Origin of the sequence: Pseudomonas onubensis, assembly GCF_965653655.1 — a bacterium.
Taxonomy (GTDB): Bacteria; Pseudomonadota; Gammaproteobacteria; order Pseudomonadales; family Pseudomonadaceae; genus Aquipseudomonas.
Window position 1 is genome coordinate 111,267 of the sequence record NZ_CBFHAZ010000002.1, and the last position, 55,467, is coordinate 166,733.

A 55,467-nucleotide genomic window follows, 5' to 3' on the forward strand; every position below is an offset into this window, starting at 1 on the left:
AGCACCACTTGATAGAGGCTCTGTGCCGGGTCTGTGCCGCAAATGTGCACCGTACCGGCGCGGAAGCCACCTCCCGCAAACACCGGCTCACCCAGCCCGCTGAAACGTATCTGGCTCTTGACTGGCCCATTGCCGGCCATGGTCACGCGCCCACTGTTCTGTCGTTCCAACACTATCGGGTTGCTGGCGTCCTGCTGGCCGCGCCCGCTCATGTCCACGATGACCTGCCATCCCTGGCCCCAATCGTTCGCAATGGCCTGAATGATCACTGCGCGATTGCGTGTGATCGCCTCAGTGCGCGCCAATCGCAGGCCTTCGGCAAGCGAGTGGGCCGCGCTGCGTTGCTGCTGCGACGCAAGCAAACCCTTGAAGGCGGGCACTGCCATTTGCGCCAGGATGCTGCCGAGGAACAGGCCGAACAGCAGCTCGATCAGGGTGAAACCGCGTTGTTGTATAGGTTGCTGCATCGTCTGCCCCTCCATGGACAAAGTAAATAGTGCGGTGCAGACGTAGGTATAGCCTCCGGTAGCTGCGCCGGATGATGGCCTTTATGTCCAAAGTATTTCCCTTTGTTCCGATCGCAGCGCAAGCCAAAAACCGGCGCTAGTCTTGGGTCGCACAGCAGCGTTGCGCTGCTTTTTTCGGCCTTCGACACGGATGACGACGGTAATGCTTGCCTGCCCGAACAGACTTTTTCCCTACGCGCTGCCTCGGCAGCAAACCGGTATGACCCTGATCGAAGTGCTGGTGGCGGTGCTGATTCTCGCCGTCGGGCTGCTGGGCGCCGCAGTCACCCAGCTCAATGCGCTCAAGTACAACGACAGCTCAAGGATGACCAGCCAGGCCAGTTTTATTGCCTACGACATGCTCGACCGAATCCGCGCCAACTCAGGCGCCGACTATGCATGGGGGCTCGCACAACGCGCTCCCGCCAATAGCGCGACCGCCAGCGTGCGGGACCTGGACCTGCATGACTTCGAAGCCAATATCATCGGTTTCGCCGGCGCGGACGCCAAAGGCTCGGTGGTGATCAGCGGTGGCGAGGTGACCGTGAGCATCAGTTGGGACGACTCGCGTGGGGCAAACACGCGTGGGGCGCGGGAAACCTTCACCCTCACCAGTCGCATTACCAGCGACCCGCAGGCGCCTCAATGAGACGCTTTGTCCGTGGCTTCAGCTTGGTGGAGTTGTTGCTCGCGCTGGCTGTCGGGTTGCTGCTGGTGCTGGGTGTGAGCCAGGTAGCGATCAGCGCTCGCGCGACTCAAGCCAGCCAACAGGCCGCCATGGCGCTGCAGGATGATGCGCGGTTTGTGCTGGGCAGGATGATCCAGGATATCCGCCAGGCGGGTATGTTCGGCTGCCTGGCGACAGCCTCTATCGACAACGCACCGTCAGCCTTCGATCAACCTGTCAGCTGGCATTCTGCAGGCAGTTCCTGGTCGCTGACGCTGGTTACCGCCGATGTTGCAAGTGAGGGCGGCACGCCTGACTGGACGGTGCTCTCTGACTGCCTCGGCACGGCCCAAGCCTATGCAGGGAGCTCACCGCCACCGATGCCCGGGCAGATCCAGTTTGCGCTGCGCCAACTCACCTACACCTTTGAAACGGGGCAATTGAAGGTCAGTACGCCTGCGGCGCCGGCCAAGGCGGTGCTGTTGGATAACGTGCAGGCGTTCAACCTCAGTTTCGGCGTCGCGGCCAAACCGGATTCGTTTCAGGCAGTGCGCTATGACGCCAGCCCTGCGGATGCATCGCTGATCCGCAGCGTACGCCTGCGCATGACGCTGCAAGACCCGACCGGGCGTGTGAAAGATCAGGCCTACAGCGTCGTAGCAGCCTTGCGAAACCGGTTGGGGTAGGGCGGCATGTTCAATCATCAAGGTGTTTTTGCGCGGCAAACCGGCATGGTTTTGCTGATCAGCCTGGTGTTTCTGCTGGTGCTGTCACTGATTGGTCTGGCTTCGATGCAAGGGGCAGTGTCCCAGCAAAAGATTACCGGCAGCGTATGGCATCGAAACCAGTCATTCCAAAGCGCCGAAAGTGGCCTGAGGTTGGGTGAGTTGGTGATCCGGCGGGCCGGCGCGGCACTGCCGGTGTGTCGGTCGATCAATACCTGTGCGCCGCCAGTGGAGTCGTCGCAGGTGGTCGAGGCTGGCACACACCCTGTTTCAGCGGTCACTTGGGTTGCCCTGAAGGGCGGCCTGTATGGCGTGCAATCCCTGGGAATGGGCATGGGGCTGGCGGGTTTGCCTGCCGAATTACCGGCCGCGTTGTACCGCGTGACGGCGGTTGGGAGCAATGGCCAAGTGCGCACGGTACTGGAGGCGGTCTATGCGCAGGCAGAGGGAGACCTGAGCGTTCATCGGGTTTTATGGCGACAACTTCACTAGTAAGGAGCGTATCAATGGGCAAGGATTGCCGAGGTTTTACCCTGATCGAGTTACTGAGCGCGGTCGCCATCATCGCGTTTTTGGCCGCAATTGCTTACCCCGCGTATACCGGGCAGGTGAAAAAAGCCTACCGCGCGCAGATCGTTGCATTGCTGATTGAGCAGGCTCAGCACCTTGAGCGGTTTTACACGCGCCACGGCACTTTTATTGATGCAAGCGGCGCCAGTGCCGGCAATGATCACTATAGAATCAGCACTGCATTGAGCCCCGAGGCATTCACCTTGGTCGCCTCGCCTGCGGTCGGCGCCCTTATGGCGAATGACCCGTGCGGTGAGTTTAGCTTGTCCAGCACCGGCGTGCGCAGCAATCCGGGCGCGATACCTGAAATGTCGCGCCAGGCGTGTTGGGGGCAATGATGAGAGTGCTGGATGAATGGGCGCCGGGTGCGCTTTTCCCTTTTTATCGGCTGGATCAAATGATGGCTAAGCAACAGCAAGTGGTGATTGTCGGTGGCGGTGTTATCGGCTTGTTGACCGCATTTAACCTCGCCACACAGGGGCAGGCCGTGGTGCTGCTGGAGCGGTCGGGCCTAGGGCAGGAGTCTTCCTGGGCGGGTGGCGGTATTGTTTCGCCGCTGTATCCATGGCGCTACAGCCCGGCGGTCACCGCACTGGCCCATTGGTCGCAGGATTTTTACCCGCAGTTGGCAGAGCGACTGTTTGCAGCCACCGGAGTTGATCCAGAGGTTCACACCACGGGCCTGTACTGGCTGGACCTGGAAGATGAGGCCCAGGCGTTGGCCTGGGCTGCCCGTGAAGGCCGACCGTTGAGCAAGGTGGATGTGTCGGCCGCCCATGATGCGGTGCCGGTGCTGGGGGGTGGATATTCCCAGGCGATCTACATGGCGGACGTGGCCAATGTGCGCAACCCGCGCCTGGTCAAATCCCTCAAGGCTGCGCTGTTGGCGTTACCGGGCGTGACCCTTCATGAACAGTGCGAAGTGGATGGGTTTGTTATTGAGGGTGGCAACGTCGTGGGTGTGAATACTGCAGCGGGGCCGATCCTGGGAGACCAGGTGGTACTGGCGGCGGGCGCCTGGAGCGGCGAAATACTCGGCAAACTGGGCCTGTCGCTGCCGGTGGAGCCGGTCAAAGGCCAAATGATTTTGTACAAATGTGCGTCGGATTTTTTGTCGAGCATGGTGCTGGCCAAGGGGCGTTATGCGATTCCACGGCGTGACGGGCACATTCTGATCGGCAGTACGCTGGAGCATGAAGGGTTTGACAAGACTCCGACCGACACGGCCCTGGAGAGCCTGAAGGCGTCGGCGGTGGAGTTGATTCCCGCGCTGGCAGATGCGCAAGTCGTAGGACACTGGGCCGGTTTGCGCCCCGGTTCACCGGAAGGTATCCCTTACATCGGCGAAGTGCCCGGTTTCAAAGGGCTTTGGCTCAACTGCGGGCATTACCGCAATGGGCTGGTGCTCGCGCCGGCCTCCTGCCAACTGTTTGCTGACCTGCTGCTGGGGCGCACACCGATCATCGACCCGGCGCCGTATGCGCCCGCCGGTCGAATCAACGCTGGATAGACTTCGGCCCTTGTTCCAGGTGCGCCTGGGTGCAGTACCACTCCTGGCGTGAACCGAGTGCGCGATCCTGCGGCAGGTGCACGCCGCAGTGGGCGCAGCGCACCATCAAGGCCGCGCCTGGCTCGGCGGAGCGTTGCTGCCTGGCCGCCGGGCTTTTGAATTTGCGCCAGAACCATACCGCGGCAGCAATGACGGCAATCCAGAACAGTAGACGAAGCATGATGGGCAGTTTCTCGACAGGGAATGCGCCAGTTTAGCCAAGCGCGTGGCCAGCGCACAGTGCATTAATACGACGCCCACAAAAAAGGAGCCCCGAGAGGCTCCTTCTTGATCACGCAGTGTGCAATCAGTCAAACACGCCGAAGGTCATGTAGCTGAACCACGAACGGTCTTCATTGTTGCCCAGGGCCTGCGGTGCTTCTTCTTCGATCACGTCGCCATTGGCGTCATGCGGCTTGAGCTCCGATGGAATGGCTTCCTTGGCGTCCTGGAACTGCTTCATCACGTCCTGGTTGGCGCGGGTTTCGCCCGGCGGCAACGGTGGGCGGGAACTGATCAGGCCCAGGGTGTATTTGCTCAGCCACGAACGGTTGTCCGCTTGCGCAACACGAGGCACGAACTGGCCGTCATTCAGGCTAGGGGAGTCCGGGTAATTGAGCTTCAAGGTTTCCAGGCTGGTGGCTGCCAATGCATCCAGGTGCAATGCCTGGTAAGCCTGGGTCATCACCGCCAGGCCATCACCCACGGATGGGGTTTCCTGGAAGTTTTCCACCACGTAGCGGCCACGGTTGGCGGCAGCTACATACGCCTGACGGGTCAGGTAGTAGTCGGCCACGTGAATCTCGTAGGACGCCAGCAGGTTGCGCAAGTAGATCATGCGCTGCTTGGCGTCCGGCGCGTAGCGGCTGTTGGGGTAGCGGCTGGTGAGCTGGGCGAACTCGTTGTAGGAGTCGCGGGCAGCGCCAGGGTCACGCTTGGTCATGTCCAGCGGCAGGAAGCGCGCCAGCAGGCCAACGTCCTGGTCGAACGAGGTCAGGCCCTTCATGTAGTAGGCGTAGTCCACGTTCGGGTGCTGCGGGTGCAGCCGGATAAAACGCTCGGCGGCGGACTTGGCAGCTTCCGGCTCTGCGTTCTTGTAGTTGGCGTAGATCAGCTCGAGCTGTGCCTGGTCGGCGTAGCGCCCGAACGGATAGCGCGACTCCAGGGCCTTCAGCTTGGCTGTGGCACTGGTGTAGCTATTATTGTCCAAGTCTTTTTGAGCTAATTGATACAGCTCGACTTCGCTCAGGTTTTCGTCGACGACTTCCTTTGTTGACGAGCAAGCAGCAGTCATGGCGAGGATGGCGATCAGCAGCAGGTGTTTCACTTGCATGGCGGCTTGCGTCCCTATGACGGCCGCTGTCTTGGGCGGGGCCGTCCTGTTATGATGAGCGCCCCGTTGAAAGCCTCGGGGCAAAAGACGCCGTATTTAACCACAAGCGCGCAGCCGAAACCAAAGGCTGTGCCACGCCTAGTCTGAGCATGTCCGATAAAATTGAACTTCGCGCAGAGGTGCCGTCCGAATTGGGCGGCCAACGCCTCGATCAAGTCGCCGCACAATTATTCGCTGAGCACTCGCGCTCGCGCCTTTCCGCCTGGATCAAAGACGGCCGCCTGACTGTGGATGGAGCGGTTATCCGCCCGCGAGACATAGTCCATGGCGGTGCCATTCTTGAGCTGACTGCCGAGCAGGAAGCCCAGGGAGAATGGGTCGCCCAAGACATCGAGCTGGATATCGTCTATGAAGACGATGACATCCTGGTCATCAACAAGCCCGCAGGCCTGGTGGTTCACCCGGCGGTCGGGCACGCTGATGGCACTTTGCTTAATGCTTTGTTGCACCACGTGCCGGACATCGTCAACGTGCCGCGCTGTGGCATCGTGCACCGCCTGGACAAGGACACCACCGGCTTGATGGTGGTGGCCAAGACCATTCAGGCGCAGACGCAGTTGGTCACACAATTGCAGGCCCGCAGTGTCAGCCGGATCTACGAATGCATCGTGATCGGCGTAGTGGTGGCAGGCGGCAAGATCAACGCTCCGATCGGTCGCCACGGCCAGCAGCGCCAGCGTATGGCGGTGATGGAAGGCGGCAAGCCGGCCGTCAGCCACTACCGTGTGCTGGAGCGTTTCCGGTCCCACACGCATGTGCGGGTCAAGCTGGAAACCGGCCGCACACACCAGATTCGCGTGCACATGGCGCACATCAACTTCCCGTTGGTCGGAGATCCGGCCTACGGCGGTCGCTTCCGTATTCCGCCAGCGGCCAGCCAGACCATGGTTGAATCGCTGAAAACCTTCCCGCGCCAGGCACTCCATGCACGCTTCCTGGAGCTGGATCATCCGACGAGCGGTAAGCGGATGAGCTGGGAATCGCCTCTGCCGGACGATCTGGTCTGGTTGTTGTCGTTGCTCAAGCAGGATCGCGAGGCGTTTGTCGGGTGAATGACTGGCTGATTCCTGACTGGCCCGCGCCGTCGGGAGTCAACGCCTGCGTCACCACCCGTGCGGGCGGCGTCAGTCTGGCGCCGTTCGACAGCCTTAATCTGGGTGATCATGTTGAGGACAGCCTTGAGGCTGTCCTTGAAAATCGCCGCCGTCTTACCGATGCTTTTACTGTCCGGCCTGCCTGGTTACGCCAAGTTCACGGGATAACCGTGGTGGAGGCTGACCCTTCGCGTATCGCTGAAGCCGATGCCAGTTGGACCAGCACCCCTGGCGTCGCCTGCACCTCCATGACCGCAGACTGCCTGCCCGCGTTGTTCTGCAACCGTGCCGGTACCCGCGTAGCGGCTGCCCATGCCGGTTGGCGGGGGCTGGCGGCCGGTGTATTGGAAGCCGCCGTTGACAGTTTGAATGTCGAGCCCGACGACGTACTGGTGTGGCTGGGCCCTGCTATCGGCCCGCAAGCCTTTGAGGTCGGCCCCGAAGTGCGTGAAGCCTTCATGCAGCAACTGCCGATCACTGCCGAAGCTTTTGTACCCAGCTGTAACCCCGGCAAGTACATGGCCGACATCTACCAGCTGGCACGCCTGCGCCTGGCCGCGCGCGGTGTCACCGCCGTATATGGTGGCGGTTTATGCACCGTGACCGATCCACGCTTCTTTTCCTACCGTCGCAGCCCGCGCACCGGTCGGTTTGCCTCCCTTATCTGGCTTGAGCGCTAGACTCTCCTGACTTGGGTCAATGCTGATCCACATCAACGATCAGCTGCTTGAATCTTCCAGAATCCACCCCATCTATAAGGGTATCTGGCAGGTTTCTTCATTCAGGATGTGTATTTCTAGCTCCGGCCTGCTCAAAAGGAAGGTGACTAATGCGTATTGATCGTTTAACCAGCAAGTTGCAGTTGGCACTCTCGGACTCCCAATCCCTGGCGGTCGGCCTCGACCATCCGGCGATTGAGCCTGCGCACTTGATGCAGGCGCTTCTCGAACAGCAAGGTGGTTCTATCAAGCCCTTGTTGATGCAGGTGGGCTTTGACGTTAACAGCCTGCGCAAGGAGTTGAGCAAAGAGCTCGACCAACTGCCGAAAATCCAAAACCCTACCGGCGACGTGAACATGTCGCAGGACTTGGCGCGCCTGCTTAACCAGGCTGATCGCCTGGCCCAGCAGAAAGGCGACCAGTTCATCTCCAGCGAACTGGTGCTGCTCGCCGCGATGGACGACAACAGCAAGCTTGGCAAGTTGTTGCTGGGCCAGGGCGTGAGCAAAAAAGCCCTGGAAAACGCCATCAACAATCTGCGTGGCGGCGAGGCGGTGAATGACCCCAATCATGAGGAGTCGCGCCAGGCCCTGGACAAATACACCGTCGACCTGACCAAGCGCGCCGAAGAAGGCAAGCTGGACCCGGTGATTGGCCGTGACGACGAAATTCGTCGCACCATCCAGGTGTTGCAGCGTCGCACCAAGAACAACCCGGTACTGATCGGTGAGCCTGGCGTGGGTAAGACCGCGATTGCCGAAGGCCTGGCCCAGCGCATCATCAATGGTGAAGTGCCGGACGGCCTCAAAGGCAAGCGCCTGTTGTCCCTGGACATGGGTTCGCTGATCGCCGGTGCCAAGTTCCGTGGCGAGTTCGAAGAGCGCCTCAAATCCCTGCTTAATGAACTGTCGAAGCAGGAAGGGCAGATCATTCTGTTTATCGATGAACTGCACACCATGGTCGGCGCCGGCAAGGGCGAAGGCTCGATGGATGCCGGCAACATGCTCAAGCCAGCCTTGGCTCGCGGTGAGTTGCATTGCGTTGGCGCTACCACGCTCAACGAATACCGCCAGTACATTGAAAAAGATGCGGCCCTTGAGCGGCGCTTCCAGAAAGTATTGGTGGAAGAACCGAGCGAAGAAGACACCATCGCCATCCTGCGTGGCCTCAAAGAGCGTTATGAGGTGCACCACAAGGTGGCGATCACTGATGGCGCGATCATTGCGGCGGCCAAACTGAGCCATCGCTATATCACCGACCGTCAGTTGCCGGACAAGGCCATCGACCTGATCGACGAAGCGGCCAGCCGCATTCGCATGGAGATCGATTCCAAACCGGAAGTGCTCGACCGTCTGGACCGGCGCCTGATTCAACTCAAAGTTGAATCTCAGGCCCTTAAGAAAGAAGAGGACGACGCAGCGAAGAAACGCCTGGAAAAACTTCAGGAAGAAATCCTGCGTCTGGAGCGCGAGTATTCGGACCTCGAAGAAATCTGGACCTCGGAAAAAGCCGAGGTGCAGGGTTCTGCGCAGATTCAGCAAAAGATCGAGCAGTCCCGCCAGGAGCTGGAAGCGGCGCGCCGTAAAGGCGACCTGAACCGCATGGCCGAGTTGCAGTACGGGGTGATCCCGGACCTGGAGCGCAGCCTGCAAATGGTCGACCAGCATGGCAAGCCCGAGAACCAGCTGCTGCGCAGCAAGGTGACCGAGGAGGAAATTGCCGAGGTGGTCTCCAAGTGGACCGGCATTCCCGTGTCGAAAATGCTTGAAGGCGAACGCGACAAGCTGCTGAAGATGGAAAGCTTGCTGCACCAGCGCGTCATTGGCCAGGAGGAGGCCGTGGTGGCCGTGTCCAACGCGGTACGGCGTTCGCGGGCCGGCTTGTCCGACCCGAACCGTCCGAGCGGCTCGTTTATGTTCCTCGGCCCAACCGGCGTGGGTAAGACCGAACTGTGCAAGGCCTTGGCCGAGTTCCTCTTTGATACTGAAGAGGCCATGGTGCGGATCGATATGTCCGAGTTCATGGAGAAACACTCGGTGGCGCGCTTGATCGGTGCTCCACCAGGCTATGTGGGCTATGAAGAAGGCGGTTACCTGACCGAAGCCGTGCGGCGTAAGCCCTACTCGGTGATCCTGCTGGATGAGGTCGAGAAGGCCCACCCGGATGTGTTCAACATCTTGCTGCAGGTGCTGGAAGATGGCCGGTTGACGGACAGCCACGGGCGCACAGTGGACTTCCGCAATACGGTGATCGTGATGACCTCCAACCTGGGTTCGGCGCAGATCCAGGAGCTGGTCGGTGATCGTGAGGCCCAGCGCGCTGCCGTGATGGATGCGCTGACCTCGCACTTCCGCCCGGAATTTATCAACCGGGTCGACGAAGTGGTGATCTTCGAGCCGTTGGCGCGGGATCAGATCGCGGGTATTACCGAGATCCAGCTGGGCCGCCTGCGCAGCCGCCTGGCCGAGCGTGAGCTTGACCTGGAGCTGAGCAGCGAGGCGTTGGACAAGCTGATCGCCGTGGGTTACGACCCGGTGTATGGCGCACGGCCTCTGAAACGTGCGATTCAGCGCTGGATCGAGAACCCGTTGGCGCAGTTGATCCTGTCGGGCAGCTTCATGCCGGGGACCAGCGTGGCGGCCACGGTGGAGAACGACCAAATCGTCTTCCACTAAGCCCGGCCTGTAAGGCGATAAGAGGAGGCCCCGCATTGCGGGGCCTTTTTTTTCGATAGGGCGTTGAACTGTAAGGCAAAGGCTTGTAAAGTGCGCCCCGCAGCAACGTCAGCCCACGGGTTTCTTCTCCCCAAGAAGAAATCAGAAACAAGCGCAAATCATTGTCTTAAAAGCAATTTAAAGGGTTGACAGGGGTTTTTAAGATTGTAGAATAGCGCGCCTCAGAGACGTGAACGTAGCGATACGGACAAGCCGAAGAGAAGGTTACAAAGCAGTAAAAGTTGTAAATTTGAAATATGTAGTTCCGTGATAGCTCAGTCGGTAGAGCAAATGACTGTTAATCATTGGGTCCCAGGTTCGAGTCCTGGTCACGGAGCCAATTTCAAAACCGGGGTATAGCGCAGTCCGGTAGCGCGCCTGCTTTGGGAGCAGGATGTCAGGAGTTCGAATCCCCTTACCCCGACCATTTTTGGGTCGTTAGCTCAGTTGGTAGAGCAGTTGGCTTTTAACCAATTGGTCGTAGGTTCGAATCCCACACGACCCACCATTTTTGAGACCAGTTAACGCTGGAATCGAATCTTAAGATCAGAGGCCAAAAGCCCTGATCGAAGAAGGCGACTGAAAGGTCGCCTTTTTTTTACCGGGGTATAGCGCAGTCCGGTAGCGCGCCTGCTTTGGGAGCAGGATGTCAGGAGTTCGAATCCCCTTACCCCGACCATATTAAAAATCCTCGTATCGAAAGATACGGGGATTTTTTTTGTGCGCGCATATCCTGGGCTCACCACAAAACAAATGTGGGAGCGGGCTTGCTCGCGAAAGCGGTGTGCCAGTCAGTACATCTAATACTGAACCACCGCATTCGCGAGCAAGCCCGCTCCCACACTTACAAGGTCCCTCTCAGGACCGAGTTGTTAATGCAATTTAAGGCGCGGCTCAGTCCCACGCCCAATCTTGCTGCCCAGCATCAGCATTGCCGTGCGGAAGAACCCGTACAGCGCCATCTGGTGCATGCGGTACAGCGACACATAGAACATCCGCGCCAGCCAGCCTTCGAGCATCACGCTGCCCGTCAGGTTGCCCATCAAGTTACCCACCGCCGAGAAGCGCGACAGCGAAATCAGCGAACCGTAGTCGGTGTACTTGTAGTTCGGCAGGTCCTTGCCTTCGATCCGCAGTTTCAGCGACTTGGCCAACAGTGAAGCCTGCTGGTGAGCGGCCTGGGCGCGTGGCGGCACATTGCGGTCGGTGCCCGGTTGCGGGCAGGCGGCGCAGTCGCCAAAGGCGAAGATGTTTTCATCGCGGGTGGTTTGCAGCGTCGGCAATACCTGCAATTGATTGATGCGGTTGGTTTCCAATCCGTCAATGTCCTTGAGGAAGGCCGGTGCGCGGATACCCGCAGCCCAGACCTTGAGGCTCGCTGGAATGACCTGGCCGCTGCTGGTGATCAACGCATCCGCGGTCACTTCGCTGACCGCCGAGTTGGTCAGCACGGTCACGCCGAGTTTCTCAAGGGTTTTATGCACAGGCCCGCCAATGCGCTCCGGCAACGCGGGTAATACCCTCGGGCCGGCTTCGATAAGGGTGATGTGCATATTTTCCGGTTTGATGCGGTCCAGGCCATAGGCCGCCAGTTCATGAGCGGCGTTGTGCAACTCGGCGGCCAGCTCAACGCCCGTCGCACCGGCGCCGACGATGGCGACGCTGATGTTCTCTTCCACATCGGTCTGGCCCGCATGGGCGCGCAGATAGTGGTTGAGTAACTGCTGGTGGAAGCGCTCGGCCTGTTTGCGGGTGTCGAGGAACAGGCAGTGCTGCGCCGCGCCCTCGGTGCCGAAATCGTTGGTGGTGCTGCCGACCGCGATCACCAGGCTGTCATAACCCAGCACGCGCGCAGGCACCAGCTCACGGCCTTCTTCATCGAGGGTCGCGGCCAGTTGGATTTTTTTCTGTTCACGGTCAAGCCCGCTCATGCGCCCCAGTTGGAACTCGAAGTGGTTCCATTTGGCCTGGGCGACATAATTGAGCTCGTCTTCCGAAGAATTCAGCGAGCCGGCGGCCACTTCGTGCAGCAGCGGCTTCCAGATATGGGTGAGGTTGGCGTCCACCAGCGTGATGCTGGCGGTGCCGCGCTTGCCCAGAGTCTTACCCAGGCGGGTAGCCAACTCCAGGCCGCCGGCGCCGCCGCCGACGATAATAATACGATGGGTCATGGGGATATCTCGCAAGGCTAAAAGAAATCGGAGCAGTTACCCTCGCGAGCGCGATGCAGCTCATAGCGTCAGGTAACTCAAAAGGCGGCTCAGCAGGCCGAGCCCGATGACCACCAACAGCACCACACCCAGGAGCAGCCATGGCCGGAAAGGCTTGCGCTCAACTCGGTTTTGGGAGAGTTGCAGGTACTCTTCGACATGCTGTTGGTCATCGGGGTTCAGGCGGCTGGTCATAAAGGCCTCGTCAGGTAGACGTTGCAAAAGGGCGCCACGTTACAGTCAGGACGTTGGCGGGCTCGCCACAAGCGTAGCCGGTGCCCGCGTCACAGGCTGATGCCCACGTCGAATACTATGCTGCGCCCCAGGTTGTTGCGCAAGAAGTCCGGTGCGTCCGGGTGGGCAAACAGCACGCGCGCAAAGGTCGGGCCTACCAGCGACAGCGAGCGCCAGCCCTGACGCAGGTATTCGGTAGGCGGTGGGAAATGGCTGTTGAGGTCCAGCACTTCACGCTTGAGGCTGGTGAAGGCAATCAGGTCCAACTCGCCCAGGTCCATGCCGCGTTCTTTGTAGTTATGCGCCTTTTTGCGCAACGTCGGCGCCAGGCGCAGCAAGAACTCATGGGCCGGGATACGCCGTGGCTTGGCCTCGCGCCGCACCAACTGGCTCAAGGAAAACGCACTGCGCCGTCGCAGCAACTCATCGCGCCATTCGTCGTTCAGGCGCCGGCCTTCATCCAGCACGAAAAACACTTCGAAACTGGCGTCACGAAACAACACGTCCGGCGGCTCTTGCCCGGCGGGGTGAAACTCTTCGGCACGGTAGGGCACGTTCAAGCCTTGCAGCAGGCGCTGGCAGACCCAACGCTCACGCTCCCATTTGCGGGCATTGGACAGGAAAGCGTTGGCTTGTTCGGCTGCTACGGTGAGCAGGCGCAAATAATCTGAGTCATCCATAGGCGTAGCTTAGCGTTCAAATGATGACCGTAGGAAGTCCTGCTGTGGTTGCGCCGGGCGAGGGGCTTGTCCGGTAGTCATAACTTGATTAGTTGCATAAGCACCATTACGGGTCCTGAGTGCGCTTTAATGGTGCGAAAAGTTCGCCGATAACTATTTAAAAGTTATTAGAACGTCTACGTTGGTTATAGGCACCCAAGGTGCGCTGGGCGTACACATAAGTGCGCAGGAACGTGCCTAGGAAATATAAGTTGCATGGAGTAGAGTCCAACCAGTGAATTTTTCTATGGATAGATAAAGAAGCGAGCCATGAAAACACCGCCCCTCAATGCTGTAAAAGCGTTCGAAGCCGTCTCCAGGCACCTGAGTGTAACTAAGGCCGCCGCCGAGTTATGCGTGACACAAGGGGCAGCCAGCCAGCAAATCAAGAACCTGGAAAACTATGTGAACTGCCCGCTGTTCATCAGAGACGCCAAAGGGCTGACGCTGACCAAAGCCGGTCAGCGCCTGGCGGGCGTAGCCCAGAAAGCATTGGGCGAACTGGCCGCTGTAGCAGAGGAAATCATCGGTACCCAAAGAACCACGCTGTCGATCTCTGCGCCGCCTTCGTTCGCAGTAAAGTGGCTTATTCCCAACCTGAATAAGTTTTACGAAACGCACACGGACCTCAATATCATTATTGATGCGTCCTGTGAGGTAAGAAGTTTTCGAAATGATGGCATTGATGCGTCAATCCGCTTCGGCAAAGGCGAGCATCTGTCGTTAAATAGTAAGGTGCTGGGCTGTTCAGATATCATCATAGTAGCCAGCCCCGCCTATATTCGAAATGCCCCTGCGATCAATGCGAGTGCCGACCTGTACGGGCATAAGTTGATCAGTTATGAGTCGAAAACGGAGAGTCACAGAAAACTGCATAAAAGCTGGCAGGGAGTTTTCAGTGAACTGGGTTTGCTCCTCAGTCCGAGCAAGGCAAGTGTTGTTTTTACTGAAGGCCATATGGCGTTGACTGCCGCTATTCATGGTCAGGGCTTGGCGTTGATAGAATCAATTTTGGTCGATCATGAGTTGCGCAGTGGCCAGTTGGAAAAGGTCTTGGATTCGAGTTTTTCAGGCGACAACTGCTACACGTTGTTCAAGCCTGAGTACTCTCAGAAGACACAGGCGTTGCAAAAATTCGAAGACTGGTTAGTGGATTCGCTGGCCTGTTCGTTAAGCAGTGTATAACGTCAACTCAGGCGCGCCGACTCTCATAATGTAGGCGCTGTCAGGCTGAGGGGTTTAGAAAAACTAATACCCGCTGAAGAAATACTCCATCGACTCTGTCCCAGAAGTCTCGTATTTTTAAGATCTGCCTGTGGAATACCAGGAAGATACGATAAGTCAATGACTTACCCTCCTAATCGTTTCAAGTAATTGCGCGATGCCTGAGCTGAACTATTTTAGTTCCGGCGCGAGGCATCACGCTGTTTCTCTGGTACGCAGAGCAACTACCGCGTAGCCCGTATAACCCGACTTCAATGACCCAGCGAAAGTATAGGAGTGACACCGTGGCACAACGAGCAACCATTATCCTCTCTGAGGAAAATATTGGTGAAATTGCTGCAGCAGTCGGTCTCGACACTTTAATGGATGAAACGATCGTAAAGTTGCGTGATGCATTGGCTGTGTTCGGTAATGGTGAGGTTGAAATCCAGCCCCGCACCGGCTTTGTCTATGAAACGCCGGAAATGGGGTTGATTGAGTTCATGCCGGCTTACCGACGCGATAAGAACGTCGCACTCAAAGTCGTTGGCTACCATCCTGGTAATCCGTTTAATCGGGGTATGCCGACGGTCATGGCTACTAACTCCCTCTACGACGTCAGGGACGGGCACCTTATTGCTGTGGTCGATGGTGTATTTGCAACCGCCGTACGCACAGGTGCCTCTTCGGCGGTCGCGTCGATATTGCTGGCTCATCCTGGCAGCAAAACCCTTGGGCTGATTGGCGCCGGTGCAATGGCCGTCACCCAGGCCCATGCCCTCAGTCGAATCTTTGACTTTGACACGGTGTTGGTCCACGACATCGATCCAGCGGTGGAAAGAACGTTCGCCAAGCGAGTCGCCGCCTTGGGCATTACGCCAACCATTGCTTCCAAGGAGAGGGTGCTGGCCGAGTCCGATATCATTTGCGTGGCAACCTCCATTGGTCTTGATGCAGGCCCGGTGCTTCACGCCGGTGGGATGAAACCCCACGTGCATATCAATGCGGTGGGGGCTGATACGCCACGTAAATATGAATTATCAACGCAGTTACTCAAAAGTTCGTTCCTGGTTCCGGATTATCTGGAACAAGCGTTGAACGAGGGTGAATGCCAGCAATTGAGTGAAGAGGAGCACGGTTGTATTGGCCCTGAGCTGCACAAAATCGTCAAAGCGCCGCAGGACTATATTGAGTATCAGAGCAAGCTGACTATTTTCGACAGCACCGGTGTTTCACTGGCCGATCAGATCATGACCGAGGTCTTGATTGAGCAGGCAGAGAAACTGGGGCTGGGTCAGCGCATCCTGATTGAAGCGGGGTGTGATGACCCGATGAACCCTTACCTGTTCTCCAACTTCACGCATCGCCTGCAAGTTGTTGAAAACACCGTTCAAGACCGCCCCATAAAGTCAGCATGAGTGAATAAGGACAGGCCATGAGCAGCGTACCTTTAATCGACAGAAAAGCACTTTCCGTTGCCGTGTTTTTCGGGCTTCTCTCTGCGCTGATCTGGGGCGCATGGCCTGTGCTTTCGCGTTTCGGCGTACAAAAAACCCTGTCGCCTTATGACATCGCAGCGCTGCGCTTCATGGTGGCCGGGTTGATCTTGCTTCCGTTCGTTCTAAAAAAAGGAACGGGAACGCTGGGCTTGCCAAAAACCCTGGTCCTTACACTGGGCCAAGGCATTCCCCACGTACTGTTGGGCATCATCGGATTGGCCTATGCCCCGGCGGGTCATGCCGGTGTGCTTATCCCCAGTGCTATGATTGCGGTTTCCACAGTTGGGGGCTGGTTCGTGCTGCGTGACCGGCCGCAAAAGGCCGTGCTGATTGGCGTTGCAGTGGTGTTGGCAGGGGCCACCCTTTCGGGGTGGCGAAGCCTGACGGACAGTGGTGGGCAAGTCTGGCTGGGAGACTTGTTGTTCATTGGCGCGGGTGCATTGTGGGGGGTCTATACCCTTGCCTCGCGCGCATGGGATGTTGACGCCTTTCAGGCTACGGCGCTGGTATCCGTGGTTTCCATGCTGCTTTATCTGCCGCTGTATTTCATTTGGGGGACGCCGGGTATCCTGGCTGCTCCCGTATCTGAAATCGTGTTTCAATCGCTGTTTCAGGGCGTGTTTGCCGCCATTCTGGGTTTGTTGTTCTACACGAAGGCGGTAACGATACTGGGCGCAACGCGTGGTTCTATATTCGGTGGCCTGGTCCCTTGCATTGCCAGTGTGCTGGGTATCCTCGTCCTGTCCGAGGTCCCCAGCCCGATTGAGATTGCTGGCGTGATACTGGCCAGCGGTGGAATGATTTATGTCTTCGGATTTCGGAAATGACGTGGGCAGATATCACTCACTTTTTCGATTGAACGGCTTGAGCTCACCCGACATAACCTTTCGATAGAAGGTCCAGTAGTCCTGTTCGATGACTTCCATGTGCGAGCGCGAGCAATCATGCAAGGCTTGGCAGTGACCCATCGGCACACTGGCGAGGCTATGGTGCGCAGTGTGCAGGTTGTTTCCATTCGTATACCAGCGCGCCACCCACGACGCCTCGATGCTTCTCGTGTTCCTGTTGAAGTTCGGTTCGCTGTAGGCGTCAAGGCCGAAATGCTCTGGCAGTTCTATCAGGTAGTGAGCCGGCTCCGCGATAAGCACCATCGGGATGAACCAGGCGACTATTAAGAACATTGAACCGGTCACGAGCGTAAAGGCGATGGCCGCTGAAAGAATAACAAAGTAAAGACAATATTCCTGCCTGGCGTGTGCGTGCGCTTTGTTATCTTCTATGTCGTGCAGCGTCGTTGTTGTCAGGCTCTTAATCATGAATGTACCCACGCGAATAAACCTGCCGGGATTCAGGGCAGCACCTAATAATTTAATTGGGCTGTTCATGCCTTTTTCTGGATAGTTGAAGAATTCACTGTTAAGTGCCGTGCCAAGGTGTCGATGATGGCGCAGGTGATGATATTTATAGTGCGAAAACGAGTTGAGCATGAATAAACCGCAAAAGAATCCCAGTACCCGATTAAGCCGCTGAGATTTAAAGGCGTGCCCATGCAACAGCTCATGTTGAAGCTCAGTGAAGTGAGCAAACATTAAACCGAGCATGATGACTGTCAGGCCAATTGCATACCACGGCAAGTCGATAACGCCATGGTCGTCGAGTAGCAGCGCAGTCATGCCGAGCGCGATGATTAAAATCGCGTTGGCATAAACTATCGTCGTGCGCACGGGCGTCCTTTTCATCAGTTGCTTTTTGAATTCAGCGTCCAGTTTTGGTGCGCCCCTGTCAGGGGGAGACGCATTTTGCTTGGTCGCCAGCGGATAAGTAGTTGTGTTTGTCATCAATGCGCCCAGTACTAACAAGAGACTTGTTTTCCTGCTCCTTAGTTTGGTTTAAATGGCACCAAGGTTTTATTTGAAGGCGGCATCGGCTGCAATGCAGTAATGCTATAACCAGTATTAGTTTCTCTATTGGGCCTGTACCCTCGACACGTTGTTCTCTTTTCGCTTAGTCGGTTGGCAGTGAAGCCCTGCACAGCGCAAGGCGTGGCGCGGTAGACTGACCACCCTATAGGGACTCTGGGAATGAGGCCTGTTTATGCTCGATATCAATGGCGTCGTGTCCATGAATGGCATTAACGCTTTATGGCCGTTGACGCCGTGATCGGCGCCTCCGTACTGGCGCCGGAAACCCTCATCATCGGCTGGCTGTTGTACGCGCCGTTGGTCATGTGGGCGATCCTGCGCACGCCGTGGGTCGAGTTGTTTGCCGACCGGCGGCGCCAGCATTTGTTGTTCGGCACCGTGTTTGCCCTGTTTATGCTCTGGCTGGTACGGCGGGATTTCGACACCGGTGTGTCTTACCACTTTATCGGCATGACCGCCGTGACCCTACTGTTGGATTGGCCCCTCGCTATCGTCGGCGGGTTGGTCGCGCAATTGGGTTTGGTGCTGCTGGGGCGCCAGGACCTGGCGGCGGTCGGGGTCAATGGTTTGCTGCTGATCGGGTTGCCGGTGCTGGTCACCGAGACCTGCGCGCTGCTGGTGGAGCGGGCGCAACCGCGAAACCCCTTTGTGTATATCTTCTGTTCCGGTTTTTTCGCCGCGGCGCTGTCGGCACTGCTGTGCCTGCTGGCGGCGTTGGGGCTGCTTTGGTTTGACGGCCGTTTTGCCATGCCGGAGTGGCTGGAGGACTTCGTCGGTTACCTGTGGCTGATCATCTTCCCCGAGGCGTTTATCAACGGCATGGTCATCAGTGCCCTGGTGGTGTTCTGCCCGGAATGGCTGGAGACCTTCAACCGTACGCGCTACCTGTCGGCGCCGTGGAAGGACGACGATTCGCGGCGTTGATCCAGATCAAATCCCAGGCGGCCGTGCAGGCCCATGCTCTGCGAAATTTTACTGAGCAGGGCGGGGCACGGACTATGAGTGTGTACGAATGGGCGCGGCAAGAGTTGCGCAGAAGCCAGGATGCGGCACAGGAAATCGGCTTTGACCCAGGCCTTACCCTGCGCGCCATGCTCAGTGCGGTGGTGCAGCAGAGCAAGGGTGTGCGCAGTTTTGAAGACTTGGCCGACGAGCTGCAATACCTTGCAGAAAACCTCGACGACCAGCAGGAATACGCCTTTATGCGGCCTTAATGGCGCGGCGGCAGGTCTTCAGAGAACAGCTCGTCCTCGGCATCCGGGCTCACCGGAATCTTGTGTTCTTCCGCGGCCCAGGCGCCAAGGTCGATAAGCTTGCAGCGGTCCGAGCAGAACGGCCGGTTGAGGTTGTCGGGTTTCCATTCCACGGGTGCGCCGCAGGTTGGGCACTCGACGGTCAAGGGTTGGCTCATGATCGGCCTCCACGCAAAGTAAGGTAAAAGTGGTGCAGTCGCTCGACCTCGCTGTGCAGCCAGGCGAGGTCCTTGTCGTTGACCAGCACGTCATCGGCATGGTTCAGACGGTCTTCACGGCTGGACTGAGCCTTGAGGATCGCCTGCACCTGCTGTTCGCTGATGCCGTCGCGCTGCAGGGTACGCTGAATCTGCAGTGATTGCGGCACGTCGATTACCAGGATGCGCTGGGTCATGCTGTACTGGCCGGATTCGATCAGCAGCGGCGAGACCAGGATCGCGTAAGGCGATTGGGCGCGCGCAAGATGGCTGCGAATTTCCTCGCCGATCAACGGGTGCAGCAGGGCTTCCAGCCAGCGACGCTCTTCGGGCACTTCAAAGATCAGCTTGCGCAGGGCGGCGCGGTCCAACTGGCCGTCCGGCTGCAACACGCCAGCACCAAAATGCTCGGCAATGCGTGCAAGTGCCGGCCGGCCGGGTTCGACCACCCAACGTGCGGCATGGTCGGCATCGACCAGGTCAATGCCCAGGTCGATAAAGTGCTGGGCGGCCGCGCTTTTGCCGCTGCCAATGCCGCCGGTGACGCCTAGAATCCAGGGTGTTGCGACGCAAGTGGTCATCTGAAACCGACAGACTGCAAATAGAAGTCGGTTATTTGACCACCCCAGAGCAATGCAATCCAGCCGGCAATTGCCAGGCACGGGCCAAATGGCATCGGCACCGATGCCTGGGACTTGCGCAAACGCATCAGGACAAGGCCTGCGAACACCCCCAGCAGGGACGCTATCAGCAGCGTCATCGGTAGAATCTGCCAACCACCCCAGGCACCGAGCAGGGCCAGTAGCTTGAAGTCGCCATAGCCTATGCCGTCCTTGCCGGTGACCACTTTGAACACCCAGAACACGCTCCACAGGCACACATAGCCTATGACTGCGCCCCATAGCGCATCGGGCAGCGTCGCCAACAGGTCGCCGCTATTGAGGATCAACCCCAGCCACAGCAGCGGTAACACCAGCACATCCGGCAGCAGTTGATGATCGACGTCGATCAGGCTCATCGCCAGCAGGCCCCAACTCAGCAGCATCACTGCGCCAGCTTGCCAGCCGAAGCCAAAATGCCAGGCGACAGTGGCCGAGAGCAGCGCACAGGCCAGTTCGGTAAAGGGGTAGCGGGCGCTGATAGGCTCGCGGCAATGGGCGCAGCGCGCCTTGAGTAGCAGGTAGCTGAGTACCGGGATATTTTCCCAGGGGCGAATCGGTTGGCTGCAATGCGGGCAGCACGAGTTGGGCAGCATCAGGTTGTAGGCAGGGCTGACGGGGTCGGCTGGCAGGCCGAGTATTTCCTGGGCCTGGGCGCGCCATTCGCGCATGAGCATCTTCGGCAGGCGCCACACCAGCACGTTGAGAAAGCTGCCGACGATCAGGCCGAGCACCAGCGCCATCCCGACAAAGACCCAGGGTTGCTCACTCAGCAGCAGGCTCAAAACGCCGACCCCAACTGGAACACCGGCAGGTACATCGCAATCACCAAGGCGCCGACAATGCCCCCCAACACCACCATGATCAGTGGCTCCATCAGGCTGGTGAGGTTATCGACCAGGTTCTCCACATCGGCTTCATAGTGGTTGGCGACTTTTTCCAGCATGCGGTCCAGGGTGCCCGACTCTTCACCGATGGCTGTCATCTGGATGGCCATGCCGGGAAACAGTCCGCTGCGGGCCATGGACTGGTTCAACGGCACACCTGTGGATACATCGTGTCGCATATGTTCGATCGCCTTTCTGAACAATCCATTGCCTGCCGCGCCTGCCACGGAGTCCAGCGCCTGCACCAATGGCACGCCCGCCGCAAAAGTGGTCGAAAGTGTACGGGCGTAGCGGGCGATGGCGGAGCGCCTCAGCAGTGTGCCCGCCAGCGGCACGTTCAACAAACCCGCATCCAGCCCGTCACGAAACCGCGGGTAAGCCCGATAGGCATGGCGCAGCGCGGCTATTGCCATACCCAGCCCCAAGGCGAGCATCCACCAGGCGTGCTGCAGGAAGTTGGACAGCGCAATCACTAGCAAGGTAAAGCCCGGCAGTTGGTCGTTTACCCCGGCGAAGAGGTTCTGGAACTGTGGCACCACGTGGATAAGCAGGACTGCACTGACTAGGCAGGCGACCACGATCACGGCGATAGGGTAGGTCATGGCTTTTTTGATTCGCGCCTTGAGCTGCTGGCTTTTCTCCAGGTGAATCGCCACCCGCTCGAGCAGTGTTTCCAGGGCGCCTGCCTGTTCGCCTGCGGCAATCAGGTTGCAATACAAATCATCAAAGTGACGCGGCTGTTTGCGCAGCGCTGCTGCCAGGCTGTTTCCGGCGGCAATTTCCTGCTTCAAGCGTTTTATCAGCGCGCGCATCTGCCGGTTTTCGAAGCCTTCGCAGATGATGTCGAACGCTTGCAGCAGTGCAATGCCTGCCTTTAACAGGGTGGCCAATTGGCGTGTGAACAGCGCGATGTCAGCGGGTTTTATCGGCGCGGCAAAATATGGCCGGTGCGAAGCCTTTTTGCGCACGCGGCCGGGGCAAATCCCCTGTTGGCGCAGTTGCGCCTTGATCAGTGCCAGGTTATGGCCGGTGGTTTGCCCGCACACCCGGCGGCCTTTGCGGTTGGTGCCTTCCCAGGCGTAGATCGTTGAAGCGTCATTCATGGCACAGGTCCGCACACAGGTCGTCGTAGATTTATAGCTTAGTCAGATGACGGATTCGGACCGCTCGTTGGCGCACGATAAAATGTCAGAATGTGCGTCTCAGCCACAATTGGGCGCTCACGGATGAGTACACTGGCGCCGCTGCACACTGCAGGGCGCAGGACGCGCCTTGATTAGGTTTTTATTCTGGAGAGTGAATGTGATGCGTCAGAAAGGCTTTACCTTGATCGAGTTATTGATCGTCGTGGCAATCATCGGCATTTTGGCCACCATCGGTCTGCCCATGTATACCAAGCACCAGGCCAAGGCCAAGTTCACAGCGGGGCTGGCTGAAATTGCGGCGTTGAAGGCTGGTTTTGAAGACACCCTTAACCAAGGCACCGTGCCAACCCTGGCGTTGATTGGTGGCACCAGCCCGACTGCCAACTGCGCGATTACCTTAGCCGGCGATGTGGCCACGGGCGCCGGTTCCATTACCTGCGAAATCCTCGATGCACCTGCGCCGGTATTGGGCAAGACCATCACCTTGACGCGCAGCGCCACCCAGGGTTGGGCGTGTGCCACCACCGCCGAGGCGCAGTACGTCGCCAAGGGTTGCGGCACTGACGGGGCGTAATGCCTGCCGGGCAGTCAGCGAGTTTGTTGCTGCCTGCCCAATGCGGTGCTAGCTTTAGCCCACCGCCCGTGTAGCTCAGTTGGTAGAGCAGCGCACTCGTAACGCGAAGGTCGCAGGTTCGACTCCTGTCTCGGGCACAAAGGCAACACTGTTTCAACGGCGACACTGTTTCAAAGGCAACGTTTTCAGATGATCCCAGAATGGTTCTGAAGGCCAGACGAGGCGGCATTCATGCCCACTCTTTTGTATCTGCGCAACCTTGATGACCCAGATGCATCCCCATTCCATGATCTAAGAGAACAACATGACCACACAAGAAATGACCCAGGAACAGCGGCACGAAGCAGCCCTCAAAAAATACGTCGCGGAGTCGCCGGAACTGCTCGACGAGATCAAGGACCTGAGCGCCGATGATCAGAAGGACCAGATCCAGTGGGCATTCGAGGATGAGGCGGAGGCCCAGGGCCTGCAGCCGTGGGAATTGAGCCTCAAGTACACCTCGACGCCGCAAGAATTCGAAGCGGCGCGCCTGGCCTTGCACAAAGAGGCCGCCGAGGTGCTTGGCGTTGATTGGAACGAGTATTGCGGGATGAATAATCTCGCGATCTGAGCGCGAAATTGAAGGAGCGAGCAACCTCGCTCCTTTTCCCAGGATGTTGCTTGCTCAGAGGCTCAGTCGCATCGACAAATCCACCGCCTTCACATCCTTGGTCATCGCACCGATGGAAATGTAATCCACCCCGGTCTGCGCGATAGGCAGCAAGGTGGTTTCATTGATCCCGCCGCTCGCTTCCAGCTTGGCCTTGCCGGCATTCAGGCGCACAGCCTCGCGCATGTCATCCAGGCTCAACTCGTCAAGCATGATGATATCGGCGCCCGCGGCCAGTGCTTCGCGCAGTTCTTCCAGGCTTTCCACTTCGATTTCCACCGGCTTGCCCGGTGCGATCTTATGGGCGGCGGTAATCGCTTCGGCGATCCCTCCACAGGCGGCGATATGGTTTTCCTTGATCAGGAACGCGTCATACAAACCGATGCGATGGTTGTGGCAACCGCCGCAAGTCACTGCGTACTTCTGCGCCAGGCGCAGGCCCGGCAGGGTTTTGCGGGTGTCCAGCAGCTTGACCTGGGTGCTGGCGACAAAGTCCGCCAGGTACTGCGCGCGCGTGGCGACGCCTGACAACATCTGCAGAAAATTCAGCGCACAGCGTTCGCCGCTCAGCAGTGAGCGTGCCGGACCTTCAAGGTGGAACAGCACTTGATTGGGGCTGACACGCTCGCCGTCGGCCACCTGCCAATGCACCGCAACCCGTGGGTCGAGCTGGCGGAACACCGCGTCCACCCAGGCGGTGCCAGCGATAACGGCGGCATCGCGGGTAATGATGGTGGCCTTGGCCAGCCGTTCGGCCGGGATCAGTTGCGCAGTGATGTCGCCGCTGCCGATGTCTTCCAGCAGTGCGCGGCGCACGTTGGCTTCGATTTCGGCGGTGAGGTCGGCAAGACGGAGATTCGGCATAACAGGCTCCACAAACAAAGTGCCTCGATTATAGGGGCAGCGCGCCGCTGAACCCATACTCACCACTCATTTACAGCGCATTGGCAGAGTTCGCTGGCGCAACAACCCCCATTTGCAAGATAATCTCGCGCCTTGCAATTGGCGTCATAGCTTTGACGTTCTGGAGATAACCGGTGTTTGCAGCCCGATGGGCTTGTCGCCGATTTTTCGCCAATTCAACACCGCCGTTTCAGGAGGCCAGGATGCACATTGACGGAAAGGTGGTGCCCATCAATCGGGCACAGGCCACGCCATCGCCGCTCGCGCGCCTGCCGGTGGTGTTGCTGCAGGTTCGCGACAAGGCCGCACAGCAGTTGCAGCAAGGTTTGCAGGAGCTGTTCGATAACGCTGACGACACCCTGTTCGAAATGGCCGACAAGGCCCGCAGCAACGTTGACCATCATATTTTCTTCGAAGCCATGCGTGACCTGCGCCTCAAGCGCAAGAATTTCGAGCGCGTGTTCATGGAGCAATTGTTCGCCGCTTTTGTCGACCTCGGCCAGGCCGAACGCGGTGAATTGCAGCTGGTGCCGGTGGTGTCCTATGAGGCGGTGCCGGGCACGTCCAGAGATGCGCTGGAAAAAGCCGTCGCGCTGGAAGCCATGCTCGGCCGCGTTCGACATCGCGATGGCCTGGCGCTGGGGCAATTGACCGCGCGCCTGGGCGCGTTGCTCGGCAACCCCCTGGATGAACGCGATAACCCGCTCGGCCCGGCACTGCTGTGCGAGTTTTTCCTGCGTGCGGGGCGCAGCCTGGGGGTGGAGATTCGCGTCAAGCTGATCATGCTCAAGCTGTTCGAGAAGTATGTGCTCAGTGACGCCGACCAACTGTACGCCGAGGCTAACCAACTGTTGGTCGCGACTGGCGTTTTGCCGCAGCTCAAGACCGTGCCGTCACGCCGCCCTGGTGGGCGTGAAGCCCGCGAGCAGCAACGCGAAGGCAGTGTGCAGGCCGTGGATCAGCCCTTGGATGAAAACGGCCAGCAAGCCTTTGCCGCGTTGCAGAAATTGCTCGCTGCCGTGCGTGGCAGCGTCGCGCCCACCCTGGAAGCCTGCGCCGAACCCCTGCCCATCGCCACCCGCGATTTGCTGCGCCTGCTCTCCCACCTGCAGCAATATGTGCCGGAGCCCGAGGCCGAAGACGACTTCGACCTGCGTAACCAGCTTGAGCAATTGTTGACTCGCGTGAGCGTCAAGAGCGGCAAATCCCGTGTGGTGGAAGACGCCGATGAGGACGTGATCAACCTGGTCGCGCTGCTGTTCGAGTTCATCCTTACGGATCACAGCGTGCCTGACGTATTCAAGGCCTTGATCGCACGCTTGCAGATTCCGCTGTTGAAAGTGGCGGTGCTGGACAAGAGTTTTTTCAGCCGCGCCAGCCATCCGGCGCGACGTCTGCTCAATGAAATCGCCAGCGCCGCCATGACATGGAGCCCGCGCGATGACTATCAACGTGACAGCCTGTACCTGCGCACTGAGCAGGTGGTGCAACGGCTGTTGAATGAGTTCGTCGAAGACCTGGCGATTTTCCCTCAAGTGCTGGCGCAGTTCAGCGCCTTCACCGCCGACGAGCGCCAGCGCAGCGAGTTGCTCGAACAGCACACCTGCGAGGCCGAAGAAGGCCGGGTGCGCACAGACGCGGCGCGTCAGCGGGTGGCCGAGGTGCTCAATCGACGGTTGGTGGGCCGCGTGTTGCCGCAGACCGTGGTGCAGTTTGTTCAGCAGGCCTGGAGCCAGGTGCTGTTGCTGGCCAGCCTCAAGCAGGGCGAGCAGTCAGTGCAATGGCAGGCGGCCGTGCGCACCCTGGACGAATTGATCTGGAGCGTCAGCCTGCAAAAAGACACCGAGGCCGGCCGGCACTTGCTCGAACAACTGCCCGGCCTGCTCAAAGCCTTGCGTGATGGGTTGACCAGCGCAGCGTTCGACCCCTTCAGCACCCGCGAGTTTTTTCTGCGTTTGCAGGCCATGCACTTGCAGTCGTTGGAAGGCCAGAGCCTGGATACAATGATCGAGGTGCGCGAGCCGTTTTCACTCATTAGCGACGTGCCTGACGTGATCCCGAACCTGCCCAGTGATGATCCGCAGTTGCTCAAGGTCCAGCAGTTGCGCATTGGCAACTGGTTTGAGTTCCAGCAAGACGACGGCAGCCGGCTGCGTTGCAAGCTGAAGGCCATCATGGCACCGGCTGACTGCTACATTTTCGTCAGCCGCACCGGGCTCAAAGCCCTGGAGAAAAGTGCCGGCCAATTGGCCTTGGCCCTCAAGCAGGGCGCGCTGCGCAGCCTCGATGAGGAGCTGCTGTTCGACCGCGCGCTGACGTCGGTGATTGGCACGTTGCGCCAACTCAATCGCGGCAAGTGATCGCAACCGCAGGGCTGAACGCGGCATACTGGTAACACCTCGTCTCATTCAAGGAACCCGTATGCAGTTGGACCCCACCAGCGGTTGGTGCCAGGGCATCCGTCATTGCCCGTCGCCCAACTTCAACGAGCGCCCCGCCGGCGAGATCTCACTGTTGGTGGTGCATAACATCAGCCTGCCACCGGGGCAGTTTGCCACTGGCAAGGTGCATGAGTTTTTCCAGAATCGCCTGGATGTCACGAAACATGCCTACTTTGAAGGCATTGCGAGCCTACGGGTATCTGCGCATTTTCTGATTGAGCGCGACGGCTCGGTGACACAGTTTGTTTCCTGTCTGGACCGTGCCTGGCATGCCGGGGTGTCGAGTTTCGAGGGTCGTGAAGCGTGCAATGACTTTTCCCTCGGGATCGAACTGGAAGGCACGGACGAGCTACCGTTTACCGATGCGCAATATGTGTCGCTGATCGGCCTGACACGACAGCTGTTGGCGGCCTACCCAGGCATTACCCCGCAGCGTATTTGTGGTCACAGTGATATCGCCCCGGCGCGCAAGACCGATCCGGGCCCGGCTTTTGATTGGACGCGCTTTCGCAGCGCCCTGCAGGATGGAGGACACGCACGATGAGTTTCCTGGTGTTGGTGCTGGCAGTGTGGATCGAGAAGTTTTCGGCCCTGCGTCGGCGGTTGCAACGTGACGGCGGATGGCTGCGCGAGCTGGCCAAGCTGGAGTCGAGCCCGCGCATGGGCAAGCAGCCTTGGCTGATCCTGGTACTGCTGGTGTTATTGCCGGTGGCCTTGCTGGGGTTGTTGCTGTTGGTGCTGGAGCCCGTGGCTTATGGCCTGTTGGCACTGCCGGTGCATTTGCTGGTGGTGATCTACAGCCTGGGGCGTGGCGACTTGCTGGGCGAGCTTGGGCCGTTTCGCGACGCCTGGCGGCGCGGTGACCTGCAAGCTGCCGAGCACGTGGCCGAGCGCGACCTGAAGGTGGCCGCCGACAGTGGCGAGCAACTGCTGGAGCGGGTTCAAGGCCATTTGCTGTGGCAGGCCTACCAAAGCTTTTTTGCGGTGATTTTCTGGTATTTCCTGCTGGGCCCTGTCGCGGCCCTGGCTTATCGGCTGTTGGCATTGGCCAGCGAGAACAGCCAGAACCCACTGGTCGCCGAACGCGCCGGGCAATTGCGTCACGCATTTGACTGGCTGCCGGTGCGTCTGCTGGCGGCCAGCTTTGCCCTGGTGGGTAACTTTGTCGCGGTCAGCCGTGTGATGCTGCATGAGCTGTTGAGCTGGGACATCAGCGCTGCGCAACTGATGGAAAAAGTCGGCCTGGTGGCGGCTGAGATTCCACCGCCGGTGGTGGGGGCCGATGGCATCAACAGTTTGGATCGTCTGTGGGAACTGCTGCTGCGGGCCGCGGTGCTGTGGTATGCCGGGTTTGCGATCTGGACGGTGTTGCCTTAATAACCGGCGGTCAAATGTGGGAGCTGGCTTGCCTGCGATGGCATCACCTCGGCATGACTGAAAAACCGCGGTGCCTGTATCGCGGGCAAGCCCGGCTCCCACACAAGTCAGCTTCCACTTTAGGTTTGTGGTGATTTTTCAAGCCATTAACCTTACGTTACAAAACTCCCTTTCAAATTGAGCTATACAGTCAGAGCGCCAAATAGTGGCTATCTGCCGCCGCCCTGCGCCTCAATAAAAATAAGAAAGGGAGCTCACCCGTGAAGCGCTTGCTCTATCCCGCTGTCGCCCTGATGAACCGCCTGAGTTTTGGCATGAAGTTCAGCCTGATCAGCGTGCTGTTCCTGCTGCCGATGCTGGCGACCAACTACTTTTTGGTGCGCGACTCGTGGTCGCAATTCCAGGGCACTCGCATTGAACTGCAAAGCCTCGACTTGCTCGGCAGCAGCCTGGCGTTGCGGCGCGACCTGGAAACCCTGAACAATCAGGTGCAAATCAACGCGGTGCTGGGGCAATCTGGCAAGGCTGGCGATCTTGAAGGCAAGATCAGCGCTCTGGAGCAGAGTGTGCTGAGCCGCTTGCAAAGCCTCAACGCCATGACCGCCGACCCCGAGCAAGCCAGCGCCTTCGAGGGCAAGCGCGACGAGTTGATCGCTGCATTCAAGGCCCAGCAGCAGGAAACCTCGCTGCTGAGCAAAAGCGCATTGATCGGTAAACTCCTCAACAAGGCGCAAATGTTGAGCCAGATCATCGCCAGCCAGTCCGGCTTGAGCCGTGACCCTCAGAGTGATTTGCGCCAGCTCAGTGAGCTGCTCACCAGCGTCACCGCGCAAGTCACTCAAACCCTGGGCGAGGGGCGGGCCATGGGCGCGTACTCCTTGGGCCAGGGCTTTCTCAACTCATCCTCGAGCACGCGCTTTGATGAGCTGTTGCAACAGTTGGAAAAACTCCAGGCTGAATACGCCTTGAAGTTGCAGGACGCGCTGGGCGCCAGCACCGCCGCGCGCACGGCGCTCGACAGCCAGGCCCAAGCCAGCGGCGCCAGCCTCAAGCAAGGTAGCGAGTTGTTTGAAGAGCAGGTCGTCATGGCGCAAACCCTCGACGCCCCATGGCAGGGTTTCTACGAGGATGTCAGCCAACTGATGGCCCAGACTTACCAGCTCAATGAAGCCACCCTGAGGTTCCTTGAGCAGCAACTGCAGCAGCGCCTGGCGCAAAACCGCACGCATATGGTGGTATTGGTGTGTGCCCTGGTGGCGGTGTTCCTGCTGATCTTCTATTTGTATGCAGGCTTCTATGCCTCCACGCGCACTACCTTGCGCCGATTGGGCGCGATGATGGACAAAGTGGCGGCCGGCGACATGACCGTCACGTTTGTGGCCCACAGTCGCGATGAACTGGGCGACCTGGGCCAAGTGTTCAATGGCACGGTGGCCAAGATCCACGACCTTATAGAGCGTGTCGGGCACACCGTCAGCCAGGTCGAGCTGCAAGCCGGGCAGGTGCAGGCCGTCTCATCGCAAAGTAATCAGGCGGTGTCCGGCCAGCGCAGCCAGATTGAACAGGTGGCGACGGCGATGAACCAGATGTCTTCCACGGCCCAGGAAGTGGCGCGCAGCGCGGCGGCGGCGGTCAACAGCGCCCAAAGCGTCAACGACGAAACCGTTACTGGCCGTGGCCTGGTGCAATCCCAGCAGGGCAGCATTGCGCGCCTGGCATCTGAGATTGATGAATCGGTACGGGTGATCAATCAACTGGCCATCGACAGCCAGTCCATCAGCAGCGTGCTGGAAGTGATCAAAAGCATCGCCGAACAAACCAACCTGTTGGCGCTCAATGCGGCGATCGAGGCGGCGCGTGCCGGTGAGCAAGGGCGTGGTTTTGCGGTAGTGGCCGATGAGGTGCGCACCCTGGCTCGACGCACTCAGCATTCCACTGAAGAAATCGAACAGATGATCAGCCGTTTGCACAGCGGCGTAGGCGCGGCGGTAAAGGCCATGGGCACCAGCCATACCATGGCCAATGGCACGGTGGCCCAGTCGGAAAAGGTCCAGCAGGCGCTGGAAAATATCCTCGGCGCCGTAGGCATGATCGTCGACCAGAACCAGCAGATCGCCGCCGCCGTGGAGCAGCAAACCGCAGTCGCTCACGATATCGACCAGAACATCGTCGAAATCAATCGAGCCGGCGAACATGCGGCCCAGGGCGCGCAGCAGACCGAAGCCGCCAGCCGGCAGTTGTCATTGCAGGTCATCGAGCTGAAGCACTTGATTGGGGCGTTTCGCGTGTAAGACCTGCGCGTAGGAATAGGCTTGATGGTTTGTGGTGCCGGTCCTGATTTTTTGCTGTGCCTGTTCTGAGGCTGCGGTTGGGTGAGAATTTGTTTCACCCACTCAAGGGTCTCGGGAGGCAACGCGATGACGGCGGTTATCGGCATCAAAGGGCACTGCGCCCATTGCGACATCACCTTCGAACTCAAGCCCTGGCAATTGAACGCCATTGCTATCCATGAGCCGTTTGATTGCCCGTATTGTCAGTGGGTCCTGGAATTGAACTGCCCCAGACAACTGCGCCAGTTCAAATCACTGGATCACTGGGCCATGGTGCACCCAAGCTTGATGGTATTGACCAGCGTGGTGCTGATCGTGGCGATGGTGGCCGAGTGGCTGGGCCTGATCAGCATGATCGGGCAGCTCAACGTTTCATTGCTGGTGGTGCTGATCCACTTTCTGATGCTGCGTTTTGTGCGCCACCGGCAGCGGCTGACCTTGGAACTGCAAGCAGTCAACGTGCTACCAGTTGAAGAGCTCGCACGCATTGCGTGTGCTCGTTTCGGCCAGCACTGAAGGGCTGATGCCCATCCGTTCGGCCAAGGCGTTGCAGATATCCGGCAGGTGTTGCGGGCTGTTGCGCTGGCCGGGGTACATGGCGGGCGCCATGTCCGGCGAATCGGTTTCCAGCACCAGCGCCTCAAGCGGCAGCTGGGGCAGCACCTTGTGCATGCGCAGCGCCTGGGGCCAGGTGGCCGCGCCGCCCAGGCCCAGTTTGAAACCAAGCTTGATGTATTCGCGGGCCTCCTCAACGCTGCCGGCAAACGCATGAATGATGCCGCCGCGCGGCAGGCGGATACGCTTGAGCGTGGCGATCACTGCCGCGTGGCTGCGGCGCACGTGCAGCAGAGCTGGGAGCTGGAACTCCACGGCCAGTTTCAGTTGCGCTTCAAACAGGCTTTGCTGACGTTCGCGGTCCAGCTGTTCGAGGAAGTAATCCAGGCCGATCTCGCCGACGGCGCACAGTTGGCGATGGCCCTGCAGACGGGTCAGCCAATCACCCAGTTCGATCAGGTCGGCGGGGCGATGCTCATCCAGATATACCGGGTGCAGGCCGAAGGCGGCGAATAAACCGTCATCTTCCTGTACCAGATCCCACAGCCGTTGCCAGTTCTGCTGATATACACCCAGCACCACCATGCGCTGCACGCCGAGTTGACGGCTACGGGCGAGGACTTCCCGACGATCAGTGTCGAAATCCGGGAAGTCCAGGTGGGTGTGGGTGTCGATCAAATCCACGCTCAAGCCTCGTGAATGCGCTGCTTGAAGGTCCGGCCGATGGCATGTACGCCGGGCTCGTACTGTTCTTGTTCGATAGCGGCCAGGGCCAGGCGCAGGGCGGTGTCGGCGATCAGTTGATGTTGCTGGGCCATGGCATTGACCGGCAAGGGCAGGAAGTCGAGCAGTTGGGTGTCGCCGAACGTGCCCAGGCGCAACGGCCGGGATTTGAGCGGGAAGTCATGCAAGGCATCGAACACACCTTGCAGCAGCACGTAGGAAGTAGTCACCAGCGCGTCAGGCAGATGCCCCAGGCGTTGCAGGAGTTCTTCCATCAACTGGCGGCCACAGTCACGGCTGAAGGCTTCACCCTGTTCGACCAGTACCTCGCCCTTGAAGTCGCGCAAGGCTTCACGGAAACCGGCGGCGCGTTCCTGGCTGATGCTGAGTTCCGGGTGCGCACCGATCAGCGCAATCTGTTTGGGCAACGGCTGCAACAGGCTGCTGGTGAGTTGCTGGCAGGCCTGGCGGTCGTCGCTGACCACCGAGCAGAACTGCCCGGGTTCCATCACCCGGTCGATGGCAATCACCGGCAAGCCCTTGGCTTGCAGCTCGCGGTAGCTGTCATCGCTGGCCGGCAAGCAACTGGCCACGAACAGCGCATCGCAGCGCCGCGCGCGGAACAGTTGCAGCAGTTGGCGTTCGCTGTCGGCTTCATCATCGGAGCTGGCGATCAGCAGTTGGTAGCCGCGTGCCCGCGCGCCCTGTTCCAACAGCTTGGCGATGCGTGCGTAACTGGGGTTTTCCAGGTCGGGCAAGATAAAGCCCAAGGTGCGCGTGTGCCGACTGCGCAGCCCGGCGGCCTGAGGGTTGGGCGTAAAGCCATGGGCTTCGACCACAGCACGCACCCGCTCGACGGTGGCGTTGCTGATGCGTTGCTGTTCGGCCTTGCCGTTGATGACATAGCTGGCGGTGGTGACGGACACACCGGCCAGACGTGCGATATCACTGAGTTTCAAACCGGGATTTCCTTGTTTTCTAGAGCTTGCCCCGACATTTTGTCCAATCGTAACCGATTCCTGCACACGACTATTGTCTGAGCTCAAGCGCCGAGTGGTCCTTCAAGCTTGCATAATTAGCGCATAATCTGCCATAAATTCTAGATTAAACGTTTCAGCAGGCGTATTTTTACGATGTTCGCCACTGAGTGACTACTGCCAATTGACCACTCAGTCAGCTATTTTTGAACGCGCCTGCGCTGATTTATTCAAAACAATACCTAGTGCCCACAGTGCACTAACTAGGAGAACGGCATGCTTGAGCTCACTGTAGAGCAGATTTCCATGGGCCAGGTGGCCGTGGATAAATCTGCTGCCTTGCACCTGCTCGCGGACAAACTGGTGGCCGACGGCCTGGTCGCCGAGGGTTATCTGAGCGGCTTGCAAGCCCGTGAAGCCCAAGGCTCGACCTTTCTCGGCCAAGGTATTGCCATCCCCCACGGCACCCCGCAAACCCGTGACCAAGTATTTTCCACCGGCGTGCGTCTGCTGCAATTCCCCGAAGGCGTGGATTGGGGCGACGGCCAGATCGTCTACCTGGCGATTGGCATCGCGGCCAAATCCGATGAACACCTGCGCCTGCTGCAACTGCTCACCCGCGCCCTCGGTGAAACCGACCTGGGCCAGGCGTTGCGGCGTTCCGGCAGCGCCGAAGCCTTGCTGAAACTGCTGCAAGGCGCACCGCAGGAACTGGCACTGGATGCGCAGATGATCAGCCTGGGCGTGTCGGCCGACGATTTCGAAGAGTTGGTCTGGCGCGGCGCACGCCTGTTGCGTCAGGCCGATTGTGTGAGTAATGGTTTCGCCGCCGTGTTGCAGCAAGTCGATGCGCTGCCGTTGGGCGACGGCCTGTGGTGGCTGCACAGCGAGCAGACGGTGAAGCGCCCTGGCCTTGCGTTCGTGACGCCGGACAAACCGATGCGCTACCTCGGCCAGCCCCTCAATGGCCTGTTCTGCCTGGCCAGCCTTGGGGAAGCCCATCAGACTTTGCTTGAACGCCTCTGCACGTTGTTGATTGAAGGGCGCGGCCAGGAATTGGGCCGTGCTACCAGCAGCCGTGCAGTGCTTGAAGTACTTGGCGGCGAGTTGCCACCGGACTGGCCGAGTGCGCGCATTACCCTGGCCAATGCCCATGGTTTGCATGCACGGCCGGCGAAGATCCTCGCGCAGTTGGCGAAAAGTTTTGACGGCGATATCCGCATGCGCATCGTGGATGGCTCGGTAGGCGCGGTGTCGGTAAAAAGTCTGAGTAAGTTGCTGAGCCTCGGCGCCCGTCGCGGCCAGGTGCTGGAATTTGTCGCCGAACCTGCGATTGCCAGTGATGCATTGCCCGCGCTGTTGGCAGCGGTGGAGCAAGGGCTCGGTGAGGAAGTCGAGCCGCTGCCGACCGTGAGTGCCCAACCCACCATCCTTGAGATTGAACCTGCGATCAGCGCGCCCGTGTCCGGCAGCCAGGTCCAGGCCATCGCCGCCGCGCCTGGCATTGCCATCGGCCCGGCGCATATCCAGACCCAACAGGTTTTCGATTACCCGCTGCGCGGCGAGTCTGCAGCCATTGAGCGCCAGCGCCTGCACGCCGCGCTCACCGACGTGCGCGCGGATATCCAGGGCTTGATCGAGCGCAGCCAATCCAAGGCGATCCGCGAGATTTTCATCACCCACCAGGAAATGCTCGACGACCCGGAGCTGACTGATGAAGTCGATACGCGCCTCAAGCAAGGCGAGAGCGCTGAGGCGGCATGGATGAGCGTGATCGAAGCCGCGGCCAAACAGCAAGAGTCGTTGCAGGATGCCTTGCTCGCCGAGCGCGCTGCCGACCTGCGCGACATTGGCCGCCGGGTGCTGGCGCAATTGTGCGGCCTTGAAACCGCCCAGGAGCCGAGCGAACCTTACATTCTGGTGATGGACGAAGTTGGCCCCTCTGACGTTGCACGCCTGGACCCAACCCGCGTCGCCGGCATCCTCACCGCCCGTGGCGGCGCCACGGCCCACAGTGCCATCGTTGCGCGTGCCTTGGGCATCCCCGCGTTGGTCGGCGCCGGCGCGGCGGTATTGCTGCTGGCTGCGGGCACGCAGCTATTGCTCGACGGCCAGCGCGGCCGCCTGCATGTCGACCCCGACGCGGCCACGCTGCAACGCGCCACGGTCGAGCGCGACACCCGCGAACAGCGCTTGCAAGCGGCCTCGGCCCAGCGCCATGAACCGGCGCTGACGCGCGATGGCCATGCCGTGGAAGTGTTCGCCAATATCGGCGAAAGCGCAGGCGTTGCTGCGGCAGTCGAGCAGGGCGCCGAAGGCATCGGGCTGTTGCGCACCGAATTGATTTTTATGGCCCACCCGCAAGCACCGGATGAAGCCACCCAGGAGGCCGAATACCGCCGCGTGCTCGACGGCCTCGGCGGTCGCCCGCTGGTGGTGCGCACCCTGGATGTGGGCGGCGACAAACCGCTGCCGTATTGGCCGATTGCCGAGGAAGAAAACCCCTTCCTCGGTGTGCGCGGCATTCGCCTGACCTTGCAACGCCCGCAGATCATGGAAGCGCAATTGCGTGCGCTGTTGCGCTCGGCGGACAACCGCCCGCTGCGCATCATGTTTCCCATGGTCGGCAGCGTCGATGAGTGGCGTGCCGCCCGCGATATGACCGAGCGCCTGCGGCTGGAAATCCCGGTGGCCGACTTGCAGCTGGGCATCATGATCGAAGTACCGTCCGCCGCCTTGCTCGCGCCGGTACTCGCCAAAGAAGTCGACTTTTTCAGCGTCGGCACCAACGACCTCACCCAGTACACCCTGGCCATCGACCGTGGCCACCCAACCCTGTCGGCCCAGGCCGATGGCCTGCACCCGGCCGTGTTGCAACTGATCGACATCACCGTGCGCGCCGCCCATGCCCATGGCAAATGGGTCGGTGTGTGCGGCGAACTGGCGGCAGACCCACTGGCGGTGCCGGTGCTGGTCGGCTTGGGTGTGGATGAGTTGAGTGTGTCGGCCCGCAGCATTCCCGAAGTCAAGGCGCGGGTGCGTGAATTCAGTCTGAGCGAGGCCCAGGGCCTGGCGCAAAAAGTGCTGTTGGTGGGTTCGCCTGCCGAAGTGCGAGCCCTAGTGGAGGCCGTGTAAATGGCGAAGATTCTAACCCTGACGCTGAACCCGGCGTTGGACCTCACAGTCCGCCTGGCACACCTGGAACCGGGTGCCGTCAACCGCAGCGAAACCCTGCTGACCCATGCTGCCGGCAAGGGCGTGAATGTCGCTCAGGTGCTGGCGGACCTCGGGCATGACGTGAGCGTGGGCGGTTTTCTCGGCGCTTCAAACCCTGAGGCTTTCGAGGCATTGATCGCCAGCCGCGGGTTTGGCGACGCGTTCATCCGCGTGCCTGGCGAAACCCGTAGCAACATCAAGATTGCCGAGCAGGATGGTCGGGTCACCGACATCAATGCGCCGGGGCCGCTGGTGAGTGACCAGGCGCAAAAACAACTGCTCAAAATGGTCGCAATCATCGGCCCTGAATTCGATGCGGTGGTGGTCGCCGGCAGTTTGCCGCGTGGCGTCAGCGCACAGTGGTTTCAGGCACTGATACACGCGTTGAAAGACCTTGGTTTGAAAGTCGCCCTCGACACCAGCGGCGAAGCATTGCGCGCGGGCATCAAGGCCGGCCCGTGGTTGATCAAACCCAACACCGAAGAACTCGCCGAAGCCCTCGATTGCGCCACCGACGCCATCGCACAGCAGGCGCAGGCCGCCGAGCGGTTGCATGCTCAAGGCGTGGAGCATGTGGTGGTCTCCCACGGCGCCGACGGTGTGAACTGGTTCAGCCCGGGCACCGCGCTGCAGGCCACGCCGCCCAAAGTCAGCGTCGCCAGCACGGTGGGTGCGGGCGATTCGTTGCTGGCCGGGATGCTGCACGGCTTGCTCAGTTGTGATCTGCCGGAAGTCACCTTGCGCCGGGCCACAGCGATTGCCGCCATGGCGGTCACGCAGATCGGTTTTGGCATCAGCGACGACGCGCAGTTGGCGCGCCTCGAAAGCGGCGTCCATGTGCGCACGCTGACAGAACAATAAGAGGGTTTGTGATGAAGTTAGCCATTGTTACCGCCTGCCCGAACGGCATGGTCACCAGTGTGCTGTGCGCCCGCTTGCTGGACGCCGCCGCGCAGCGTCAAGGCTGGAGCACCAGCACCGAAGTCGTGGATGTGCAGCGCCCGGAGCGGGCGTTGTCCCAAGCGACTATCGATGCGGCCGAGTGGGTGTTGCTGGTCAGCAGCACGCCGGTGGATATGCAGCGGTTTGTCGGCAAGCGTGTATTCCAGAGCACGCCGGCCCAGGCGCTGGCGGATGTCGACGCGGTGCTGCGCCGTGGCGCCGAAGAGGCCCAGGAATACGTCGCCAGCCAAGCGCCGGAGGCGGCGAAGAATGCCCCGCGCATCGTCGCGATTACAGCCTGCCCGACCGGCGTGGCCCACACCTTCATGGCCGCCGAAGCTTTGCAGCAAACCGCCAAGCGCCTGGGCTATGACTTGCAGGTCGAGACCCAGGGTTCGGTGGGCGCACGCACGCCGTTGAGCGCGCAGGCCATCGCCGATGCCGATGTGGTGTTGCTGGCGGCGGACATCGAAGTTGCCACCGAGCGTTTCGCCGGCAAGAAGATTTACCGCTGTGGCACCGGCATCGCCCTCAAGCAGTCCGAGGCCACGCTCAACAAGGCACTGGCTGAAGGCGCGGTAGAAAACGCCGGCAGCGGTGCGGTCGGCAAAAAAGAAAAAACCGGCGTGTACAAACACCTGCTCACGGGTGTGTCGTTCATGTTGCCGATGGTGGTGGCGGGCGGGCTGCTGATCGCCTTGTCGTTCGTGTTCGGCATCCATGCTTTTGAAGAAAAAGGCACCTTGGCCGCCGCACTCAAAACCGTCGGTGATCAAGCCTTTATGCTGATGGTGCCGTTGCTGGCAGGCTACATCGCTTACTCGATTGCCGACCGTCCGGGCCTGGCGCCGGGCATGATCGGCGGCTTGCTGGCGGGCACCTTGGGCGCCGGGTTTATCGGCGGCATCCTGGCCGGTTTTCTGGCTGGTTACTGCGTCAAACTGATCACCCGCGCGGTGCAGTTGCCACAAAGCCTGGAGGCACTCAAGCCGATCCTGATCATCCCGCTGCTGGCGAGCTTGTTCACGGGCCTGGCGATGATCTATCTGGTCGGCCCGCCGGTAGCGCGGTTGCTCACGGGGCTGACGGATTTTCTCAGCACCATGGGCACCACCAATGCGGTGCTGCTCGGCATTTTGTTGGGCGGCATGATGTGTGTGGATTTGGGCGGGCCGATCAACAAGGCAGCGTATGCGTTTTCGGTCGGCCTGCTGGCCGCGTCCAGCGGTGCACCGATGGCGGCGACCATGGCCGCCGGCATGGTGCCGCCGATCGGCATGGGCATCGCCACCTTCCTGGCGCGGCGCAAGTTCGCCCAGACCGAACGCGAGGCGGGCAAGGCCGCGATGATCCTGGGCCTGTGCTTTATCTCTGAAGGCGCGATTCCATTTGCCGCCAAAGACCCGCTGCGGGTGATCCCGGCCAGCATCGCCGGTGGCGCCTTGACCGGCGCGCTGTCGATGTATTTCGGCTGCAAACTCGCCGCGCCCCATGGCGGTTTGTTTGTGTTGGTGATTCCGAATGCGATGAACCATGCGCTCCTGTATTTGCTGGCGATTGTGGTGGGCAGCTTGGTGACCGGGCTGGTGTATGCGCTGATCAAGCGCCCCGAGGCAGTGGAGCTGTCGGTCACTTCAGCCAAGGCCTGACACTGTTTAAAATGTGGGAGCGGGCTTGCTCGCGAATACGGTTTGTCAGCCACTACATCTGTAACTGACACACCGCTTTCGCGAGCAAGCCCGCTCCCACATTTGATCTTCATTGGCCTGTGGGCGGTGTCACACGGGATTCATGCTCCCGTGTTTAAGTTGCCCTTTTGATACTCAAGAGGGCACCTGCATGAGCCACTTCGATCTCGGCCGTCGCCGCGTGATGCAAGCCGTTGGCGCCGGGCTGTTGCTGCCGGGCCTGGCGCCGGCAGTGATCGCCTCGGTCAAGGACCGCCCGCAACTCACCGATGGCGTGCAGTCCGGCGACTTGCTGGGCGATCGGGCGATGATCTGGAGCCGCAGCGACCGCCCGGCGAAGATGGTGGTGGAGTGGGACACCCGCAGCGTGTTCAGCAACCCGCGCAAATTTATCTCGCCGCTGGCTGACAGCCGCACCGACTTTACCGCTCGCGTCGAACTCACCGGGCTGCCGGTCGATCAGGCGATTTTCTACCGTGTGCATTATGAAGACGCCCAGACCGGCGTCGCCAGCGAGCCGTGGTTCGGCCACTTGCGCAGCGTGCCGCAGCAACGTCGCGACATCCGTTTTGTATGGAGCGGCGACACTGTCGGCCAGGGCTTCGGTATCAACCCGGACATCGGCGGCATGCGCATTTACGAGGCCATGCGCCTGCGCTTGCCGGACTTTTTTATCCACAGTGGTGACACCATCTACGCCGATGGCCCGGTGCCGGCGCAGCTGACCGTTGAAGACGGGCGCATCTGGCGCAACATCACCACCGAAGCCAAAAGCAAAGTCGCCGAAACCCTCGACGAATATCGCGGCAATTACCGCTACAACCTGCTCGATGAAAACGTGCGCCGCTTCAATGCCGAAGTGCCGCAGATCTGGCAGTGGGACGACCATGAGGTGATCAACAACTGGTCGCCAAGCAAGGTGCTCGATGAGCGTTACCAGACCAAGGACATCAATACCTTGGTTGGCCGCGCACGCCAGGCCTGGCTGGAATATTCACCGATGCGCCGCCAGAGCGCCGATGGCGGTGGGCGCATCTATCGCAAGCTCAGCTACGGGCCGTTGCTGGATGTGTTCGTGCTGGATATGCGCAGTTATCGCGGGCCTAACGACGACAACCTGGGCGGCGAAAAGCCTTTTATGGGCCGTGAGCAACTGGACTGGCTCAAGCGCGAACTCAAGGCCTCCCAGGCACAGTGGAAAGTCGTCGCCGCCGACATGCCTATCGGCCTCGGCGTGCCCGACGGCGAAGTCAGCCCCGGCATGCCGCGTTGGGAAGCCATCGCCAACGGCGACCCGGGCCCGGCCCAGGGGCGTGAGTTGGAGATTGCCGAGCTGTTGGGCTTTTTGCGTGCGCAGCAGGTGCGCAACCATGTGTGGTTGACGGCGGATGTGCATTACTGCGCGGCGCATCATTACCACCCGGACCGCGCGGCGTTTCAGGATTTCGAGCCGTTCTGGGAGTTTGTGGCGGGGCCGCTGAATGCGGGGAGTTTCGGGCCTAATCAGTTGGACAAGACCTTTGGGCCAGAGGTGGTGTTCCAGAAGGCTCCGCCTGCGCAGAACACCTCGCCGTTTGCCGGGTTTCAGTTTTTTGGTGAGGTGCAGATTGATGGGCAGACGGCGGAGTTGACCGTGATTTTGCGCGACCTGGATGGGGTTTCGGTGTTCGAGCAAAAGCTGCAGCCCGCTTGAGGACGATCGTTCCCACGCTCTGCGTGGGAACGCCGCCATGGACGCTCCGCGTCGGCTTTTAGGGCGGTGACGCGGAGCGTCACCGGATGCATTCCCACGCAGAGCGTGGGAACGATCGGTATGAGGGCTTAGTACACATCCCGACGATAGCGGCCCTGCTCGATCAAGCGCTCCACCGCTTCGCTGCCCAGAATGTCGTGCAGTGCCTGATCCACACCCGTGGCCATGCCCTGCAAGCTGCCGCACACATAAATCGCGGCGCCTTCGGCCAGCCATCGACGCAGTACATCTGCCGACTCGCGAAGGCGGTCCTGTACGTAGATTTTTTCCGCTTGATCGCGAGAAAACGCCAGGTCCAGCAGGGCCAGGTCTCCGCTGGCCAGCCAGCCTTGCAGCTCGTCCTGGCAAAGGTAGTCGTGGGCAATATTGCGTTCGCCGAACAGCAGCCAGTTGCGCTGCTGGCCATCGGTAATGCGCGCTTTAAGCAAACTGCGCAGTCCCGCCAGTCCGGTGCCGTTGCCCAGCAGGATCAGCGGCACCGGCGCTTCGGGCAAGTGGAAGCCACTGTTGCGGCGCAGGCGCAGGCTGATGCCGGAGCCGATGGCGGCGTATTCGGTCAGCCAGCCAGAACCCAGGCCCAGGCTGCCGTCGGGGTGGCGCTCCTGGCGAACGATCAGCTCGAGCACGCCGTCGCTGGCGATCGAGGCGATGGAGTATTCGCGCATGCCCAAGGGCACCAGCGCGTTGACCAGCGCTTGTGCGTGCAGGCCCACCAAGTGTGTGCGGTTGTCCGGCAGTTGGCGGGTGGCCAGTGCCTGGTTAAGGGTTTGCGCCAGTCCGTCGATCAGTACGCCGTCGCTGCCGGCCAGGCCCAGGCCTGCGAGGAAGTGCTCGATGGCCCACGGGCAGTTGCGCGGCAGTACTTCCACCAGGTCACCGGCCAGCCAGCTTTGCGGCGCAGGTGGTGTGAGGCCCAGCAGGTAGACGTCCGAGCCGGCGCTGTCGCGGTTGAGCAGGGTACGATGGCTGAGGGTCCAGTTTTCAAACTGAGGCGCTTGCCAGGCTGCTGCCGGTGCATGGCCGGTGAGTTGGCCCAGTTGCTGTTGCCAGACCAGCAGCGCTTGGCTGTCGCCGCTGTCGACTTCAACTGGCGCGAACAACGGCGTGCCGCCCTGGTGGGTCAGCCAGAAGTGCAGGCGCCGGGCAAAGCCGCAGAAGTGTTCATATTGGCGATCACCCAGGGCCAGCACCGAGTAGTTCAAGCCTTTGAGCGACAGGTCCTGACCGAGCACGCTGCGCTCAAAACCTCGGGCGCTGTCCGGGGCTTCGCCGTCGCCGAAGGTGCTGACCACGAACAGCGCATGTTGCGATTGGCTCAAGTCGTCCTGGCTGACGCTGCCCAGCGGCTGCACCTTCACCGGCAAGCCGGCGGCCTGCAATTGCCCGGCGGTTTGCCACGCCAACTGTTCGGCAAAACCGCTCTGGCTGGCAAAGCCGATCAGCCAGGCCGGTGCATCGCTGTGGTTGGCGCCGAGGCCTTTGCGGGCGTCGCGCACCTGGCGTTTTTTGCGTCGACGGTCCAGGTACAGCAGCCAGCCGGTGATAAAGAACAGCGGCATCATCAGCGAGCTGAGGGTGAGGATGATTCGCCCGGTCCAACCAAAGTAGCTGCCGGTGTGCAGTGCGTAGATGCTGGTGAGCAATTGGGACTTGAGCGTCTTGCTGGCGTATTGGTCGTGGGATTTGACCTCGCCGGTGGCCGGGTCCAGGTTGATCTGGTTCAGCGCGCGGTCGTGGGGCGATGAGTTGAGCAGGTAATACACGATGGCCGGCTGCCCGGCGACGGCCGGCATGCGGATGTTGTAGGCACTCAAACCGGGGCCGGCGTTGGCGTAGATGCTGCTCCAGATCGCGTCATAGTTGGCCACCGGCGCCGGGCCTTCGGGCGGCGGGCCACGTTTGCGCAGGCGTTCGTTTTGCGGTGCGTCGGACAGCAGTTTGTTCAGGCCCTGGCTGTACCAGTCGTAGGACCAATACAGGCCAGTGAGCGCCGAGAACAGATAGAACAGCAGGCACCAGGTGCCGAACACCGAGTGCAGGTCCCAGTTGAAACTGCGGCCTTTTTTGCGCCAGTCCAGTGTCAGCCAGGCGCGCCAGCTTGCCACTTGGCGCGGCCAGCGCAGGTACAGGCCCGAGAGGCAGAAGAACACCAGGAGCAGGGTGCAGGCACCGGTGATGTTGCGCCCGGTTTCGCCCATGGCGAGGAAGCGGTGCAGTTGCAATATAAAGCCGAGCACATCCTGGCCGACGGCGTCGCCCCTGTAGTCGCCGGTGTAGGGGTCGAAGTAGCGCATCTGGCCACGCCGTTCGCCCGGCGGGGCGGTGAAGAACACGCGCGCGGCGTTGCCGCTGTCATTTTCCACCCACAGCATCGATACGGTCTTGCCTTCGGTGGCCTCAAGTTTGCGCACCAGTTCGGCAGGCGGCAGCACACCGGCTTCGCGTTTTTCGACCTTCAAGACTGTGGGGTTCAGCGCCCGCAGGATTTCATCCTGAAACGAGACCGCAGCCCCGGTCATCCCCATCAACGCCAGCACCAGCCCGGCAGTGATGCCGAAGAACCAGTGCAACTGGAACAGGGTTTTCTTCAACACGTCGGACCGCCTCGCTCATCTGGATGTCGTTGCCACGGCGCGCATTATGCCGTGGGTTAACGAGAAATATTCTGTTTTACACACAAAAGCCCCACGCATCCGATGCGTGGGGCTTGTGGCTGAGCGTTGACCGGGGTTTAGAAGTGGAAACTGGTGGTCAACAGCGCCGTACGACCGGCTGCCTGGTTGGCGAAGTGCGCCGCATAGGCTTTGTCGTAGTAGGCCTTGTCGGTCAGGTTCTGCACGTTCAATTGCAGGTCGACGTTCTTGGTCAGCTTGTAGCTGGCCATCGCGTCGTAGCGGGTGTAGGCCGGTACGTACACAGTGTTGGCTGGGTCACCGTAAACCTGATCGACATAGAACGCGCCGCCGCCGATGGTCAGTTTTGGCGTGATGTCGTAAGTGGTCCACAGGCTGAAGGTGTTCTTCGGCGTGTTAGGCATTTGGTTGCCTTTGTTGGAGCCGGCCGACACTACGTTTTGACGGTTGCCGATCTTGCCTGGGTCGACCAGCTCGCTTTTCAGGTAGCTGTAACCGGCGAACACCTGCCATTGGTCGGTGAGCTTGCCGCTGGCCGACAGTTCCAGGCCATCGACACGGGATTCGCCGCCGTTTTCGAAGGTGTTGGAGTCCACCAGGATTCGCGTGTTTTTCTTCTCGGTACGGAACACTGCGGCAGTCAACGACAGGCGGTTGTGGAACAGGTCCCACTTGGTGCCCAGCTCGTAGTTGACGGTCTCTTCGGGTTTCAGGTCGCTGGTGTTGATGCCGGTGACGAAGCCATTGGTTTCTTGCCCTTCACCCACCAGGCCGCCAACCGGCTGCGCCGAGGTGGCATAGGAGGTGTAGATGCTGCCGTTTTCCAGCGGCTTCCAGACCAGACCCGCCTGCCAGTTGAAGAATTGGCTGTCGTCCTTGAGCTTGCTGCGCCCGGCCACGGCGTTGGTGTTGGCCTCTGTATCAAAGGTGTCGTAACGCAAACCAACGTTCAGCAGCCATTTCGGGTCCAGCTCGATGGTGTCGAACACATAGGCGGCGCGGCTGGTGGCCTTGGTGTTGGTGCCCATGTAGTTGCGTGCCACGCTGCCGGTCCAGGCGTCATCCGGTGTCGGGTTGCTCAGCGAAGTGCACTGGCCGCCGAGGCTGCCTTTGGCCACGGTACAAGTCGGGTTGCTGTTCGGGCTGACGGTGTAGCCGCTGACGCGGGTTTCTTCACCGGTGAATTCCAGGCCGGTAGAGTACGAGTGTTTCATGCCCGCCAGTTGGAAATTGCCGAACAGATCGGTCTGGTTGGTGGTGGTGTCGGTGGTCGACACGCGGGTGTTGGCGCGGCGCCACACGGTGCCGAACTGATTGACGTTGTGCTGGCTGTCATCAGGTTGCGTCAGCACATAATCCTGGCCGGTGCTGCCATGGCGCAGGGTGTTTTTCAGGGTCATGTTGTCGTTCAGGTCGTGCTCGATGGAGAACGTGCTGATGTCGGCGCGGGTCTTGCGGAAGTCGCGGTCTTTCAAACCGTAGAAGTTATTGCTGTCGCCGCCGTCGGTGGGTTTATCGTGTCCGTGCGCGGCATTTGCAGCTTTGCTGCCATAGCCATACGGAATGCCCGAGTCCGGCAGGTCGTTGCTTTCCAGGTGGTAGTAGCTGAAGTTGACGCGGGTCGGGGTGCCCAGGCCGAAAGTCAGCGACGGTGCCACGCCCCAGCGGTCATAGTTGACCACATCGCGGCCGGCCACGTTCTGCTCGTGGCTCATCAGGTTCAAACGGAACGCGGCGTTGTCGAGGAACTGACGGTTCACGTCGAGCACGTAGCGGCGGGTCTGGTCGGAGCCGTAGGTGAAGCCGCCGTTGGTGAAGTCGCGCGCCTGTGGTGTCTTGCTCACCAGGTTGATGCTGCCGCCGGCCGAACCACGACCGCCGAACGAGGAGTTGGGGCCTTTGCTGACTTCGATCGATTCGATGTCGAAGATTTCGCGGCTCTGGCCGCCGGTGTCGCGCACGCCATCCAGGTAGGTGTCGCCCTGGGCGTCAAAACCACGGATAAACGGGCGATCGCCCTGGGGGTTGCCGCCTTCACCGGCGCCAAAGGTGATGCCCGGTACGGTGCGCAGGGCATCCTGCAGCGAGGTGGCTGCGGTGTCTTTCAACACCTGCTGCGGCACCACGGTGACTGAGCGCGGGGTGTCCACCAGCGGCGCGGTGTATTTTTGCGACGAGGCTTTTTCGACCTGGTAGGCGGTGTTGTCCTGTTCCTGGCCGGTAATGCTGGTGGCGCCGAGGGAGATGCTGTTGCGCTCGCCTTTTTGTTCGGCGCTTTCCGCCGCTTGTGCCAGTTGGGCGGCAGAGCTGGCACTGAGTGCAACGCCGATAGCCGAAGCCAGCATGCGTGGTGAACTGGCAGGTGTTTTTAGTGTAGTGCGCGACATAACGAGTCCTTTCCCCAAGGAGGTGAGGCCGCGGAATATAGGGTCAACAAGACTTTCTATCAATTGCGATACATTACTATTCGCACTGAATTTACATTCTTTACAATTTTGCCTTACGGTTTTTACCAACTCATTCGTCCACCTTGTTTTACATGGCGGATAAGAATCAATACCATTAGTGTCTCTCTGTTTTCAGGTATTGCCCCATGTTGCTGCATATTCCCGGCCTGTTCTCACGCGAGGAGGTGCTGCGCATTCGCCAGGCTCTGGAAAACACTGAGTGGGCCGACGGTAAAATCACCGCCGGGCACCAATCCGCCAAGGCCAAACACAACCTGCAATTGCCCGAAGGCCACCCGCTGGCCAAGGAAATCGGCGCGGCGATGCTGGAGCGTTTGTGGAACAACCCGCTATTCATGTCGGCGGCGTTACCGCACAAAGTCTTTCCGCCATTGCTCAACTGCTACACGGCCGGTGGCAGTTTCGACTTCCATATCGACAACGCCGTACGCCAGGCGCGGGGAAGTCATGAGCGGGTGCGTACGGATTTGTCGTCCACGCTGTTCTTCAGCGACCCGGAGGAATACGACGGCGGCGAGCTGGAGATCCAGGACACTTTCGGCCTGCAGCGGGTAAAACTGCCGGCCGGCGACATGGTGCTGTACCCAGGCTCCAGCCTGCATAAAGTCAACGCCGTGACCCGTGGCACGCGCTATGCCTCGTTCTTCTGGACCCAAAGCCTGGTGCGCGAAGACAGCCAGCGCACGTTGCTGTTCGAGATGGACGGCGCCATCCAGCAACTGACCACGGACGTACCCGACCACCCGGCGCTGATCCAGCTCACCGGCACCTACCACAACCTGCTGCGCCGCTGGGTTGAGGTGTAAGCATGGGTTTTTTATTGCGCCGTGAAGAAGTGCTCAATGTCGAGCAACTGCAAAGCATGCTCGACGACTCCCCGGTGCGCGCTGCGCAGGCGATCCTCGTGGCGGCGAAGGAAGGCGTGGTCGACGCGCAAGCGTTGCTCGGGCAAATCCTGCTGGAAGGGCGCGGCATTGCACGCGACGAAGCGCTGGCGCTGCGCTGGTTCCAGATCGCGGCCCATGGCGGGCATTGGATGGCGCGCAATATGACCGGGCGTTGCCTGGAGCATGGTTGGGGTTGCGCCGTCGATGAAGCAGCGGCTGCGCGCAATTATCGTCTGGCGGCGGAAGCTGGATTGGATTGGGGGCAGTACAACTACGCCAACTTGCTGGCGACCGGCCGTGGTGTTGCTGAGGACCGGCCGCAAGCGCTGGCGCTCTACCGGCTGGCCGCAGAGCAGGGGCACGCCAAGTCGATGAACCTGCTGGGGCGTTACCTGGAAGACGGCCAGTATTGCCCTCAGGATCTGGAGGCGTCCGTGGCGTGGTATCGCCGTTCAGCCGAAGGCGGGGATTTTCGTGGGCAGTTCAGCTATGCGGCGGTGCTGGCTGACAGAGGCCAGATCGAGGAGGCGCTGGGTTGGTTGCGCAAGGCGCTGGCCGGCGGGAACCTCAAGTTTCTGCGCACGGCGCACAAGGCGCTTTTAAATGCAGCGCAACCGCAAATCAGGTATTTAGCTAAGGATTTCGAGCAGCGAGTGGCTCAATTAAACGATGAGCGGCATGGGTTAGCAGTTGCTGCACCACTCTAAATCACTATGATTGAAGCTGATTCAGATTTAATCATATGTTTCGCACTGCTGCGAAGAGAGGATTTATGGGCGCCGACACTAAAGTACTGACCGCTCACGTCCCCACGGCCCTGGCGCAAAAAGTCGATCAGATGGCGGCGCGGATGGATCGTTCGCGTGGCTGGATCGTTAAGCAAGCGCTCGCCGACTGGGTGGATATGGAGGAAGAGCGCAGTCGGCTGACACGAGAGGCCATGGCCGATGTCGATGCCGGTCGGGTAATTGACCAGCAAGCCGTTCAAGCCTGGGCGGATAGTTTAAGCACTGATACGCCGCTGCCGGTCCCTCGCTGATGGAGTTGAAGTGGACCAGTAAGGCCTTATCAGACCTGGCTCGACTTTTCGACTTCCTGGCCGTTGTAAATCGCATGGCGGCGGCGCGCACAGTGCAGGCACTTTCCCAAGCACCTTTGAGCTTGTTGAATAACCCGCGCATCGGTGAACGAGTTGAAGAATTTGAACCGCGGGACGTAAGACGACTGTTGGTGGGTCATTACGAAATGCGCTACGAAATTCAAGAATCAACACTTTATATTTTGCGCTTATGGCACGTGCGCGAAGATCGTTGAAATGTAGAAGCTCATAAAAAAACCCATGACATGTCATGGGTTTTTTGTGTGCGCGGATCTTACACGTAGTAAGACTTCAGCGGCGGAAAGCCGTTGAACTCAACCGCGCTGTAGCTGGTGGTGTACGCACCAGTCGACAGCCAGTACATACGATCACCAATCGCCAGGTTCAGCGGCAGGCCGTACTTGTAGTTTTCGTACATGATATCGGCGCTGTCGCAGGTTGGGCCGGCGATGACCACTTCTTCCATCTCGCCTTTCTTCTCGGTCCAGATCGGGAACTTGATGGCTTCGTCCATGGTTTCGATCAGGCCGGAGAATTTGCCCACATCCGTGTACACCCAGCGCTCGACGGCGGTGCGCGACTTACGTGCAACCAGCACCACTTCGCTGACCAGGATACCGGCGTTGGCGATCAACGAACGGCCCGGCTCCAGGATGATTTCCGGCAGGTCGTCGCCGAAATCTTCCTTGAGGAAGCGGATGATTTCTTCGGCGTAGGTTTCCAGGCTGTTGGTGCGGGTGATGTAGTTGGCCGGGAAGCCGCCGCCCATGTTGATCAGCTTGAGGTGGATGCCGTCTTCTTCCTTCAGGCGTTCGAAGATCACTTTGACCTTGGCGATCGCTGCGTCCCACACGCTGATGTCGCGCTGTTGCGAGCCGACGTGGAAGGAGATGCCGTAAGGCACCAGGCCCAGGTCACGGGCGAGGATCAGCAGGTCCATGGCCATGTCGGTCTGGCAGCCGAATTTGCGCGACAAAGGCCAGTCAGCCGTGGTCGAGCCTTCGGTGAGGATACGCACATACACTTTCGAACCCGGCGCGGCCTTGGCGATGTTGCGCAGGTCGGCTTCGGAGTCGGTGGAGAACAGGCGCACGCCTTTCTCATAGAAGTAGCGGATGTCCTTGGATTTCTTGATGGTGTTGCCGTAGCTGATACGGTCCGCGCTGACGCCACGGTCCATCACTTTATCCAGCTCGTAGATCGAGGCGATGTCGAAGCTCGAGCCCTTGTCTTTCAACAGGTCGATGATCTCGACGGCCGGGTTGGCCTTGACCGCGTAATAGACTTTGGCGAATTCGAAACCGGCGCGCAGGTCATCGTAGGCCTGGCTGATCATCGCGGTGTCGATCACCACGAACGGGGTTTCTTGCTTGTCGGCGAACGCCTTCATTTTGTCAAAAGTGGCGCGCGCGAAATAATCTTCGACGTTGATCGACATGCTGGGGAACTCCTAAGGGCAAACTGTAGTAATCAATGGGTGCAACTGAACGTCCTCCGTATCCCCACTTTGGTTCGCCTACTTCCCAAGGCATGTCGCCGAAAGCAAAAAGGCCATGGGAATTACCGCTTCCCTTGGCCTTGCTGTCTCGTCGTCAGTACTTGAGCCGGATGGATCGTTTCCAGCATGGACGTTCGGCGCGAACTTTAGGACGTGAGGGGCCATAGATCAACTAAAAATGTCGCGTTTTTGCACGCGTTCGTCGCGAGGTCACGTGCAGCTACTTATGTAACCGACAGGTGTGACGGATTGATGTTCCCGCAGGCGTGTTATTTGAGGCGAATTTGGAGCGCTTTTGTGGCGAGGGAGCTTGCTCCCGCTGGGGCGCGAAGCGGCCCCAAAATCAGTCAACCCCATTTACCTGAAACTATTGAGTCGTCTGTTCTGGGGCTGCTGCGCAGCCCAACGGGAGCAAGCTCCCTCGCCACAGAAGTTGATCAGGCCAGTGCTGTCTCGGCAGGCGACACAATACTGGTCTTGCCCCCGCGCGACTTGCCGGAACTCAGGTACTCGGCAATCGATTCCTGGGTCACCTCACCGAGGAACACCCGCTCGGCGTCCATCACCGGCAACCACGAACGGTTGAACTCGTACATGCGCGACAGCAGGATGCGCAAATGCTCGTCATACGCCGCCGTGGCGTTGAACTCGCGCAGGTATTGGCCGCACGTACCGGTCTGACGGTGCAGGTCGCGGCGTCGTACATAACCCAGTGCTTTGTTCTCGGCGCAGGTGACCACCACATAACGGCGGTCCGTCTCGTCCATCAACTCCAGCGCTTCGGCCACCGGGGTTTCCGGGCTCACCGACGGGGCGTTGTCCGCCGCATCTTCAGCTTTCACCAGGAGCAGGCGCTTGAGGGTGCTGTCCTGGCCGACAAAGTTACTCACGAATTCGTCAGCCGGGTGCGCCAGCAGCGTGTCCGGGTGGTCGATCTGTAGCAGCTTGCCGGCGCGGAAGATCGCAATTTTGTCGCCCAGCTTGATGGCTTCGTCGATGTCGTGGCTGACCATGATCACGGTCTTGTTCAGCGCCCGTTGCATCTCGAAAAACTCGTTCTGGATCATCTCGCGGTTGATCGGGTCGACCGCGCCGAACGGCTCGTCCATCAGCAGCAGCGGCGCATCGGCCGCCAGCGCACGGATCACGCCAATGCGCTGTTGCTGGCCACCGGACAATTCGCGCGGATAACGATGCAGGTACTGCTTGGGTTCGAGCTTGATCATGCTCATCAATTCGCGGGCACGGTCATGGCATTTCTGTTTGTCCCAGCCCAGCAGCTTGGGTACCACCACGATGTTTTCTTCGATGGTCATGTTCGGAAACAGGCCGATCTGCTGGATCACATAGCCGATGTTGCGACGCAGGGTCACCTCGTCGAGGTCGGTGGTGTCTTCGCCATTGATCAAAATCTTGCCCGAAGTGGGCTTGATCAAGCGGTTGATCATTTTCAGCGTGGTGCTCTTGCCGCAGCCCGACGGGCCGAGGAATACGCAAATCTCGCCTTCGTTGACGGTCAGGCTTACGTCGTTCACGGCGGAGACAGTTTTGCCGTTGCTTTGAAAAGTCTTGGTCAGGTTTTGAAGTTCGATCATTTGAGCAGTCCTAGTAGGGGGTGTTCGCCGCAAATGGCGGAGCGCGTTGGAGCTGTGATCCCGCCGGGCGAGGCGTGGGACGCAGGAAATGTCGTTTCCTTTTCAAGTCCCACAACGCAGCCCGGCGGGATCACAGCTCCAACCCGGAGGGCCGTGCCCCACAAAGCGCAATACGTCGTTGCTCGTCGTTCATTTGAAGAAACCAAATCTCTCTCCTCGCGCCTAGTCTTGCGCTTTGTGGGGCGACGGCGCGCCCGCCATTTGCGGCGAACACCCCCTACTCGTCAGCGAGCGTTGCAGCCATTGCAGAAGCAGGTCGGCGAAGATGGCCAGGAGACTGACCAGCACGGCGCCGACAATCAGCATCGACATGTCGCTGCGGCTGATGGAAGCCAGAATAAGTACACCCAGGCCACCGGCGCCGATGGTGGCGGCGATGGTCATCACACCAATGTTCATCACCACGGCGGTGCGCACACCGGCGAGGATCACCGGTACGGCAATCGGCAGTTCGACCATGCGCAGGCGCTGGCCGAAGGTCATGCCGATGCCTTTGGCGGCTTCGCGAATGCCCGGCTCGACGCCGGTCAGCGCCAGGTAGGTGTTACGCATGATCGGCAGCAGGGAGTAGAGGAACACCGCAGTGATCGCCGGCATCGGCCCCAGGCCCTGGCCGAACTTGGAGTAGAACGGCAGCAGCAGGCCGAACAGCGCGATGGAAGGCACGGTCAGCAGCACCGTGGCGCTGGCTTGCAGTGGGCCGGCCAGGGTCGGGAAGCGTGTCATCAGCACGCCGAGGGGCACGCCCACGACGATTGCCAGGATGACCGCAATGCCGACCAGGGTGATGTGCTGCCAGGTCAGGTGCAGGACTTGGGCCCAATCAAGATGGGAAAAGGCGTTCAGGAATTCCATGTCTTCTCCTCTTAGTTGATGGGGTGTTGGCGCAGGAAATCTGCGGCAACAGCGGACGGGCTTTCATGGTCGACGTCGACCCGCGCGTTCAGCTGGCGCATGGTTTCGTCGTCAAACAGGTCGGCCAGCGGCTTGAGGTCGGCGGCCAGTTGCGGGTGGGCGTCGAGGTACGCCTGACGCACCACCGGTGCTGCGGTGTAGTCCGGGAAGTAATGCTTGTCGTCTTCCAGCAGCTTCAATTTGAAGGCGTTCAGGCGACCGTCGGTGGTGTACACCAAGCCGGCAAACACCTGGCCATTACGCAGGGCGGTGTAGACCAGGCCGGCGTCCATCTGGCGGGTGTTTTTGCGGGTGAGGTTCATGTCGTACAGCTTGACCATGCCTCCCATGCCGTCGGAACGGTTGGCGAACTCGGTATCCAGGGCCACCAGGCGGTTTTGTTTGCTGTCCTCGGCGAGGGCCCTGGTCAGGTCGCTGATGCTTTTGATCTGCGGGAATTCCTTGGCCACGTTGTCGGGCAGCGACAACGCGTAGGTGTTGCTGAATTTTGACGGCGACAGCCAGACCAGGCCTTTTTTCGCGTCGAGTTCTTTCACCCGGGCGTAGGACTGTTCACTGTCGAGCTTCTCATCGACGTGGTTGTAAGCCACCAGCGACACGCCGGTGTATTCCCAGATCAAATCCAGCTGCCCGCTTTCCTGGGCACTGCGCGCCAGGTTACTGCCCAGGCCGCCGGTCACGCGGGTGTCGTAGCCCTTGGTGCGCAGGTATTGGGAGGTGATTTCGGCGAGCAGGGTCTGTTCGGTGAACACCCGGGCGCCGATACGAATTACCGGTTTTTCGGCGGCTTGCGCAAACCCTGCAAACAGCAGGACGCAGCTCAATATCAAGGTCAGTTTTTTCATGTGATTTCCTTTGCCAAGCCTTAAGACGGACGCAACCCGCGTTCCAGCCAGAGGCGGCTGGCCATGGTCACCAGACCGTCGAGCAGCAATGCCAACAGCGCGGTGCACGCGGCGCCGAGCAGCAGTTGCGGCTGATTGTTCAGGGCGATGCCGGGGAAAATCAGGCTGCCCAGGCTGTTGGCGCCAATCAGGAACGCCAGCGGTGCGGTGCCGACGTTGATCGCCAGGGCCACGCGCACACCGCCGATGATGATCGGCACGGCGTTAGGCAGTTCCACCCGAAACAGCACCTGGCGCGGCGTCATGCCGATGCCGGTGGCGGCTTCTTTGAGTGAGCCTTGAACGTTTTTGAGGCCTTCGTAGGTGTTGCGCACAATGGGCAGCAACGAGGCGAGGAACAACGCGAAGATGGCCGGGCCGCTGCCGATGCCGAGGACGCCGAGGGCGATGGCCAGTACGGCCAGGGGAGGGACGGTGTTGCCGATGTTGAAGATCTGCATGAAGCGTTCTGCGCGCCCGACCATGTTCGGTCGGCTGAGCAGGATACCGGCGGGGATGCCCACAACAAGGGCGGCCAGCATGGAGACTAGAACGAGGATCAGGTGTGCTTGCAGGTAAAACAACAAATCGTCGCGGTACATCTCGATCGTGTTGATGCCGATCCAGTGGACCAGCAGGGCCAGGAGTGCGACGACAACCGCACCTCCTATCAGCCCTTTGCCATAGCGAATAGCCACAGGCGGACTCCTTTTTTTCTTTTGTCGGCGAACACATTCTCCGGCGGCAATGCCATTCCTGGCTGCCTTCGAATGAGTTCGCGAAAAGCAGCTCGCCGATACCGGCAACGCGGTATGCGATCGAGCCATGAGCGCAGCCTCGTCAGGCTAACTTGCTGATTTTTCAGCCCCTGTTCCGAGTGCGGTAGCAGGGGAGTGGACGTCTCTACCTTTTAAAAGGTTCCATACTTGGCAGCATTTAGCCACCCCCAATCGGGTGAACGGTGGTCTGGCTCCCTGGGTTTGCGCTATACTCGCCGCCCTTTTTTGACTCACCTGCCAGGCGATTTCCCATGACCCACCAGGCCGCCGAAGTCGCGAAACGCCGCACTTTCGCCATTATTTCCCACCCCGATGCCGGTAAAACCACCATCACCGAGAAGCTGTTGCTGATGGGCAAGGCAATCGCTGTGGCCGGCACGGTGAAATCCCGCAAATCCGACCGCCATGCGACATCCGACTGGATGGAGATGGAAAAGCAACGGGGTATTTCCATTACCACGTCGGTCATGCAGTTCCCGTATCGCGACCACATGGTCAACCTGCTCGACACCCCGGGCCACGAAGACTTCTCCGAAGACACCTACCGCACCCTGACCGCGGTGGACTCGGCCTTGATGGTCCTCGACGGCGGTAAAGGCGTTGAGCCACGTACCATCGCGCTGATGGACGTGTGCCGCCTGCGTGACACGCCCATCGTCAGCTTCATCAACAAACTCGACCGCGACATTCGCGACCCGATCGAGTTGCTGGATGAAATCGAAGCCGTCCTGAAGATCAAGGCCGCGCCGATCACCTGGCCGATTGGTTGCTACCGCGACTTCAAGGGCGTTTATCACCTGGCCGACGACTACATCATTGTCTACACCGCCGGCCACGGTCACGAACGTACCGAAACCAAGATCATCGAGAAGCTCGACTCGGACGAAGCCCGCTCCCACCTGGGTGACGAGTACGACCGTTTTGTCGACCAGCTGGAACTGGTGCAGGGCGCCTGCCACGAATTCAACCAGCAGGAATTCCTCGACGGCCAGCTGACGCCGGTGTTCTTCGGTACTGCACTGGGCAACTTTGGTGTCGACCACGTGCTCGACGCCGTGGTGGATTGGGCACCCAAGCCTCTGGCCCGGGTTGCCAACGAGCGCACCGTGGAGCCGGTCGAAGAGAAATTCACCGGCTTCGTGTTCAAGATCCAGGCGAACATGGATCCCAAGCACCGCGACCGTATCGCCTTTATGCGTATCTGCTCCGGCAAATACGAAAAAGGCATGAAGATGCGCCACGTGCGCACCGGCAAGGATGTACGCATCGGCGACGCCTTGACGTTCTTCTCCTCTGAGCGTGAACAGCTCGAAGAAGCCTACGCCGGTGACATCATCGGCCTGCACAACCACGGCACCATCCAGATTGGCGACACCTTCACCGAAGGCGAAGCGCTGGGCTTTACCGGTATCCCGCACTTCGCCCCGGAACTGTTCCGCCGCGTGCGCCTGCGCGACCCGCTCAAGTCCAAGCAACTGCGCCAAGGCTTGCAGCAATTGGCGGAAGAGGGCGCCACCCAGGTGTTCTTCCCCGAGCGCAGCAACGACATTATCCTCGGCGCCGTCGGCGTGCTGCAGTTCGATGTGGTCGCCAGCCGTTTGAAAGAGGAATACAAGGTTGAATGCTCCTACGAGCCCATCACCGTGTACTCCGCGCGCTGGATCGATTGCAGCGATAAGAAGAAGCTGGAAGAGTTCTCCAACAAGGCTGTGGAAAACCTGGCGATCGACGGCGGTGGTCACCTGACCTACCTGGCGCCGACGCGGGTGAACCTGGCGCTGATGGAAGAGCGCTGGCCGGATGTGAAATTCCGTGCGACCCGCGAGCACCACTAACAACGAGACGGGCCATACAATACGTATGGCCCGGCTTGGCGTGTTAAGTATCAGCAACTGATATTGAAACCACTCAGCCCAGCATTCAATTGACTATCGTTTAGTTGGAAAATAACTGTGGGTCGTTGCCTCCACAACGAAGCGGTCATATTCGGGCCTTGAGATAAAACTGTTATCGTCCTTGTCGGCAGCCTTGAAGGCAACGCTGTCAAATTCTGATTTATTCGAATAACCCAGGTCTGTTGCTGTTTTAACGTAACGATCATCCATGTAAATACTCCACTCTTGCCTTGAAAGTTGCTGGTCTTTGTTGCGGTCGGAATAATCCCAGTTGTCATTGTAGGTCGTGTTGTAGAGGCCGCCGCAGGCGGTGGTGTTAACAACGACAGCGATGAGTGCACAGGTGACGAGGAGAGGTTTCACTTTATGTGTCTCGAGAGTAGTTCGGGGAGTCAGGACTTTAGTGATGGGTATTCGCTAGATGCAATAAACTCGGTTGTAGCATTAAAATTTTCGGAACATTCCTACGCGCGGGACGGAAACGGTCCGCGCGGTACACCAAAGGGCGAAGCTGTCATGGCTTCGCCCTTTTTTGTGGGCGCGACGCTGGTCCATTGTGGGAGCTGGCTTGCCTGCGATGGCGGTCTGTCAGTCGCCCTGTTTAGGGCAGGCCCACCGCTATCGCAGGCAAGCCAGCTGCCACAGTTTGATCTGCATATGTCCGGGCCATTGGCGCGAAGCCCGCATCCGGTCTAGCGTATTCAAATACTTCACCTACTTACCGACGGATCAGGAGGCGACCTTGCGTATAACTCAACGTG

General features: G+C 59.8%; 52 protein-coding genes, 5 tRNA genes and 1 pseudogene (2 of these 58 running past the window's edge). 36 read left to right on the top strand and 22 right to left on the bottom strand.

All coding sequences use genetic code 11. The features are described 5' to 3' along the window. Window positions 1-455 carry the 5' portion of a GspH/FimT family pseudopilin gene (locus tag ACTD9P_RS01425; RefSeq protein WP_438866443.1) on the bottom strand. 127 nt of this gene lie to the left of the window's left edge, so only the first 455 of its 582 coding nucleotides appear in the window; it begins with the start codon at window positions 453-455; its stop codon lies off the left edge, out of view. Between the two features lie 214 nt (window positions 456-669). Between ACTD9P_RS01425 and pilV the strand changes: the two genes are divergently transcribed. The 5 genes from pilV to thiO all read left to right on the top strand — a co-directional run bounded on the left by pilV (window position 670) and on the right by thiO (window position 3,978). After that, window positions 670-1,155: a type IV pilus modification protein PilV gene (gene pilV, locus ACTD9P_RS01430; RefSeq protein ID WP_438866401.1), complete on the top strand. Its 486-nt coding sequence runs from the start codon at window positions 670-672 to the stop codon at window positions 1,153-1,155. Then, a complete protein-coding gene (locus ACTD9P_RS01435) occupies window positions 1,152-1,859 on the top strand; it encodes a prepilin-type N-terminal cleavage/methylation domain-containing protein (RefSeq protein WP_438866402.1) in 708 nt (235 codons plus the stop codon). The genes pilV and ACTD9P_RS01435 overlap by 4 nt, the downstream gene beginning before the upstream one ends. A 6-nt stretch (window positions 1,860-1,865) precedes the next feature. Then, window positions 1,866-2,390, top strand: a complete 525-nt coding sequence (locus ACTD9P_RS01440) for a pilus assembly PilX family protein (RefSeq protein WP_438866403.1) — start codon at window positions 1,866-1,868, stop codon at window positions 2,388-2,390. A 14-nt stretch (window positions 2,391-2,404) separates the two neighbouring features. Then, window positions 2,405-2,806 (top strand): type IV pilin protein, encoded by a 402-nt coding sequence (locus ACTD9P_RS01445; RefSeq protein ID WP_438866404.1) that lies wholly within the window; start codon window positions 2,405-2,407, stop codon window positions 2,804-2,806. Between the two features lie 62 nt (window positions 2,807-2,868). Continuing rightward, window positions 2,869-3,978, top strand: coding sequence for a glycine oxidase ThiO (gene thiO, locus ACTD9P_RS01450; RefSeq protein ID WP_438866405.1), 1,110 nt, complete (start codon window positions 2,869-2,871; stop codon window positions 3,976-3,978). Here thiO and ACTD9P_RS01455 read toward each other — a convergent pair. Together ACTD9P_RS01455 and ACTD9P_RS01460 are read right to left on the bottom strand one after the other, a co-directional pair. Further along, entirely contained in the window at window positions 3,965-4,198 is a 234-nt protein-coding gene (locus tag ACTD9P_RS01455) for a PP0621 family protein (protein WP_438866406.1), read from the bottom strand. The two genes, thiO and ACTD9P_RS01455, sit on opposite strands and share 14 nt — an antisense overlap. A 126-nt stretch (window positions 4,199-4,324) precedes the next feature. Further along, a complete protein-coding gene (locus ACTD9P_RS01460) occupies window positions 4,325-5,350 on the bottom strand; it encodes an outer membrane protein assembly factor BamD (protein WP_138816896.1) in 1,026 nt (341 codons plus the stop codon). 149 nt (window positions 5,351-5,499) lie between these two features. On the opposite strand from ACTD9P_RS01460, the gene rluD reads away from it, so the two are divergent. From rluD to ACTD9P_RS01495, 7 genes are all read left to right on the top strand, one after another. Then, the gene (gene rluD / locus ACTD9P_RS01465) at window positions 5,500-6,462 is read left to right on the top strand and encodes a 23S rRNA pseudouridine(1911/1915/1917) synthase RluD (protein ID WP_017137596.1); all 963 of its coding nucleotides are present in this window, start codon (window positions 5,500-5,502) and stop codon (window positions 6,460-6,462) included. Continuing rightward, entirely contained in the window at window positions 6,459-7,184 is a 726-nt protein-coding gene (pgeF, locus tag ACTD9P_RS01470) for a peptidoglycan editing factor PgeF (protein ID WP_438866407.1), read from the top strand. Before rluD ends, pgeF begins: the two co-directional genes overlap by 4 nt. A gap of 149 nt (window positions 7,185-7,333) precedes the next feature. Next, window positions 7,334-9,898: an ATP-dependent chaperone ClpB gene (clpB, locus tag ACTD9P_RS01475; protein ID WP_138816894.1), complete on the top strand. Its 2,565-nt coding sequence runs from the start codon at window positions 7,334-7,336 to the stop codon at window positions 9,896-9,898. 303 nt (window positions 9,899-10,201) lie between these two features. Continuing rightward, window positions 10,202-10,277: transfer RNA gene (locus tag ACTD9P_RS01480), tRNA-Asn, on the top strand. Between the two features lie 10 nt (window positions 10,278-10,287). Beyond that, window positions 10,288-10,364, top strand: a tRNA-Pro gene (locus ACTD9P_RS01485). Between the two features lie 5 nt (window positions 10,365-10,369). Continuing rightward, a tRNA-Lys gene (locus tag ACTD9P_RS01490) sits at window positions 10,370-10,445 on the top strand. Window positions 10,446-10,539: 94 nt separating this feature from the next. Further along, window positions 10,540-10,616: transfer RNA gene (locus tag ACTD9P_RS01495), tRNA-Pro, on the top strand. Between the two features lie 193 nt (window positions 10,617-10,809). On the opposite strand, the gene ACTD9P_RS01500 is transcribed toward ACTD9P_RS01495, so the two are convergent. From ACTD9P_RS01500 to ACTD9P_RS01510, 3 genes are all read right to left on the bottom strand, one after another. Further along, window positions 10,810-12,108 carry an NAD(P)/FAD-dependent oxidoreductase gene (locus ACTD9P_RS01500; protein ID WP_438866408.1) on the bottom strand — a complete coding sequence of 433 codons (1,299 nt, stop codon included), beginning with the start codon at window positions 12,106-12,108 and terminating at the stop codon, window positions 10,810-10,812. Between the two features lie 60 nt (window positions 12,109-12,168). After that, window positions 12,169-12,342 (bottom strand): DUF3094 family protein, encoded by a 174-nt coding sequence (locus tag ACTD9P_RS01505; RefSeq protein ID WP_017134503.1) that lies wholly within the window; start codon window positions 12,340-12,342, stop codon window positions 12,169-12,171. 89 nt (window positions 12,343-12,431) lie between these two features. Then, window positions 12,432-13,061 (bottom strand): DUF1780 domain-containing protein, encoded by a 630-nt coding sequence (locus tag ACTD9P_RS01510; protein ID WP_053254334.1) that lies wholly within the window; start codon window positions 13,059-13,061, stop codon window positions 12,432-12,434. A 309-nt stretch (window positions 13,062-13,370) separates the two neighbouring features. On the opposite strand from ACTD9P_RS01510, the gene ACTD9P_RS01515 reads away from it, so the two are divergent. The 3 genes from ACTD9P_RS01515 to ACTD9P_RS01525 all read left to right on the top strand — a co-directional run bounded on the left by ACTD9P_RS01515 (window position 13,371) and on the right by ACTD9P_RS01525 (window position 16,629). Then, entirely contained in the window at window positions 13,371-14,285 is a 915-nt protein-coding gene (locus ACTD9P_RS01515; protein WP_438866409.1) for a LysR substrate-binding domain-containing protein, read from the top strand. Window positions 14,286-14,608: 323 nt separating this feature from the next. Further along, window positions 14,609-15,721: an ornithine cyclodeaminase family protein gene (locus ACTD9P_RS01520; RefSeq protein ID WP_438866410.1), complete on the top strand. Its 1,113-nt coding sequence runs from the start codon at window positions 14,609-14,611 to the stop codon at window positions 15,719-15,721. A 17-nt stretch (window positions 15,722-15,738) separates the two neighbouring features. Continuing rightward, a complete protein-coding gene (locus tag ACTD9P_RS01525; protein WP_438866411.1) occupies window positions 15,739-16,629 on the top strand; it encodes a DMT family transporter in 891 nt (296 codons plus the stop codon). 12 nt (window positions 16,630-16,641) lie between these two features. Here ACTD9P_RS01525 and ACTD9P_RS01530 read toward each other — a convergent pair whose 3' ends face one another. Continuing rightward, window positions 16,642-17,661 carry a fatty acid desaturase family protein gene (locus tag ACTD9P_RS01530; protein WP_438866412.1) on the bottom strand — a complete coding sequence of 340 codons (1,020 nt, stop codon included), beginning with the start codon at window positions 17,659-17,661 and terminating at the stop codon, window positions 16,642-16,644. A gap of 297 nt (window positions 17,662-17,958) precedes the next feature. Here ACTD9P_RS01530 and ACTD9P_RS01535 point away from each other — a divergent pair, with 297 nt between their 5' ends. Both ACTD9P_RS01535 and ACTD9P_RS01540 read left to right on the top strand, forming a co-directional pair. Then, complete coding sequence (locus ACTD9P_RS01535) at window positions 17,959-18,648, top strand: energy-coupling factor ABC transporter permease (protein ID WP_438866444.1); 690 nt, start codon at window positions 17,959-17,961, stop codon at window positions 18,646-18,648. A 74-nt stretch (window positions 18,649-18,722) separates the two neighbouring features. Beyond that, window positions 18,723-18,938 (top strand): hypothetical protein, encoded by a 216-nt coding sequence (locus tag ACTD9P_RS01540; RefSeq protein ID WP_003171680.1) that lies wholly within the window; start codon window positions 18,723-18,725, stop codon window positions 18,936-18,938. Here ACTD9P_RS01540 and yacG read toward each other — a convergent pair. The 4 genes from yacG to ACTD9P_RS01560 are packed head-to-tail and all read right to left on the bottom strand — an operon-like array spanning window position 18,935 to window position 21,823. Further along, on the bottom strand, window positions 18,935-19,135 hold the full coding sequence (yacG, locus tag ACTD9P_RS01545) for a DNA gyrase inhibitor YacG (protein WP_438866413.1): 201 nt from the start codon (window positions 19,133-19,135) through the stop codon (window positions 18,935-18,937). The two genes, ACTD9P_RS01540 and yacG, sit on opposite strands and share 4 nt — an antisense overlap. After that, the gene (gene coaE, locus ACTD9P_RS01550) at window positions 19,132-19,755 is read right to left on the bottom strand and encodes a dephospho-CoA kinase (RefSeq protein WP_438866414.1); all 624 of its coding nucleotides are present in this window, start codon (window positions 19,753-19,755) and stop codon (window positions 19,132-19,134) included. The genes yacG and coaE overlap by 4 nt, the downstream gene beginning before the upstream one ends. Further along, window positions 19,752-20,618 carry a prepilin peptidase gene (locus ACTD9P_RS01555; protein ID WP_438866416.1) on the bottom strand — a complete coding sequence of 289 codons (867 nt, stop codon included), beginning with the start codon at window positions 20,616-20,618 and terminating at the stop codon, window positions 19,752-19,754. The genes coaE and ACTD9P_RS01555 overlap by 4 nt, the downstream gene beginning before the upstream one ends. Continuing rightward, the gene (locus ACTD9P_RS01560; protein ID WP_438866417.1) at window positions 20,615-21,823 is read right to left on the bottom strand and encodes a type II secretion system F family protein; all 1,209 of its coding nucleotides are present in this window, start codon (window positions 21,821-21,823) and stop codon (window positions 20,615-20,617) included. The genes ACTD9P_RS01555 and ACTD9P_RS01560 overlap by 4 nt, the downstream gene beginning before the upstream one ends. A 202-nt stretch (window positions 21,824-22,025) precedes the next feature. On the opposite strand from ACTD9P_RS01560, the gene ACTD9P_RS01565 reads away from it, so the two are divergent. The 3 genes from ACTD9P_RS01565 (at window position 22,026) to ACTD9P_RS01575 (ending at window position 23,049) form a co-directional block, all read left to right on the top strand. Next, the gene (locus ACTD9P_RS01565) at window positions 22,026-22,439 is read left to right on the top strand and encodes a pilin (RefSeq protein ID WP_438866445.1); all 414 of its coding nucleotides are present in this window, start codon (window positions 22,026-22,028) and stop codon (window positions 22,437-22,439) included. Between the two features lie 64 nt (window positions 22,440-22,503). Beyond that, window positions 22,504-22,576, top strand: a tRNA-Thr gene (locus tag ACTD9P_RS01570). 167 nt (window positions 22,577-22,743) lie between these two features. Further along, complete coding sequence (locus tag ACTD9P_RS01575; protein ID WP_068931343.1) at window positions 22,744-23,049, top strand: DUF6388 family protein; 306 nt, start codon at window positions 22,744-22,746, stop codon at window positions 23,047-23,049. Window positions 23,050-23,103: 54 nt separating this feature from the next. Here ACTD9P_RS01575 and nadC read toward each other — a convergent pair whose 3' ends face one another. Next, complete coding sequence (nadC, locus tag ACTD9P_RS01580) at window positions 23,104-23,952, bottom strand: carboxylating nicotinate-nucleotide diphosphorylase (protein ID WP_056859081.1); 849 nt, start codon at window positions 23,950-23,952, stop codon at window positions 23,104-23,106. A 242-nt stretch (window positions 23,953-24,194) separates the two neighbouring features. On the opposite strand from nadC, the gene ACTD9P_RS01585 reads away from it, so the two are divergent. The 6 genes and pseudogenes from ACTD9P_RS01585 to ACTD9P_RS01610 all read left to right on the top strand — a co-directional run bounded on the left by ACTD9P_RS01585 (window position 24,195) and on the right by ACTD9P_RS01610 (window position 30,655). Further along, a complete protein-coding gene (locus ACTD9P_RS01585; protein WP_438866418.1) occupies window positions 24,195-26,351 on the top strand; it encodes a DUF1631 domain-containing protein in 2,157 nt (718 codons plus the stop codon). A 61-nt stretch (window positions 26,352-26,412) separates the two neighbouring features. Further along, window positions 26,413-26,976 carry a 1,6-anhydro-N-acetylmuramyl-L-alanine amidase AmpD gene (gene ampD / locus ACTD9P_RS01590; protein WP_438866419.1) on the top strand — a complete coding sequence of 188 codons (564 nt, stop codon included), beginning with the start codon at window positions 26,413-26,415 and terminating at the stop codon, window positions 26,974-26,976. Further along, on the top strand, window positions 26,973-27,809 hold the full coding sequence (ampE, locus tag ACTD9P_RS01595) for a regulatory signaling modulator protein AmpE (protein WP_017134516.1): 837 nt from the start codon (window positions 26,973-26,975) through the stop codon (window positions 27,807-27,809). The genes ampD and ampE overlap by 4 nt, the downstream gene beginning before the upstream one ends. A gap of 1,229 nt (window positions 27,810-29,038) precedes the next feature. Then, a pseudogene (locus ACTD9P_RS01600) lies at window positions 29,039-29,242 on the top strand (HAMP domain-containing protein); the annotation flags it as partial. 153 nt (window positions 29,243-29,395) lie between these two features. Then, a complete protein-coding gene (locus tag ACTD9P_RS01605) occupies window positions 29,396-30,100 on the top strand; it encodes a methyl-accepting chemotaxis protein (protein WP_438866446.1) in 705 nt (234 codons plus the stop codon). Window positions 30,101-30,226: 126 nt separating this feature from the next. After that, a complete protein-coding gene (locus ACTD9P_RS01610) occupies window positions 30,227-30,655 on the top strand; it encodes a hypothetical protein (RefSeq protein ID WP_138816878.1) in 429 nt (142 codons plus the stop codon). Here the strand turns inward: ACTD9P_RS01610 and ACTD9P_RS01615 are convergent. Next, window positions 30,602-31,378 carry a TatD family hydrolase gene (locus ACTD9P_RS01615; protein WP_438866420.1) on the bottom strand — a complete coding sequence of 259 codons (777 nt, stop codon included), beginning with the start codon at window positions 31,376-31,378 and terminating at the stop codon, window positions 30,602-30,604. The two genes, ACTD9P_RS01610 and ACTD9P_RS01615, sit on opposite strands and share 54 nt — an antisense overlap. 2 nt (window positions 31,379-31,380) lie before the next feature. Next, window positions 31,381-32,376: a catabolite repressor/activator gene (gene cra, locus ACTD9P_RS01620; RefSeq protein ID WP_438866421.1), complete on the bottom strand. Its 996-nt coding sequence runs from the start codon at window positions 32,374-32,376 to the stop codon at window positions 31,381-31,383. A gap of 294 nt (window positions 32,377-32,670) precedes the next feature. Here cra and ptsP point away from each other — a divergent pair, with 294 nt between their 5' ends. The 4 genes from ptsP (at window position 32,671) to ACTD9P_RS01640 (ending at window position 39,933) form a co-directional block, all read left to right on the top strand. Then, window positions 32,671-35,529, top strand: a complete 2,859-nt coding sequence (ptsP, locus tag ACTD9P_RS01625) for a phosphoenolpyruvate--protein phosphotransferase (RefSeq protein WP_438866422.1) — start codon at window positions 32,671-32,673, stop codon at window positions 35,527-35,529. Further along, window positions 35,530-36,471: a 1-phosphofructokinase gene (gene pfkB, locus ACTD9P_RS01630; protein WP_438866423.1), complete on the top strand. Its 942-nt coding sequence runs from the start codon at window positions 35,530-35,532 to the stop codon at window positions 36,469-36,471. 11 nt (window positions 36,472-36,482) lie between these two features. Then, window positions 36,483-38,201 carry a PTS fructose-like transporter subunit IIB gene (locus ACTD9P_RS01635; protein ID WP_438866424.1) on the top strand — a complete coding sequence of 573 codons (1,719 nt, stop codon included), beginning with the start codon at window positions 36,483-36,485 and terminating at the stop codon, window positions 38,199-38,201. A 190-nt stretch (window positions 38,202-38,391) separates the two neighbouring features. Beyond that, window positions 38,392-39,933, top strand: coding sequence for an alkaline phosphatase D family protein (locus ACTD9P_RS01640; protein ID WP_438866425.1), 1,542 nt, complete (start codon window positions 38,392-38,394; stop codon window positions 39,931-39,933). A gap of 128 nt (window positions 39,934-40,061) precedes the next feature. On the opposite strand, the gene ACTD9P_RS01645 is transcribed toward ACTD9P_RS01640, so the two are convergent. Together ACTD9P_RS01645 and ACTD9P_RS01650 are read right to left on the bottom strand one after the other, a co-directional pair. Then, window positions 40,062-42,587: a PepSY domain-containing protein gene (locus ACTD9P_RS01645; protein ID WP_438866426.1), complete on the bottom strand. Its 2,526-nt coding sequence runs from the start codon at window positions 42,585-42,587 to the stop codon at window positions 40,062-40,064. Between the two features lie 137 nt (window positions 42,588-42,724). After that, on the bottom strand, window positions 42,725-45,013 hold the full coding sequence (locus ACTD9P_RS01650) for a TonB-dependent receptor (RefSeq protein ID WP_438866427.1): 2,289 nt from the start codon (window positions 45,011-45,013) through the stop codon (window positions 42,725-42,727). Window positions 45,014-45,219: 206 nt separating this feature from the next. Here ACTD9P_RS01650 and ACTD9P_RS01655 point away from each other — a divergent pair, with 206 nt between their 5' ends. The 4 genes from ACTD9P_RS01655 to ACTD9P_RS01670 all read left to right on the top strand — a co-directional run bounded on the left by ACTD9P_RS01655 (window position 45,220) and on the right by ACTD9P_RS01670 (window position 47,295). Continuing rightward, the gene (locus tag ACTD9P_RS01655) at window positions 45,220-45,900 is read left to right on the top strand and encodes a Fe2+-dependent dioxygenase (protein WP_017138298.1); all 681 of its coding nucleotides are present in this window, start codon (window positions 45,220-45,222) and stop codon (window positions 45,898-45,900) included. A gap of 2 nt (window positions 45,901-45,902) precedes the next feature. After that, window positions 45,903-46,688 carry a tetratricopeptide repeat protein gene (locus ACTD9P_RS01660; RefSeq protein WP_438866428.1) on the top strand — a complete coding sequence of 262 codons (786 nt, stop codon included), beginning with the start codon at window positions 45,903-45,905 and terminating at the stop codon, window positions 46,686-46,688. A gap of 65 nt (window positions 46,689-46,753) precedes the next feature. Then, window positions 46,754-47,020, top strand: a complete 267-nt coding sequence (locus ACTD9P_RS01665; RefSeq protein ID WP_219266822.1) for a CopG family ribbon-helix-helix protein — start codon at window positions 46,754-46,756, stop codon at window positions 47,018-47,020. Then, the gene (locus ACTD9P_RS01670; protein ID WP_438866429.1) at window positions 47,020-47,295 is read left to right on the top strand and encodes a type II toxin-antitoxin system RelE/ParE family toxin; all 276 of its coding nucleotides are present in this window, start codon (window positions 47,020-47,022) and stop codon (window positions 47,293-47,295) included. The genes ACTD9P_RS01665 and ACTD9P_RS01670 overlap by 1 nt, the downstream gene beginning before the upstream one ends. A 59-nt stretch (window positions 47,296-47,354) precedes the next feature. Here ACTD9P_RS01670 and ACTD9P_RS01675 read toward each other — a convergent pair whose 3' ends face one another. From ACTD9P_RS01675 to ACTD9P_RS01695, 5 genes are all read right to left on the bottom strand, one after another. Beyond that, on the bottom strand, window positions 47,355-48,518 hold the full coding sequence (locus ACTD9P_RS01675) for a type III PLP-dependent enzyme (protein WP_438866430.1): 1,164 nt from the start codon (window positions 48,516-48,518) through the stop codon (window positions 47,355-47,357). Window positions 48,519-49,015: 497 nt separating this feature from the next. Further along, a complete protein-coding gene (locus tag ACTD9P_RS01680; protein WP_053131666.1) occupies window positions 49,016-50,173 on the bottom strand; it encodes an osmoprotectant ABC transporter ATP-binding protein OsmV in 1,158 nt (385 codons plus the stop codon). 222 nt (window positions 50,174-50,395) lie between these two features. Next, window positions 50,396-51,088 (bottom strand): ABC transporter permease, encoded by a 693-nt coding sequence (locus ACTD9P_RS01685; RefSeq protein ID WP_438866431.1) that lies wholly within the window; start codon window positions 51,086-51,088, stop codon window positions 50,396-50,398. Between the two features lie 11 nt (window positions 51,089-51,099). Beyond that, the gene (locus ACTD9P_RS01690; RefSeq protein WP_438866432.1) at window positions 51,100-51,993 is read right to left on the bottom strand and encodes a glycine betaine ABC transporter substrate-binding protein; all 894 of its coding nucleotides are present in this window, start codon (window positions 51,991-51,993) and stop codon (window positions 51,100-51,102) included. 20 nt (window positions 51,994-52,013) lie between these two features. Further along, a complete protein-coding gene (locus ACTD9P_RS01695; protein ID WP_200430762.1) occupies window positions 52,014-52,730 on the bottom strand; it encodes an ABC transporter permease in 717 nt (238 codons plus the stop codon). Window positions 52,731-53,062: 332 nt separating this feature from the next. On the opposite strand from ACTD9P_RS01695, the gene ACTD9P_RS01700 reads away from it, so the two are divergent. Next, complete coding sequence (locus ACTD9P_RS01700; RefSeq protein WP_438866433.1) at window positions 53,063-54,646, top strand: peptide chain release factor 3; 1,584 nt, start codon at window positions 53,063-53,065, stop codon at window positions 54,644-54,646. Between the two features lie 93 nt (window positions 54,647-54,739). On the opposite strand, the gene ACTD9P_RS01705 is transcribed toward ACTD9P_RS01700, so the two are convergent. Next, window positions 54,740-55,069, bottom strand: coding sequence for an EF-hand domain-containing protein (locus tag ACTD9P_RS01705; protein WP_438866434.1), 330 nt, complete (start codon window positions 55,067-55,069; stop codon window positions 54,740-54,742). Between the two features lie 379 nt (window positions 55,070-55,448). Between ACTD9P_RS01705 and ACTD9P_RS01710 the strand changes: the two genes are divergently transcribed. Then, window positions 55,449-55,467, top strand: the beginning of a protein-coding gene (locus tag ACTD9P_RS01710) for a hypothetical protein (protein ID WP_438866435.1). It continues 227 nt past the right edge of the window; 19 of the gene's 246 nt are visible here — the first part of the coding sequence; it begins with the start codon at window positions 55,449-55,451; its stop codon lies beyond the right edge, outside the window.

What these genes read in the sequence shown, in the direction of transcription:
- pilV (WP_438866401.1), top strand. Translation starts at nt 670, where the DNA reads ATGCTTGCCTGCCCGAACAGACTTTTTCCCTACGCGCTGCCTCGGCAG.
- ACTD9P_RS01435 (WP_438866402.1), top strand. Translation starts at nt 1,152, where the DNA reads ATGAGACGCTTTGTCCGTGGCTTCAGCTTGGTGGAGTTGTTGCTCGCG.
- ACTD9P_RS01440 (WP_438866403.1), top strand. Translation starts at nt 1,866, where the DNA reads ATGTTCAATCATCAAGGTGTTTTTGCGCGGCAAACCGGCATGGTTTTG.
- ACTD9P_RS01445 (WP_438866404.1), top strand. Translation starts at nt 2,405, where the DNA reads ATGGGCAAGGATTGCCGAGGTTTTACCCTGATCGAGTTACTGAGCGCG.
- thiO (WP_438866405.1), top strand. Translation starts at nt 2,869, where the DNA reads ATGGCTAAGCAACAGCAAGTGGTGATTGTCGGTGGCGGTGTTATCGGC.
- ACTD9P_RS01455 (WP_438866406.1), bottom strand. Translation starts at nt 4,198, where the DNA reads ATGCTTCGTCTACTGTTCTGGATTGCCGTCATTGCTGCCGCGGTATGG.
- ACTD9P_RS01460 (WP_138816896.1), bottom strand. Translation starts at nt 5,350, where the DNA reads ATGCAAGTGAAACACCTGCTGCTGATCGCCATCCTCGCCATGACTGCT.
- rluD (WP_017137596.1), top strand. Translation starts at nt 5,500, where the DNA reads ATGTCCGATAAAATTGAACTTCGCGCAGAGGTGCCGTCCGAATTGGGC.
- clpB (WP_138816894.1), top strand. Translation starts at nt 7,334, where the DNA reads ATGCGTATTGATCGTTTAACCAGCAAGTTGCAGTTGGCACTCTCGGAC.
- ACTD9P_RS01500 (WP_438866408.1), bottom strand. Translation starts at nt 12,108, where the DNA reads ATGACCCATCGTATTATTATCGTCGGCGGCGGCGCCGGCGGCCTGGAG.
- ACTD9P_RS01505 (WP_017134503.1), bottom strand. Translation starts at nt 12,342, where the DNA reads ATGACCAGCCGCCTGAACCCCGATGACCAACAGCATGTCGAAGAGTAC.
- ACTD9P_RS01510 (WP_053254334.1), bottom strand. Translation starts at nt 13,061, where the DNA reads ATGGATGACTCAGATTATTTGCGCCTGCTCACCGTAGCAGCCGAACAA.
- ACTD9P_RS01515 (WP_438866409.1), top strand. Translation starts at nt 13,371, where the DNA reads ATGAAAACACCGCCCCTCAATGCTGTAAAAGCGTTCGAAGCCGTCTCC.
- ACTD9P_RS01525 (WP_438866411.1), top strand. Translation starts at nt 15,739, where the DNA reads ATGAGCAGCGTACCTTTAATCGACAGAAAAGCACTTTCCGTTGCCGTG.
- ACTD9P_RS01540 (WP_003171680.1), top strand. Translation starts at nt 18,723, where the DNA reads ATGAGTGTGTACGAATGGGCGCGGCAAGAGTTGCGCAGAAGCCAGGAT.
- yacG (WP_438866413.1), bottom strand. Translation starts at nt 19,135, where the DNA reads ATGAGCCAACCCTTGACCGTCGAGTGCCCAACCTGCGGCGCACCCGTG.
- coaE (WP_438866414.1), bottom strand. Translation starts at nt 19,755, where the DNA reads ATGACCACTTGCGTCGCAACACCCTGGATTCTAGGCGTCACCGGCGGC.
- ACTD9P_RS01560 (WP_438866417.1), bottom strand. Translation starts at nt 21,823, where the DNA reads ATGAATGACGCTTCAACGATCTACGCCTGGGAAGGCACCAACCGCAAA.
- ACTD9P_RS01565 (WP_438866445.1), top strand. Translation starts at nt 22,026, where the DNA reads ATGCGTCAGAAAGGCTTTACCTTGATCGAGTTATTGATCGTCGTGGCA.
- ACTD9P_RS01575 (WP_068931343.1), top strand. Translation starts at nt 22,744, where the DNA reads ATGACCACACAAGAAATGACCCAGGAACAGCGGCACGAAGCAGCCCTC.
- nadC (WP_056859081.1), bottom strand. Translation starts at nt 23,952, where the DNA reads ATGCCGAATCTCCGTCTTGCCGACCTCACCGCCGAAATCGAAGCCAAC.
- ACTD9P_RS01585 (WP_438866418.1), top strand. Translation starts at nt 24,195, where the DNA reads ATGCACATTGACGGAAAGGTGGTGCCCATCAATCGGGCACAGGCCACG.
- ampD (WP_438866419.1), top strand. Translation starts at nt 26,413, where the DNA reads ATGCAGTTGGACCCCACCAGCGGTTGGTGCCAGGGCATCCGTCATTGC.
- ampE (WP_017134516.1), top strand. Translation starts at nt 26,973, where the DNA reads ATGAGTTTCCTGGTGTTGGTGCTGGCAGTGTGGATCGAGAAGTTTTCG.
- ACTD9P_RS01605 (WP_438866446.1), top strand. Translation starts at nt 29,396, where the DNA reads ATGTCTTCCACGGCCCAGGAAGTGGCGCGCAGCGCGGCGGCGGCGGTC.
- ACTD9P_RS01610 (WP_138816878.1), top strand. Translation starts at nt 30,227, where the DNA reads ATGACGGCGGTTATCGGCATCAAAGGGCACTGCGCCCATTGCGACATC.
- ptsP (WP_438866422.1), top strand. Translation starts at nt 32,671, where the DNA reads ATGCTTGAGCTCACTGTAGAGCAGATTTCCATGGGCCAGGTGGCCGTG.
- pfkB (WP_438866423.1), top strand. Translation starts at nt 35,530, where the DNA reads ATGGCGAAGATTCTAACCCTGACGCTGAACCCGGCGTTGGACCTCACA.
- ACTD9P_RS01635 (WP_438866424.1), top strand. Translation starts at nt 36,483, where the DNA reads ATGAAGTTAGCCATTGTTACCGCCTGCCCGAACGGCATGGTCACCAGT.
- ACTD9P_RS01640 (WP_438866425.1), top strand. Translation starts at nt 38,392, where the DNA reads ATGAGCCACTTCGATCTCGGCCGTCGCCGCGTGATGCAAGCCGTTGGC.
- ACTD9P_RS01650 (WP_438866427.1), bottom strand. Translation starts at nt 45,013, where the DNA reads ATGTCGCGCACTACACTAAAAACACCTGCCAGTTCACCACGCATGCTG.
- ACTD9P_RS01655 (WP_017138298.1), top strand. Translation starts at nt 45,220, where the DNA reads ATGTTGCTGCATATTCCCGGCCTGTTCTCACGCGAGGAGGTGCTGCGC.
- ACTD9P_RS01660 (WP_438866428.1), top strand. Translation starts at nt 45,903, where the DNA reads ATGGGTTTTTTATTGCGCCGTGAAGAAGTGCTCAATGTCGAGCAACTG.
- ACTD9P_RS01665 (WP_219266822.1), top strand. Translation starts at nt 46,754, where the DNA reads ATGGGCGCCGACACTAAAGTACTGACCGCTCACGTCCCCACGGCCCTG.
- ACTD9P_RS01670 (WP_438866429.1), top strand. Translation starts at nt 47,020, where the DNA reads ATGGAGTTGAAGTGGACCAGTAAGGCCTTATCAGACCTGGCTCGACTT.
- ACTD9P_RS01675 (WP_438866430.1), bottom strand. Translation starts at nt 48,518, where the DNA reads ATGTCGATCAACGTCGAAGATTATTTCGCGCGCGCCACTTTTGACAAA.
- ACTD9P_RS01680 (WP_053131666.1), bottom strand. Translation starts at nt 50,173, where the DNA reads ATGATCGAACTTCAAAACCTGACCAAGACTTTTCAAAGCAACGGCAAA.
- ACTD9P_RS01685 (WP_438866431.1), bottom strand. Translation starts at nt 51,088, where the DNA reads ATGGAATTCCTGAACGCCTTTTCCCATCTTGATTGGGCCCAAGTCCTG.
- ACTD9P_RS01690 (WP_438866432.1), bottom strand. Translation starts at nt 51,993, where the DNA reads ATGAAAAAACTGACCTTGATATTGAGCTGCGTCCTGCTGTTTGCAGGG.
- ACTD9P_RS01700 (WP_438866433.1), top strand. Translation starts at nt 53,063, where the DNA reads ATGACCCACCAGGCCGCCGAAGTCGCGAAACGCCGCACTTTCGCCATT.